We start from the raw sequence: 57,671 nt of genomic DNA on the forward strand, positions 1-57,671 counted from the left end.
CTGGGTTCAGAACGTCGTGAGACAGTTCGGTCCCTATCCGTCGCAGGCGCAGGAAATTTGAGAGGATCTGTCCCTAGTACGAGAGGACCGGGATGGACGAATCCCTGGTGTACCAGTTGTCTCGCCAGAGGCATAGCTGGGTAGCTATATTCGGAGCGGATAAGCGCTGAAAGCATCTAAGCGCGAAACCGACCTCAAGATGAGATTTCCCACAGCGAAAGCTGGTAAGACCCCTGAAAGATGATCAGGTTGATAGGCCAGGTGTGGAAGCACGGTGACGTGTGGAGCTGACTGGTACTAATCGGTCGAGGGCTTGACCTAAATCGAGACGCTAGGTGAGTGGCTCAAATTCTTAGACAATACTAGATAGACTCTGTGCAGTTTTGAGAGAACAGCCTTCGAAAGAAAGCGATATCTCAGACATCTGGTGATTATGCCGGAGGGGTTCCACCCGTTCCCATACCGAACACGGAAGTTAAGACCTCCAGGGCCGATGATACTTGGGGCATAGCCCCTGGGAAAGTAGGTCATCGCCAGGTAAAACAAGCGAAAGACCATCTCTGAATGAGGTGGTCTTTCTTTATGTTCATCCTTCCACCTCATCTGGGGTGTCTTAAATTCGCCCACGTGGGCGAATTTTGGGAGTCGGGGTTACAATAATATCTCTATTAGGTGAATTGGCTAGTTCGAAATTTGCAATTAAATATAGTTTTTAGTCATAAAAAACATGAATAACTCAAAAGATGAGTTAGTGAACAATAAAACATACTTTTCAAAGCTGATTGTGTTAAAATAAGATTAATTGGGGATATACAGTATACAGATGGTCTGGCCATCAGACAATAATAGAAGAACCCAAGTGGTAATTTTCTTAGAGGAGATGAGTTTGTGGTCTTTACGCTAAGCAATCAAATTGCGAATAAGATAGTTGATTTTATTCATGAGCAAAGCGGGTTTGCTGTTATAGTATGTAATAAATCAGGGATAATCATCGCTGATTCTGCCCAAACAAGAATAGGGGTAGAGCATAAGGGAAGCCATAGAATAATGACTACAAATATTGATAACACTGCCGTTACTAATGAAGAAGCAGTGAATTCCGGAGGTACGCTAAAAGAAGGCTACAATCAAGCCATTAAAGTAGATGGAAGTAAAATTGGCACCTTTGGAATAGCAGGGCCTTTAGATATTGTCACCCCGGTGGCCAAAATTGCTGCTGGTATGGTTGTGATGATGATGAGAGATGAAGAATTAAAAGAAATTATTCGAGACCAAGTAAAAGCTTTAAGTTTAGCAATAGAAAAGGCGGTGAGTGCAGTACAACAAACCGCTGCCTCTGCTCAAGAAGTGGCTTCTATTAGTCAAGTTATTGCGACTGAAGCACGTGAGGGTGAAAACTACCTTCAATCTACTGCAGATATTTTAGGCTTTATTCGTAAAGTAGCCAAACAAACTAATCTATTGGGTTTAAACGCCGCTATTGAGGCAGCCCGGGCCGGGGAAAATGGCCGTGGCTTTTCCGTAGTAGCAGGTGAAGTTCGAAAATTAGCAGATGAAAGTAATCAGTCGGCCAACGAAATCAGTGCCTTACTATTAGAATTTCGCTCTATTATTGAAAGAATCTCTGAAAGTTCATTGCGAAACAGTGCTATTACAAGAGAACAAGCACAGGCAAATCAAGAAATTGCTGTATTAGTAGAAGGGTTACAAGAAGTGAGCGGAGAGTTAAATTCGCTTGCTTTAAGTTTATAGACAAATGTTCCTTTGTACATTACTTTGAGCCAATGCTTCCGATGGGATATAATAGAATCTATCGTGCTATAAAATGATTATATCTGACAACCAAAGAAAGCTCTAAATAACAAAAGGGACACGTTTTTCAACGCGTCCCTTTTGCTAGATTAGTTAGGTTTTTCTACCCAGATATTAGTCTATAACATCGGCCCCTTGTTCGGCCATTTCTTTTTCTGCAAAGGTAATCATTTTTTTAACCATATTTCCCCCGATTTGACCTACTTCTCGAGTGGTCATATTGGCAAACCCTTTTTCTTCTATATCGTCATCTAAATTTAGTTCTTCAGCTACTTCCCACTTAAGCTGATCCAACTGGCTTTCGGATTCTGGAACTTCAGGTGTGTTTCGACTCATATTGACCATCCTCCTTCTCAGTTGTATTTGAAATCATTATTATATTAACCATTAAGAACTTTTTTATCCGTACAGTACATACATATTAAATTTATTTGATAGCAAACTAAGTCAAGCTCAGGAAAAAGGTACCATAATTTAAATTACAATAACCAGTACTTTAAAAGGAAAAATAATCCTTCTGTCGAATCTAAGATGTTATAAAGATATTTATTATAATTATATTATCTTCCAGGAATTATTGGCTAGCTAGCCATGGAACATAAAAATACGTTTAACCACCCCTTTAATAGAAAATGGCTTGAAAAGTAGATAAACTTGAATTAATGAAATTTATTGAAAGGATCGGTTAAGTTTTTCAAGTTTTGCTTAACTAAAGAAATAATATGCATGAAATGTCTTTAATGGGGGGAGTATTTGAAGTCATCGAACAAACTATCTCCCAGCATAACGTAAAAAAGGTGATTCAAGTTAAACTAAAGGTCGGGGAACTCACTAATGCAGAACCTGATGCCCTTCAAATGGCCTTCGAGGCTTATTCTAAGGATACTATAGCTGAAGGTGCAGAGTTGATTATAGAGCGTGTACGCGTAATTGCTCGGTGCTCAAATTGTCAGAAGGAATTTTCAGTAAAGAGTATGTTTTTTCTGTGCCCCAATTGTGAAAACTCAAATATCAAAATAATTTGTGGTGAAGAATTATTATTAGAAAGCCTGGAGGTGGAATAATGGAATTAGGCCGTCGTGAAATTGAGGTAATGGCTAATCTACTTAACTCAAATGATACACAGGCAGAGAAAAATCGTGCGCATTTCAGAAAGAATAATTGTTTAGCAATTAATATGATTGGCTCACCGGGAGCAGGAAAGACTTCACTGTTAGAAAAGTCGTTACCCCTCTTAACGAGAAATTTGTGTGTCGGTGTAATAGAGGGGGATATATTTACTAGTAAAGATGCAGATCGCATAGCTATTTACGAGGTACCTGTGATACAGATCAATACCGGCGGAGGCTGTCATCTTGATAGTAAAATGGTCAACAAAGTTTTACCTGACTTTGATTGGACTGCTATGGATCTGATGATCATCGAAAATGTCGGAAACCTAGTTTGTCCGGCAGATTTTGATTTAGGGGAACAATTTAAGGTCATAGTTCTTAGCATTGTTGAAGGGGATGATAAGCCCTCAAAATACCCCGTTATTTTTCGCAATGCTAAGGCTGTTATTCTAAACAAAATGGATCTTGAAAAGCTTACAGATGTTAATATGGAATCAATGAAACGGGATATTCTAGCCATAAATCCAGAGATAAGAATTTTTGAAGTATCTTGTCGTAACGGAGACGGCTTAAATGATTGGATAAACTGGCTAAGTCAACAAGTTAATGATTATCAGGAACATAAGAATTAGACTACATCGTAATGATATTCCGCATATGGGTAATTTCAACAAATAAGAGCCTTTCACTTAGCTTTAACCCAGTTAAAGTAGGTGAAAGGCTCTTATTTTTAAGTTGCAGTGAATTTTCCTTCGTAACGAATAGAGTCTATCTCTTTAAGAACTAATTCTTTCAAGCGAGGAAATAGTGCTTCAATATCGGCACTTATTTCTAACCCCCACTCCAAACTTTTTGGTTGGATACCGAAAATTAAGGTTTGTGGGGCATGCCCTAATACATTAGCCAGAGTCAGTACTTCGACAATCCCAATTTGATGAAAGGATACTTCATATTGCTCTGGGATTACTTGGAGATCACCGGGATGAAAGCGGAACAATGCTCCAGGTTCAGCATTAGCATTAAACGCATCTATGATAATGAGAAAGTCTACATCCAGAATTAGATGAACAAGTTCAAGTCCCGCCGTGCCCCCCTCAAGCAGTTCTACATTGTCGGGGAGCTTATCTTTTGCAAATACGTCTAAAAACCGAACTCCTAATCCCTCGTCAGACAAGAGGATATTTCCTACCCCCATCACCATAATTTTTGGCGATTGCATAGCTATGCGCTTTTCTCCTTTCGTTTCTTACCAAAAAACATAAACAGAAATTGCTCATAGGCGGATGTGAAAACTAGATAAAGATGAACAGCGATTACAGCCATAAATAACCACATGAAGAGGTAATGGATTCCGCGAACGGCTGCTAAACCTCCAAAATATCCTGCTGCATTAGCTAATTCCACAGGCTTGTAAAGGATAAACCCTGTAACCGCTTGAACCACAGCCATGATAGGCAAGGCAATATAGGCCGTTTTTTGGAGAGGGTTATATTTTCCGGTTTCAGGGTGTTTGCCAATAAATAAATAGTACTTTATTTGTGGCCAAAATGTTTTAATGTCCTGTGAGTTGATCAGAAATGTATCATAGTCTTTATTTTTGCCAAAAAAGGAGTAATAGAAACGGACAATTCCGTTAATAATTAATAGATACATAAAAATGAAGTGTAAATTCCGCATGAGGTTCATAGGCATCCCTGGGTAAGGGGAATGAATGAACCAACCTGTAATAGTTAATATAAAGAAATTGATTAAATTGATCCAGTGGCTAACGCGTTGAAACAATGGGTGGTCTAAGTCTAATTGGCTAGACATGTCCTTCCCTCCTTTATTACCAGCCGATCTGGAATTTTTTAATATTGTTTGTTTCCGGATGGATGAGATGGATCGCACAAGCCAGACAAGGGTCATAAGAGCGTACTACTCGGACAATGTTGACTGGATTCTCAAGGTCGGGAACCGGGACGCCTATTAGTGCTTCCTCCACTGGACCACGGACCCCTTTATCATCTCTTGGAGAAAAATTCCAAGTAGTCGGAACGACCATTTGATAGTTCTCAATCTTATGATCCCCTACTTTGATAAAGTGACCCAGAGAACCGCGAGGGACTTCTGTCATACCTGCACCTTGTCCTGTGGCCGGAGCCTCCCAATGATCAGTATCATGAATGCGGAAATTTTTAGATCCCATTTCCTTCTCTAAGGCATCTAACCAATTGAACATATCTTTAGCCATCAGGAGAGTTTCATAGGCTCGGGCAGCATGACGTGCGACAGCACCGGGCTTTATACCATACTTAGCGATAATATCCATAAGACCTTTAGGCTGCATTACAAGCATACGAGCGAGAGGGCCAACCTCAATAGGTTTACCATCATAGCGGGGCGCTTTAACAAAGGTATAAGCTCCTTTTTTATCAAGATCCGGAATTGTATCCTCTGTGTAGGGTGTTTTACCCATAGCGCTTGCCTTATACCAAGAATACTGAACGTCTTCTGTAATTTTAGACTCATCTACAGGAATGATTTTGCTTAAATTACCATCCATAATGACTCCGGCTTTGAAGAACATATCTTTACCGGCATCGTCACGGGCAAATCCGCCATAAGACAGATAGTTTGGACTTCCTCCTCCGACACCTGCCTGAGCTAAGGGCAGAAGTGGGCCGGTACCAAATGTTAATACGTCTTGTAAATAGGTTTTTTCAATAAAATCGAGCTGCTCATAAAGCATGGAGCGGAATTGCTCTACCACTTGAATACTTGGAAGCATTGTTACCCCACCGACGACAATAGAGGATTGATGGGGTTGTTTTCCAGCAAACAGTGCCGACATCTTCTTAGCCTTTGCTTGCATCTCAAGGGCTTTAAGGTAGTGGGCAACAGCCGTGGTCACTAACTCTGGATCATTAACGCTAAAATCATCTGGTTTATAGCGTGGAGTAAGGGGGGCTGTATCTCCGGCAGTCACAAGTTTGACAATTTTATCTTTCACTGCCAGAAGACCTGGATCTTTACCCTGGTATTGAGCGACTGCCATGACATCTAAGTAGTCCAGGGCACTTAGATGGTAGAAATGCAGAGGATGGTCATGGAGGTACATGGCTCCAATAATTAGATTTCGGATAAGCCGACCTCCGGCGGGGACATTTGCCCCGTAAGCTTTGTCTAAGGCCAGTGAAGATGCCCAACCATGGGAACCTGCACAAACGCCACATACACGCTCGGTAACAAAGGTGGCATCACGGGGGTCACGGCCACGGAGCATTGCCTCAATTCCACGGTACATTGTTCCTATGATATGAGCGTCAACAACTTTTCCATTTTCAACCTCAACTTCAACTCTTAAATGTCCTTCAATACGTGTTAAAGGATCGATTACTACTTTCGCCATTACATGTCCTCCTTATGATCCTTGTTGCCCAATCTTCCGCTTGCTGCTGTGGCAATTAAATGTGCTCCCAGTCCTATTGCCGCGGCCCCGCCAACAACGAACCCTACGGTATCAGCGTCAACATGGCCAATTCCCGGCAGCTTAAAGATCTCTTGTTTAGCATATAAAGGACTAAATCCATTATAAAAGTCTTTTTCTGAACATCCGGAACATGGAGATCCTGCATTAATGCAGAAGTTGGCATTGTCGTTCCACCATACTTGTGCACAGTCAGTGTATGTTTTTGGACCTTTGCAGCCCTTTAAGATCAGGCAATACTCCTTTTGAATCGGATCATTCCAGTCTGTAAGGTAGTTTCCGTTTTCAAAGTGACCGCGTCGAGGACAGTTGTCATGCAGTAAAGAGCCATAGTAAGCTATCGGACGATTTTGGGAATCCAGGGCTGGTGCCTTTTGGTAGGTTAGGTAATATAGAATAGTGCCAATTAAAGTTGTAGGTTTAACTGGGCAACAGGGAAGATTTATGACCGGCTTGTTAATTCCCTCGTTTCTGAGAAGCTCTGCTACCCCTACGGCACCTGTGGCACAGGCACCTGGGATACCGGCACCTTCAGAAGCGCAGCTTCCAATGGCGATAATCACTTGGGCTTTTTGAGCAGCTTCAATAAGTATTTTACGGAATGGTCTTCCACCTACCATGCAGAACCGGTCTTCTTTAGAGGGGCAGGAACCCTCTACAACTAACACGAAATTTTCTTTTAAGGTTGCCTGGTATGCTTCCTCAGATGTATGACCTGATGCAGCCATAATAGTTTCATGATAGCGTATGGATAGCATATCTAGAATGAGTTCAGCGGGTGAAGGATTCAGGGTAGAAATTGCCGATTCCGTACAACCGGTACAATCCATCCCTTCCAACCAGATAACCGGTGGCTTCTTTAGTGCTTGTTCTAACGCACTGGCTGCTTTAGGGACGATAAGCTCGGGTAAGCCTAGGGCTGCTGTTGTTGCTGCAACTAATTTTATGAAATCACGCCGAGAAACCCCTTTGACGTTGAGTAAATCAAAATTACCCATATTTTGCAGAACACCTCCTGATTTTAATTCCAAATGGGATGAGTGCATGAGATTTTTACTATATATGTAAGGTATATTCGCGGGAAGATCTAAGTTTCCTTCATATATAGTGAATATTTTGAAGATTATTAATATTAATTTATTATTTTCTAATCAGAAATTTCTATGATTAGAAATTATCAAAGGAGAGCCTGATCGCTGCATTTGTTTCGTTTTGTTGTTGGTATAAGTCAGTACTCGGCCTTAATAGGTCTGAAATGACTAAATATTAAGCTAATTACTTGAAGTATAGAGAGCCTGGCGTGTACAATAAGAGTATCATTATTAAAAATTGTAATTATAACCGTGAAAGTTGGTTTAAGCAAAAATGAAAAATGAAGCGAAAACCATTTTTTTTAATGGTATAGTTCAAGGTGTAGGTTTTCGACCGTTTGTTTATAAACTTGCAGAAGAGCTGGGGATCAAGGGGTGGGTAAATAACTCAAGTCATGGTGTAACAATCCATGCTGAAGGGAATAAGCTTGACTTGTTTTATGATCGTTTGCTTAAAGAAGTTCCCCCATTAGCAAAGATTGTTACTGCACAAGCTATTGATGTTGAGCCAAGCTATTATAAGACATTTAAAATTGTTGAGAGTAAAGCTGAGTCTAAGGCGGACGTATTAATTTCGCCGGACGTAGCAACTTGTCGAGATTGTCTTGCGGATATGGCGGATTCTAAGAGTCGATTTTATCAATTTTCATTTACAAACTGCACAAATTGTGGGCCTCGTTATACAATCATTTATGACGTGCCTTATGATAGGGCATTAACAACTATGTCAGAATTTCAAATGTGCAAGTCTTGTGAAGAAGACTATGTGAATCCAAGAAATCGGAGGTTTCATGCTCAGCCGATTGCCTGTAATAACTGTGGGCCGAAGTTTCAACTAACGGATGGAAGTGGTCGATCCCTCCCGGGTCTTGGTGTTGATCAATTGTCCCAAGGCGGAATTCTTGCGGTAAAAGGGCTGGGAGGATTTCATCTGGTTTGCGATGCCCGAAACGTTGAAGCTGTACGCCGGCTGCGAGAAAGAAAGGAACGCGGCTCCAAGCCTTTTGCGATTATGGCCAGGTCTATAACAGCTGCTCGCGAGCAGGTAAATGTTCTTATTAAAGAAGAGGAGCTTTTAACCAGCTCATCAGCCCCTATCGTAGTCCTAGAACGAAAACTTGCTTCAAGAGAGGGATTATCGGAGGATATTGCACCCGGTATACAGACTCTGGGCATCCTACTCCCTTATGCCCCAATACATCATCAATTATTTAAGGGTTCATATGACTTTTTAATTATGACGAGTGCTAACCTTAGTGGACGGCCATTGATTTATTCTAATGATGAAGCGTTAGCAGAGTTACAAGGAATTGCGGATTATTTCTTAATGCACAATCGGGATATCTATCATCCTTGTGATGATTCAGTGGTTCAATTGATTGGCGATGAAATTGTCTTTCACCGCAGGGCACGGGGCTATGTCCCTTTACCGATTTTGATGAGCAATTATCAAGTCGAGACTCCCCTCCTTGGTGTGGGGGGCGAACTAAAAAATTCATTTTGCCTTGTTGCCGGGCAGCGGGCTTTTGTGAGTCAATACATTGGGGATATGGAAGGATATGAAAATCTCCAGCGTTTTCATCAGGAATTAGAATCCTTGCAACGAGTCGTTAACATTGTGCCTAGTGCGGTTGCCCATGATAAACACCCAAACTATCAACTTACTAATTTTGCTTTGGAGCAGCCTTGGCCAAAGTGTGCTGTACAGCACCATCACGCACATTTAGTCAGTGTCTTGGGAGAATGGGACAGAACTGAACCTACTCTCGGAGTTATCTGCGACGGGACTGGCTACGGGGATGATCATTGTATTTGGGGATTTGAATTTCTCTATGGGAACTCATCCGGTTATGAACGCAAGGCACATCTGGAGTATTTAGGGTTGCCTGGGGGGGATGCCGGCGCGAAACACCCTTTGCGAATTGCCTATGCCTATGTTAAAACTCTTTTGAGGGGTGAAGCCTGGGAAAAGACTAAACCTTTGTGGAGGTCTCTTGCCAACATGGAACGCCGGATTCTCGACCGCCAAGTTGACACGGGGGTTCAACTCTTTCAAACCTCAAGTGCAGGCAGACTGTTTGATGCAGTCAGTGCCTTAATAGGTGTGTGTACAAAGGTTACTTATGAAGGTCAAGCTGCTATTGAACTGGAAAGTGTTGGAGCTGGTTTTTTGCAGGATCATCTTGAAGGTGAAGAAAGCAGTCAAAAGAATTCTCAAGTCCTTTATTCTTATGAAATAAGAGTAGAGGAGGGGGTTCTAATACTGGGAGTAAGAGCACTTTTTGAAGATCTTATTCAAGATGTTTTACTCGGTGTGAGTAAAGAGGAAATTTCCTATCGGTTTCATATGACAATTGCCCAGGCTATTGTAGATATTGCCCTGCAGCTGGAGGTAGGGGATGGCCCCATGGTTTTAAGCGGTGGGGTGTTTCAGAATAAGCTTTTAACAGAAGCAGTTCTGCGAAACTGTCAGAGACATGGCATAAAGGTCTTGCGTTCTCGAAGCCTTCCTCCGGGAGATGGTGGATTAGCCTTCGGACAGGCATTAATTGCGAATGAGGTGTTATAAATGTGTTTAGCCATTCCTGCTAAAGTAATCATGATTGAGGGATCGATTGCCAAGGTAGATATGATGGGTAATGAACGGGTTGTCAGTATCGACTTGGTTCCAGAGGTTGGAATTGGCGAATACGTGTTAGTTCATGCCGGGTTTGCCATCAGCGTTATTGATGATGAAAGCGCCAAAGAAACGGAAGAACTGCTGCTGGAGGTGGCTAATGCTTATGAAGAGGGGGAGTAGGGAGTCTGCGGCAAAGGCAGGTATACTGCTTGCGGAGATTGAGTCTTTAGCGCAAAGTCCATTTACCATCATGGAAGTATGCGGAACACATACTGTTGCCATAGCTAAAAATGCCATACGTGAGTTGTTGCCGAAAAGTATACGATTGGTTTCGGGGCCGGGGTGTCCGGTTTGTGTCACTTCCAATGGAGATATTGATCGCTATTTGTACTTGGCAGCTCAGAAAAATGTAATAACTGCAACCTTCGGAGATATGATTCGAGTACCGGGCACAGAGAAAAATCTACAAGAGTTGAGAGCTGAAGGAGGAGATATTCGAGTTGTTTATTCAACTCAGGATGCTTTAGAGTTAGCTCGTCAAAATCCCGACAAAGAAGTTGTCTTTCTAGGTATTGGCTTTGAAACCACAGTCCCGACAGTAGCGGTGAGTTTAGAAATTGCTAAACGTGAAGCAATAAAAAATTATAGTGTGTTGTCTATGCACAAAGTAGTGCCCCCTGTTTTAAAGTTATTAGCAGAAGACGAACAATTATTGGTGGATGCTTTTCTTGATCCGGGGCACGTCTGCTCGATTATCGGAATAGAGCCTATAAAATTTATGGCCAAAGATTATGGTAAACCAGGTGTTGTTACTGGATTTGAAGCTTTAGATATCTTAGAGGGGATTGCCATGCTCCTTCGGCAACGTGCTGAAGGTCGCTCAGACATTGAAATCCAATATCAGCGCGTGGCTAAGCCGGAGGGTAACCCCCAGGCCAAGATGTTTATCGAGCGGGTTTTTGAGAGGATTGATGCATCCTGGCGGGGGATAGGAATTATTCCACAAAGTGGTTTGGGTATACGGGCAGACTATAGTCCATGGGATGCTGCTCGGAAATTTTCCTTACCTGTTTTTCAATCTCGGGAGACGCCCGGCTGTCGTTGTGGAGATGTCTTAAGAGGGGTAATCTATCCCACCCAGTGTCCTTTATTTGCTAAGCATTGTACGTCAATGAAGCCTATTGGACCATGTATGGTGTCTACAGAAGGGTCGTGTGCGGCTTATCACCGTTACGCCCAAAGGAGTGTGGATTAGTTGGATCGCATTATGTTGGCACATGGAAGCGGTGGTCGGTTAAGTCATGAATTAATTCTTAATCTTTTTCAGAAACACCTAGGAAATGCTTACCTGAATCAAATGAATGATGCAGTGCTCTTACCGGGATTGGAGCAGATTGCAGTGTCAACAGACTCTTTTGTAGTATCGCCCTTATTTTTTCGGGGTGGAAATATAGGTAAGCTTGCGGTCTGTGGAACGGTCAATGATTTAGCAGTAAGTGGTGCAATTCCGAAGTTTATAACCCTGGCCCTTATTTTAGAAGAGGGTTTACCTATAGAAGAATTAGAACAGATCATTAAAAGTGTTTCAGAGACCGCTGTCGAAGCTGGAGTATTGGTGGTTTGTGGGGATACAAAAGTCGTAGAGCGTGGAAGTGCTGATAGGATTTTCATAAATACAACAGGGATAGGATACGTTACCGATCGTTTAGTGGAACCTAAGCGAATTCAGCCCGGTGATGAGATTATTATTACCGGAACCATTGGGGATCATGGGATTGCAATTTTGTCTGAGCGAGAAGGGCTGGAATTTCAAACACCTGTGCTGAGTGACTGTGCTCCATTAAATAAACTAATAGATACTTTTTATTTGCCCGGAGTTAAGTGCATGAGAGACCCTACCCGTGGTGGTGTGGCGACAACACTTAATGAACTAGCACAACAAGCTGGAGTGGGTATGCTCTTAAAAGAGGAGCTCTTGCCCTTGTTGCCAAGTGTTGAAAGTGCGTGTGAGATGTTAGGTCTAGACCCTCTATATTTGGCAAACGAAGGAAAAGCTTTAGTTATTGTAGCTCCCGAAGTTGCGGACGAAGTGCTTTTAAAGATGCAATCTCATCCTTTGGGACAGAATGCAACTCGTATTGGGATAGTACAAGAAGGAAAGTCGGGGCTCGTGCTTTTGGAAACTTTCCTTGGGGGGAAACGCATCGTCGGTATGCTTGAGGGCGAACATCTTCCCCGGATATGTTGAGAAAGTATGAGGCGGTATTATGCGGATAGCAGTCATCGATGGCCAAGGTGGCGGTATTGGTAAACACATTGTAGAACAATTACGCAAAAAGATTCCGGATCTCAATATTCTTGCCCTTGGTACAAATGCCTTGGCAACCGGTGCCATGCTGCGGGCAGGGGCCACAGAGGGGGCATCTGGGGAGTCAGCGATATGTTATAACGTGGAGCGAGTGGATATAATTATTGGTTCAGTAGCGATTATGATGGTTTATGGTCTATTGGGAGAGATTACGGCAACTATGGCTACAGCAATTTCGGCCAGCAAAGCAGAAAAATTGCTGCTGCCTATTCAACGTGGAAATGTTCAGCTTATAGGTGTCCAGCGCATTCCTCTGCCTCACCAGATTGAAGCTCTGGTAGAGGTAGTAGAGGAACGCCTGAAGGGTTAAACAGGGGACGGTTTACTTGTTAGCTTAAGACGAGTAACCGTCCCCCTGTGATCTCTGTTCGGGGGTGAACGTCTGTCATCTTTTTTACTTAAAAGGGCATACTTGACAAAGGTAATATTGATTGCTATTATCAAAACATAGTAAATTGATATGAAATGGGGTAATTAATATGAGGGTTGTTGACAATATTACAGAATTAATAGGAAAGACCCCTTTAGTTCGTCTGCAACGGATAGTTAAGCCTGGTATGGCTAACGTCTATGTTAAGGTGGAGTTCTTTAATCCGGGCGGAAGTGTCAAAGATCGGATTGCCTGGGGAATGATTAAGGATGCCGAGGAGCGAGGGATACTTCGTCCCGGCGGTACTATAATTGAGCCGACAAGCGGGAATACAGGGATCGGACTAGCCATGATCGCGGCTGCTCGAGGTTACCGCTTGATTGTGGTTATGCCCGATTCCCTAAGTGTTGAGCGACGGATGCTGATGGCTGCCTATGGAGCGGAGTTTATCTTGACTCCCGGAGCGGAAGGAATGAATGGGGCTATCGCCGAAGCTAAACGCCTACTCAACGAAAACCCCGATTATTTTATGCCTCAGCAATTTGAAAATCCTGCTAACCCGGAAGCTCATCGTAAGACAACGGCATTAGAACTTCTTGAGCAATTGAAGGATATTGATGCCTTTGTTGCCGGAATCGGTACCGGGGGTACAATAACCGGAGTTGGAGAGGTGCTAAAAGCTCGTCTGCCAAAAATTCAGATCATCGGAGCTGAACCGGCTTCATCTCCGGTCATCTCTGGTGGGAAACCTGGTCCGCATAAAATTCAAGGAATTGGTGCTGGGTTTATACCGGAAGTATTGAACAAGTCAATCCTAGATCAAGTTATGCAGGTCAGTAATGAGGAAGCCATGGAAACAGCACGGCGTATGGCTCGCGAAGAAGGACTTCTGGTAGGCATATCCTGTGGAGCGGCAGTCAGTGCAGCCCTTCAGGTAGCAGCTACGTTAGGTGAGGGGAAAAACCTCGTTGTCTTAGCTCCGGATACTGGGGAACGTTATTTGAGCACGGAACTATTTAGTAATCGATAGGTAAGGTAAAAGTCCCCTCGTCTAATTTTGGACGAGGGGACTTTTGACTGGCTCTACACGCTTACCTGAAACTTGTCTGAATGACATCATAAATCTTCGGATCTTCAGCACCGAGGTACCAGATAACTATCCCCTTAATATCGTATTTATTTACTAGATCTAAAAGGGGAGCAAAAGAAGTGGCATCTATGAACCAAACTTCATGGACGACTTCATTTGCCCTATAGATAAAATGAGGACCTTGTTGAATATCCTCAATGATGGGAGTATTGTAGCGTCGGGCTGTGGAAAGGGCATAGCTATAAGTTATTCCTCTGCCCACTTGTCCTAGCTCAAGGGGCCAGTCATAACCATAAGTGGGTACCCCGAGAACTATTTTGCTTTTGGGGATCGTAGTAACTGCATAGGCCAGTACTCTATCTATCCAATCGGCAGGGGCGATTGGACCGGGTTCACTACCAGACCAATGAAAGTCATACCCCATTATCCGAACAGCATCCCCTGCTTGGCCGATCCCTAGATAATCATGAGCTTCGGAACCGCTCCAGTCCCCGAATGGATCTGGTTTGGCATGTACTGTTACTATAAGTTGCTTACCTATTGCCGCAAGAGCTATTTTCAACTCCTGAAGAAATATAACAAAGATCTCTCTATCACTTACAAATAAATTCTCATAGTTAATGTCGATACCGTCATAATTAAATTGCCTTAGTAGTTTTACAATATTGTTAACATGGTACTGCCTAATAATTGGGTCGTTAAGCACTGCCGAGATTTGTTCACTACTAAAGGCGTTTGTTATAAGAGGGATTATCTTAATACCCTGTGTCCGGGCAAAGGAAAGTATGGAATTGTCCTCCGCGCCGGGATATTTTATAATTTCCCCGGATGCTTTTACTTCGTACCAAAAGGGAGACAGGTTTTGAAACATGTCGGGGTGATTTTGCACGGATCGAAAGGCCTGAGTTTGAAGCCAATATGGAATCCATCCACCGACTGATCGGATAAGTACAGGTTTTGGTTGAGTTTTGGGAATCAGCATCTGCTGTCCAATTCTTATTTGGTTAGGGTTAACTCCGGGGTTAGCGGCAATTAGAGAGGATAAACTCAAGTTGAACTTTAAGGCGATTTTATAGAAGGTATCTCCAGATTGAACCGTGTATATTTGGTACCCTTGGTCTTTGCTTTGAAGAGCTTGCCAAGTAATAGGTCCTACAACCCCATCGAGTGACAAGCCGCTGTCATTTTGAAACTGAATTACAGCTTGCAGGGTTTTCAAGCCAAATATCCCATCTGCTGTTCCGGGATTGTAGCCTAACCTATGTAATAATGACTGGAGTTCTTTTACTTCAGCCCCTCTTGAACCCCGTTTCAAAGTCGCCAAAGCTGTCACCTCTCTCTTTTAATTTCAGCAAAGAGCATAGAATATCTAACTTAGATATTCTATGCTCTTTATTATTTGGAGGTACATATTTAGCCTAAAAACTCTAACTACATACTAGAGGTTAATAGATGATCAATTTCTCCCCCTAACCTTCCGGAATTTCCTACAGGAGAGAGCCTGGTAGTAGGTCAAATTCGCCAGCGCCGGCGAATTTGACCTGTAGCCTTCATTGCCGGCAGCGAATAGTTTATCTCCATATTCCTTTAAATAGCTGCATCAGCTTGTTGGCTGTGCGCTGGGAATAGCTAGCCGATTCCACCGGCTATTTTCCTCATACTCCATAGGGGAGCGGGGCCTTAGCTTCCTTCAGGCGCCTGCTGATCTCGATGGCACTGGTAAGCATGATTTTAGAAGTATCTTGTTTGATTCTATTAATCTCATTTGCGATGATCAGGGGCGTACGTTCCGTGATGGATTCATCTATTTTGATTCCCGCCTACATGTTAATAGCTTTAATTACAGCATACGCAGACGGACTTCAGATGGTGAAGGCTTGGCTGGCAACATCCCTTAGCTAAAACCACCCGTTCGGACATGGTTTTTCTTTCAGAGAGTAACCTCCTTCATTTCTTTGCCTCGGTGTCTAGCAAAGCAGTACTTAAAAGTTGTAAGACGGAATCGGGTATGATATCATCACAACATAACATATTTTGGTAAGTGGTGGGGGAGTGGATTATGGGAAATATTTTGGCGTATGGGTCACTTTACACTTATCAAGACTACTTAGGATGGCCTTCTGATGAGCGATGGGAAATCATTGACGGTATTGCCTACAATATGACATCTGCTCCATCGTCGAATCATCAGAGGGTTATTCGAGAACTAGCCACAGCCTTTAATGTATTCCTAAAAGGAAAAGGCCGCGAGATTTTCCCAGCGCCCTTTGATGTGCGTCTCTGCGATCAAGAAGAGGATGAACAAAACGTAAAGACCGTTGTTCAACCCGATCTATCTCTTATCTGTAATAAACACTTGATTGATCAACATGGCTGTAAAGGCAGCCCTGACTTAGTCATTGAAGTTACATCGCCCTCTACAATGCAAGTAGATTTAAAGGTAAAATTTCGTCGTTATGAAGTAGCAGGTGTTAAGGAATATTTTTTCGGTTCTAACGGATTAGGTGCATTTAGGATCTGCCATACATTTACGCTTCGGCAGGCTTTTGCGGTAATTTAAAGAGTGATATGTATACTGACAAGTTTTAATATACCTTTACAAGAGAAATTACCCTATGCTAAACTATCTGATAGTGACTAGCATAAGGAGGATTAACAGAATGTCAGGACATTCAAAGTGGTCAAACATTAAACATAAAAAAGGTAAGGCTGATGCTCAAAAGGGAAAAATATTCACTAAGTTGGGTCGTGAATTGTTAATCGCTGCCCGGGCTTGTGGAGGAGATGTCAATGACTTCCGTCTCAAGATTGCCATAGAAAATGCTAAAGCACAAAACCTCCCCAATGAAAACATTCAAAGAGCTATTCAAAAAGGGGCCGGCGGAACAGAAGGTGCAACTTATGAAGAGCTGCGTTATGAAGGGTATGGGCCGGGTGGAGTAGCGATTATGATCGATATCCTAACGGATAATCGCAACCGAACTGCAGGTGAAGTGCGGCATATATTCTCCAAGAATGGTGGAAATATGGGTGAGACCGGCTGTGTAGGCTGGATGTTTGAAGACAAAGGGCAGCTTAGAATCCTGCGTGAGGGGCTAAAGATAACTGAAGATGATTTGATGATGATAGCTTTAGATGCAGGAGCTGAGGATTTTGAATCCGATGAGGAGGGGTTTGTTGTTTTAACTTCACCCCCAGACATGGAGGCGGTACGGCAAACTCTTATTGATCAAAAAATTACTATTGAAGAGTCGGTGCTTAGCCCTATTCCACAGAACTCCATTGAAATTACAGATCCGGATCAAGCCCGTAAGATTGTTAATTTGATGAATAAGTTGGAGGACCATGATGATATTCAGGGGGTTTATTCTAACTTTGAATTAGCAGAAGGGCTTAACTGGTGAGCTGGTAGTTGAACGAGTTCACTTTTTGCAGCGTAAAATTATTAAATTAAGCCCTCTTGGTAAGACTATAGTTATTTAAATTATAGTCAGGAGGGTTTTTTTCATTATGTCAAAGTGGAAAGTCATCAGTTTAGTTCTTGTTATTGGCTTGGCAATTGGCGGCATAGTACCTGCAGCAACTTTTTGGTGGTCTAACAAAGATCAGGCCCATTCGGTGTTGAATACTTTTGATTCGGAACAAAAATTGTCAAGTGAACCTTCCGAAAGAGAAAGCTATCATTTTGGTGTGGAGCAGGGAGTCCTTTCTGTGATCGAAGGAAAACCCGGCGAGAATGGGAATGTTGTCCTCTCAGGCTTATGTGTGGAGTCTTGGCCTAAGGAGATTGTAGAAATGGCCCATAAAGTTGAGTTCTATTCCCTAGATGAAGTTCAGTCATTTATTGACTCGGCAACGGAATCATTATGGCTTGAGTAAAACAGAATAGAGAAGAGAGAAAGGGAATCAGCCGTCTTCTGTCGAAATCTATATGGATGGAAAGGAAGACGTAAATGATTATTTTAGGAATTGACCCAGGAACTGCAATTATGGGGTATGGATTAATTGAGCAAAAGGGTAATGACTTAAGGCCAATCGACTATTCTTGCTGGCGAACTCCTGCTCACACGCCTTTGGCGGAACGGTTGCTAATGCTGTACGAGCAGATTGACCCTTATCTGCGTATGCACACACCCGATCATATTGCCGTAGAAGAGTTGTTTTTTAATAGCAATACTACAACCGCCCTATCTGTTGGGCATGCCCGGGGTGTTGTCTTGTTGACAGGAGCTCAACACAGCATACCAATTTATGAATATACTCCTTTACAGGTTAAACAAGCTGTAGTTGGGTATGGAAGAGCTGAAAAAGCCCAAGTTCAACAAATGGTTAGAGGATTATTAGGACTCAAAGATATTCCGAAACCCGACGATACTGCGGATGCCCTGGCGCTGGCAATATGTCATGCACACAGCTTTTCTTTGAACCAGAAGATTGGAGAGTTTAGATGATTGGAATGTTGCGGGGCAAGGTTTGGGAAATCCAAGGTGAGCGTTTAGTGATGGATGTACAGGGCACTGGGTACCTGCTGACGGTTCCCTATGGACTTTTAGCAAAGATACACCCCGGGCAAGAACTTATCGTCTACACTCACGTGGTTATGCGTGAAGACGATTTATCTCTTTACGGTTTTTCTTCATTTGAAGAGAAACAGCTCTTTCTTCAAATGTTAAGTGTTTCAGGAATTGGTCCCAAAGCAGCTATATCCCTACTTTCAACCTTTGGAGCGATACAGATTGAAAGCGCCATTGCAAGTGAAAATCTTAACTTGTTAACAAAGGTTCCTGGTATCGGAAAAAAGACAGCCCAGCGGCTAATTCTAGAACTGAAAGAGAAATTTAAAGGGCATAATTTAGCTGCTAATGAAAGCGGTTCGTTTTCTGAACCCTTGTCTCAGAGTCACTCTGAAGCTCAGGAAACCCTACTGGCTTTAGGATTTGGCTTGGAGGAAGCACGTCAGGCTCTGAGCCGGGCCTTAAAAGACGGCGGGGAATTGACGACGGAGGAGCAAGTAAAGAAGGCACTGCGTTTTCTCGCCTCCGGGCACTAATGTTGCTTCCCTATTGATTCAAAAATGTGTCCTCTATAGAGATTATTAATATGTACAGAGAAAGTAAAGGTCTCCCAATGTTGTGGAGGCCTTTATTAATGCTAGTCTCACAAGGACGTTAAATCATTTAATTATGCCTCAAAAGCAGGAGATTCAGGGAATAAGAAAGAATTAACATAGTTTGGGTAGTTGCGGGTCTGAATCAAAGGAGTTCCGGTAGAACCGGAGGATTTGCAAACAACCTTGCTCTGTATTATATTAAATTTTGATGGTTGCGAGAGGGGGTTAGAATATGGAAGAACGTCTGGTTGCGCCGCAGGAACAGCCTGTAGATCGCGAAGGAGAGGGATTGCGTCCTCAGCGCCTTAATGACTACATTGGGCAGAGAAAAGTTAAAGAAAATTTAAGCGTTTTTATCCAAGCCGCATCCACTCGCGGGGAAGCACTGGATCACGTTTTATTGTATGGGCCGCCCGGTCTGGGAAAAACAACTCTCGCGAATATTATTGCTGCGGAGATGGGGGTAAGTGTTCGTACCACCTCCGGCCCGGCGATTGAACGTCCCGGTGATTTAGCTGCGATTCTAACCGCTTTAGAACCCCGTGATGTGCTTTTTATTGATGAGATACACCGCTTAAGCAGTGCAACAGAAGAAATTTTGTATTCTGCCATGGAAGATGCATGTCTGGATATTGTCATCGGAAAAGGACCCAGCGCTCGCTCGATCCGCTTGTCCCTTCCACCCTTTACCTTAGTAGGAGCAACGACCCGTGCTGGACAATTAACCTCTCCTTTACGTGACCGTTTTGGGGTTATCAGTCGGTTGGAATTCTATGAAGTCGAAGATTTAAAGGAAATTATTCTCAGGGCGGCGAGTATCCTGCACTTAAGAATTACCGCCGACGGGGCTGAGGAAATTGCCCGCCGTTCAAGAGGCACCCCTAGAGTTGGGAATCGCTTGTTAAAGAGAGTTAGAGATTTTGCTCTGGTTTGGGAAGACGGAACTGTTACTCAGTCTATTGCCAAGGAGGCCCTCAATCGCTTAGATGTTGACCCAGAGGGCTTGGATCAAATTGACCAAAAAGCCCTAAAGACGATTATTAAGACATTTGCTGGTGGACCTGTCGGACTGGATACCCTTTCGGCGACAATTGGAGAAGAGTCGGTTACCTTAGAAGATGTGGTTGAACCATTTTTATTGCAAATGGGATTCTTACAACGTACCCCGCGTGGGCGAGTGGCTACAGCAAGGGCTTATCAGCATCTAGGGTATCCGATGCCTCAGAGTCGTGCCGAAACCGAGCTTTTCCCAGAGTAGTTCTATATGTCACTGACTTGCGAGCATATATGATGAGGAAAAAGGGCAATCTGAGCATAAAAGCAAACTTAAGGGTGTGAAAGCATGCTCCAGATGATGTATCGGTTGCTCTGTTTATGGATAGTATCCTTATTAATCGTGCTGGCGCAGCCCGCACCTTGCACCGCAAAGATGATCTCAGTTGAGCTTGTCTGGAATCTTAGCCAAGCGGGGTGGATCCAGGTAGACATTGATAAAGGGGATTATCTGCTTAAATTAGGGAATGAGTCCTATAAGTTTCCCGCTGGCTCGACTCTTCAGGTTGGTTGGGGAGGGTGGACTCCCGTCTTGAGGATAAACCATGAAGAGTTTAGAGTAATTGACGGTTCTTTGTTAGAAATTATCGCACTTAACTCCGGGAGTCTACGGATTAAAACTCCTGAGGGCAAAGCGGCAAGCTATCGTGGGGGATTACAACTTAATTGGCAAGATAGTCATTGGCGTCTGATTAATCAAGTTGACAGTGAAGACTACTTAAAAGGGGTAGTGCCAATTGAGATGAGCAACGAGTGGGCTAATGGAGGTCTTGAGGCCCTTAAGGCTCAGGCTGTAGCAGCCAGAACTTATCTTGTTAGACAGCTAAGTAATAGCAAGCTAATAACAGATTCGCCGGATATCCATCAAGCCTATTCAGGTTTAAGTGTAGAAGGAGAGGCCTCACAGGCAATCGAAGCAACGCGAGGGGAAATCCTTGTAGATGCCCAGACTAAGCAACCCATCGATGCCCTCTACTCATCACATAGTGGCGGGCATACCGAGGATGCTAAAAATGTTTGGGGAAATGCAGATCTCCATAATATATCCCATCCTGATCCTTACTCGAAAGGAGTTGGAGGTGCTGTCAATCATTGGAGATTTATCGTATCTGCGCCTCTCCTGGGTTCAACATTTGGGCTAGGCCCTGTACGAGAAGTAGAACTTAATAAGTTCCCTTCAGGAAGGGTAAAAAATGTAAGGCTGGAAGATGAATTCGGTCAGGCCACGATTGTTAAAGGCAGAGCATTTGTCCAAGCTTTCTATCCTTTTGGTCAACCGATACGAAAAGAAGCTTTTTTAGGAAGTTTATTTGAGGCTAAGACAGTTGTTTCAAACCGTAGTTTATCTAAAAAATCTATATCTGATGGGCCTTTTAACTCTGCTGGATATTCTGGATTTCTGGATTTAACAAAGCAGCCTGATGAGGGGCAGGGGCCATTATTGTCTAAAATCCTCAGTTCATCATTAGGAACTAACGATAAACCTCAGCCCTATGCAGTCTTTATTTTTGAAGGGCAAGGTTGGGGACATGGGGTAGGAATGTCACAATGGGGTGCTTATCATATGGCCCAATTAGGTTTTAAATATCAAGAGATATTGACTTATTATTATAACAATGTTCTTATATCCAAAGTATAGATGACTGTTTCAGTAAGTCATAATGAAGGAGCAAGAAAGATTGAATGTCTCAGATTTTGATTTCGAATTACCTGAGGACTTAATTGCCCAACATCCGGTAGAGCCTCGGGATACTTCCAGGTTAATGGTTGTTAATCGCGAAAGTGGAGAAATAGCACACCACACTTTTAGGGATTTGAAGTCACTATTAATCAAAGGCGATGTCCTTGTATTAAACAATACCCGGGTTATTCCTGCACGGTTGATCGGGGAAAAAGAAGGAACTGAAGTAAAAATTGAAGTTCTCTTGCTTAAGAGACTTGAACTTGATGTATGGGAGGCTTTGGTTAAACCCGGAAAGCGTCTTAAGATCGGGCAAAAAGTAAGCTTTGGAAACGGAATATTAGTCGGAGAACTCCAGGAAATTTTAGCGAATGGGAACAGAAGGATTCATTTCAGTTATTCAGGAATGTTCGAAACTATACTCGATGAGCTGGGGCAAATGCCCCTTCCACCTTACATAACTGCTCAATTAGAAGACCGAGAGCGCTATCAGACGGTATATGCCAAAGAGAGAGGATCTGTTGCAGCCCCCACAGCTGGGTTGCATTTTACCCCTGAGCTCTTAGATGAACTCCGGATGAAGGGAGTGGAAATTGTTGAGATTCTCCTTCATGTTGGCTTAGGAACTTTTCGCCCGGTGAAAGTGGAGGATATCAGCGAACATGCCATGCATTCAGAGTACTATCGTGTTGAAGTTGAAGCAGCGGAGCAAATTAACCGAGCCAAATTAGAGGGGCGTCGTGTCATCGCCGTAGGGACAACCGCAGCACGAACCTTAGAATCTGTGGGACATAAGGGGAAGGTCACACCCGGTGAAGGGTGGACGGATATTTTTATTTATCCAGGTTATTTGTTTCAAATTGTAGATGTCCTTCTGACCAATTTTCATTTTCCAAAGTCTACTTTGGTCATGTTGGTTAGTGCCCTGGCGGGGAGAGAACTAATCTTAAAAGCCTATGAGAATGCTGTTCAGGAGAGATACAGATTCTATAGCTTTGGAGATTCTATGCTTATATTATAAAGCCCGATGCAATTGGCCAGAGGTTCGGGATGCTTTTTAAATTTAAGAAGGAAGTGAATAGGTTTGGCTGCCGTATATTTGGAAATACTTAAGGAAGATTCTCGAACGAAGGCTCGTTTAGGTAAGCTGCATACACCTCACGGAACTATAGAAACTCCCGTATTCATGCCGGTTGGAACCCAAGGGACTGTGAAAACTATGACCCCGGAAGAGATCAAAGAAATCGGGGCTGGAATGATCTTAAGTAACACGTATCATTTGTTCTTGCGCCCGGGGCATGAATTGGTTCGAGAGGCAGGGGGGCTTCATCGCTTTATGAACTGGGATGGGGCAATTCTTACCGACAGTGGCGGTTTTCAAGTGTTTAGCTTAGGAGATATGCGTACTATAAGAGAAGAAGGGGTTGAATTCAGATCACACATTGATGGATCTCGTCAATTCCTAAGTCCCGAAATATCAATGCAGGTTCAAATGTCTCTGGGCTCTGATGTGGTAATGGCTTTTGATGAGTGCGCACCTTATCCGTGTACTCATACATATGCTAAGGATTCTTTGGAAAGAACCACGCGCTGGCTTAAGCGTTGTAAGGAAACTTTAACTACGACGGATAAACAATCCTTGTTTGGGATTGTTCAAGGAGGTATGTTCGAAGATCTGCGACGACAAAGTGCGGCAGAGATCACGGAATTAGATTTGCCGGGCTATGCTATTGGGGGCTTAAGTGTCGGAGAACCCAAGGATATTATGTATGAAGTGTTGGACTATACCGTTCCTTTACTCCCGAGAGAAAAACCCCGCTATCTAATGGGTGTAGGATCACCGGATGCACTGATTGAAGGTGTTATGAGGGGAATCGATATGTTTGACTGTGTGCTGCCAACCAGGATTGCCCGGAATGGGACAGCACTGACTCGTTTTGGCAAAGTAATTGTTCGGAATGCAGGATCTGCTCGGGATTTTGGGCCCATTGACCCATCCTGTGATTGTTATACCTGTCGGAATTATTCTCGTGCTTATATCAGACATCTGCTCAAAGCAGAAGAAATTTTAGGCCTTCGCTTAATGAGCATTCATAATCTGCGCTATCTCCAGATCCTAATGCATGAAGTTAGGGAAGCAATTAAGGAAGACCGTTTGCCGGAATACCGGGAAAAGTGCTTTTCTGATTATGGGTATGAATAACAAGAAGTGCGCAAAAGCGGCTTATATTTTTAGTAATTCGGAAGGATTTTTGCTATGATATGGTGAAGTAGTTTAGGAGATAAATAAAGGAGGAATATAAGTTGAATCAATCTACCTTAACTTTAGTCCTGTATTTTGTGGTCTTTTTTGGGATAATGTACTTTCTCATGATTAGACCGCAACAAAAACAAGCTAAAAAGCGTCAGGAATTAATGAATAATCTTCGCACCAGAGATCAGGTAATTACAACCGGTGGGATCTATGGTAAAATCACAAAAGTCAAAGAAGACTCTGTAATGTTGCTTATTGCTGAAAAAGTAGAGATAGAGTTGGCCAAAAGTGGCATAGTAAGTGTAGAGAACCGTGATATTGAGTTAGAAAAGGACAAGTAGTTTATTCTATTAGTAGATTTAAACTTAGTAAAAGCAAGAATAGGCAAAAGCAAGTGGCAAGACCACTTGCTTTTTAAGCTTATACTGTACATAACTGTAAACGAGGTGAACACTGTGCCCTTCTATAAAGATCCCAAAAATAATGAAGAAATGTATGAAGAGCATGTGCGAGCAGATTTAAATCACTGGGTTAGGAAATTGTTGCAAAGGCCGGGCTTGGTGGAACGAACCTCAAAAGTCATTCAAACCAAGGTAAATGACAAAATAATACCTCAAAAAGTCCATACTGTAATTACCGCGACTGTTAAAGGATTGATTAAATCCGTGGTCTTTGGACTTGAGTATGTACCCAATAGTCCCACAATTTATGGAATAAGCTTACGAGAACGCGACTTGAAGGCCCAGGGCCTCTTAACCAAATATCGAAAAATTGCTGCAGCAGAAGGGGCCGGAACCGGTGCAGGCGGCTTTACATTAGCGGTAGCGGACTTTCCGGCTCTTATCGTAATCAAAATGAAATTTCTTTTTGAGTTAGCGCATATTTATGGGTTTTCTACCGAAGATTATCGAGAGCGTCTATTCTTGTTATATGTTTTTCAACTGGCATTCTCAAGTCAAGAGAAACGCCCCGAACTTTATAATGTCATTCTAAATTGGGATAAGAACATAGGAAATTGGCCGGTGGAGAAAGAAAGTTTGCAGCAAGTTAATTGGGAACAATTTCAGCGAGAGTATCGAGATGCCATTGATTTCCGAAAAACACTTCAGCTCATACCTGGTTTGGGTATAATTGTGGGGGCCTGGGCAAATTATGGGCTATTAGACGATTTGGGAATTGTAGGTATCAATTGTTATAGAATGAGAATTTTGGGAGGGGTTAAACTTTGACAAAGGTCACTCTGCAAGAAATTAAAGCGGATCCTTATGTACAAGCTCTTATTGATGCCGGAAACCGCCATCTTGCGGCTATAGGCTATACAGAGCATGGACTAAGGCACGCCGGCCTGGTCTCTCATATTGCGTCAAATATTTTAGAGAAAATGGAGCATTCCGATAGGGAGTGTGAACTGGCTGCTATTGCCGGCTATCTACATGACATTGGAAATGCCGTGAACCGTGTGGATCATGCTCACTCCGGGGCAATTCTGGCGGCAGGAATATTGGAACGCCATAAGATGAATCCCGAGGAAATCGCAATCATTATTGGGGCAATTGGAAATCATGATGAGCAAGATGGTAACCCGGTTAATGTTATTTCAGCGTCCTTGATTTTAGCTGATAAATCAGATGTTCACAGATCCAGAGTAAGAAATTCAGAACCGGTAAAGTTTGACATTCATGATAGAGTTAATTATGCGGTTAAGAAATCCTTTCTGCGTGTTTATCCAAAAGAACGTATTGCTTTAGAATTAACAATTGACACGGAAATTTGTCCGGTTATGGAATACTTCGAGATATTTCTGGCACGGATGCTTCTTTCCCGCAAAGCTGCGATTTTTTTAGAGACAAAATTTGAATTAAAGATTAACGAGGTAAAGCTACTCTAATAGTGAATTTTCTGTGGCATTCCCTAATTTTCTCAGATTACTGGTTATCGAAGATTGACATTGCAAACTTGAAGGTTCTATAATGGAGTTTGGCATGGGCAAGTCCCATAACAATAAAAGGGAGGAAGGCAGATGAGACGGGGAAACATCATCAAACTGATAGTGCTGGTGCTTCTTGTAGCGGTAGCTACAGGTTTATCGATTAAGCCCCTTGTGGATCCCGTAAATGGAATCCCGTTGGGACTTGATCTACGCGGCGGGGTACATCTAGTACTTCAGGCAGAGCAGGATAAAGAAGGCAATCAAATTACGAATGACGATATTGACAAAGCGAAAGCGATTATTGAGAACAGGGTTAACGATATGGGAGTTTCCGAACCCATCGTTCAGGCAGACTATGGTAAGAAAAGGATTGTTGTTGATTTAGCAGGTGTTACAGATCCGGATAAGGCAGTTAATATCCTTAAAACTACCGCTAAATTAACCTTCAGAGATGCTCAAGGAAAGGTTCTCTTGCAAGGAGACGATTTAAAAGATGCCAAGGGCGGACAAGGTCAAGGCGGACAAGGGTATGTGGTAAATTTAACCTTTTCCTCTGAAGGGGCGAAAAAGTTTGGTGATATAACAACCCAGTTAGTGGGGCAGAGACTAGGTGTATATCTTGATGAGGAACTCTTGACCAATCCAACCGTTAACACACCGATTCTTAACGGTCAAGCAGAAATTACCGGCTATGCTACTTTAGATGAGGCAGCTGCTGATGCAGTTCTCATGCGTTCAGGATCGTTGCCTGTGAGCTTAAGTATTGCTGAGAAACGCCAAGTGGGAGCATCTTTAGGTGTAGACTCGTTAAACAAAAGCATTCATGCAGGTATTTACAGTTTGATTTTTATATTTCTCTTTATGTTGATTTACTATCGCTTGCCTGGTGTTGTAGCTGATTTTTCGCTAATAGTATACGGTCTTATTGTCTTATGGGCCTTTTGGGGGTTCAAGGTGGTATTGACTCTTCCGGGTATTGCTGGTTTCATTCTCTCTATTGGAATGGCTGTAGACTTTAATATCATTATATATGAGCGGGTAAAAGAAGAAATCCGGGCAGGGAAATCGATTCGAGCCGGTGTGGAGTCTGGGTTTAGCCGAGCTTTTATAACTGTTATTGATGCCCACGTCACGACTCTTATCGCAGCGTTTACTCTTTATCTCCTCGGGAGCGGTTCTGTTAAAGGATTCGCATTAACCCTGGGTATCGGGATTCTTGTTAGTTTATTTACTGCGATTACCTTTACTAGGCAGGTATTACGCTGGGTAGTGGGAATTAGCCCTAAAATGAAAACATTCTGGTTTGGTGTTAGGGGGGATGTGTAATGACGAAGACTGGACATTCAGCAACCTATGAAGAGGTTCAGAAGTTACATCCACTTTATTTTAATATTGTAAGAAGACGGTTTTGGTGGTTCGCAATCTCTCTTTTAATTATTATCCCGGGGATTATTTCCTTGTTCCTCCAAGGGCTGAATTTGGGGATAGATTATACTGGTGGAACGATGCTTGATATAACCTTTAATAAGGCGGTGACGCAAAGCGCGATATCAGATACCATGAAATCTGTTGGGTTGGAAGGGCCTGTACAGTTGTCCAATGGTGAAACAACTGCCTTAATCAGAACTGAAGCCCTCGAAGAAGATAAACGAAGTGAATTGCTGAACGCCTTAGAGACTAAGGTTGGGGCTTTTGACAAAGCGTCCATAAAAGAGGATAAAGTAGGCCCTGCTATGGGACAAGAATTGACCAGAAATGCTATATATGCCTTGATTATTGCCATGGGAATGATGATCCTCTATATTACTATTAGATTCCAGTTTGTCTTTGCTATCTCTGCGATATTAGCTTTGTTACACGATGTTTTTGTGGTTGTCGGGGTTTTCTCGCTGTTTCGCTGGGAAATTGATGCAACCTTTGTGGCTGCAATCTTGACTATTGTTGGTTACTCCATTAATGATACAGTGATTATTTTTGACAGGATTCGGGAGAATGAACCCAAGATGAGGCGGGGAGACAGTTATGAGGATATGGTGGACAAATCTGTTTGGCAGACTATGCGTCGGTCAGTTAATACTGTCATAACTGTATTAATTTCTCTGTTTGCGGTATTTATCCTAGGTGGAGAATCGACAAGAATGTTTTCTTTAGCTATGTTGATAGGGGTGTTTTGTGGAGCCTACTCCTCAATTTTCATTGCTAGTCAAATACTTGTCGAGATAAAAAGACACATGAAGAAAAAGCCTCGCTCAGGTGGTAAGGTGGCTCAAGCCACTACAAAATAGTTGTTCGTATTTAAAGAGATCTCAAGCTAAGCTTTGGGATCTCTTTTTCTTAAGAAAATGAACTACATTTTCATCCCACCCTCTGAACAGGCAGGTTCATGGAAGTTTATATAGAAATAAAGTTTTAGTAAAGGATATAAGACTGATGAAATTAAGAATATATGTTAGAATAATTGCGACAAGTAATTTTGTTTAAATATCTCAAGCAAAGGGAGCTAGCGCTGTGAACAAAATTGTGAAAAAGCTATTATTGGTGGTCTTTTTTCTGATTGGACTTGGCATTAGTGGTTGTAGTGATGAGAAAGCTTCAAATGTCACTTCTCAGTCTACACTATCCTTCGATGAATCTAGTTTGGCTAAGATTGAGTCATCTAATATTACCGCCAAAGTACAAGATCTTCGGGAAGTTCAACAAATACCGGTTCTTTATTATCATTCAATTATGTTGGAGGAAGGTAATGAAGTAAGAATGCCTCCCGAACAGTTTGAAGCACAGATGTCCTACATGCGAGATAAAGGCTATGAGAGTGTTAGTCTGAATGAATTATATAATGCCTTTTATAACAATGAAATTCTCCCTCCTAAACCCTTTGTGATTACCTTTGATGATGGTTATGAAGATAATTATACAAATGCGTTTCCTATTGTGGAAAAGTATGGGTTTACAGCTACAGTGTTTATGGTGTCAAGTTATATTGATGGAGATGGTTTTTTATCCTGGACACAGCTTAGAGAATTAGTGGCAAATGAATGGGAAGTTGCTGGACATACTGTAAGTCATCCCTACTTATCTCAATGTGATAGAAAAGCTTTATTTAATGAACTTTTAAGTTCCAAGGAAACTCTCGAAAAGGGTCTTGGTCAGCCGATAAAATTTTTTGCCTACCCATACGGAGATGTCAATGAGGATGTGGCGCAGGCGGTTAAGGATTCAGGTTATGTGATGGCCTTCACTACAAAACGGGGGTGGGTTGACCTCAGTCTCGATAAATGGCACCAGAAACGTGTTTATTGCTTTGCTAATATGGGACTAAACGAGTTTTCTCGACGACTTCAGGATTCAAACTACTAAGTGTGCTTAATGGACCCAGCTTTTGATGAAATCAAGCATAGATTAGAGGTAACGCTCCCATTTATTTGGAGAGGGTTATTTTTTTGATTTTATATGGAAAATATTAACACAATATCTGTTTTTTACATATCTTACTGTGAGCCCAAGAAAATAGAATATATTGGAATAAGGAGGTAGCTAATATGGCATATGGTGTTGGAGCAGTTGAAGGTGTAGAAGGTCTTGGATGTGGCAGTGGACCTAATTTCTTACCGGGAATTGCTGTAGTTGTAGTAATTATCCTCTTGTTAATTGCAATGGGTATAGTTTTCTAAATAAAGATCTTTTAACTTCTAAAAAATGAACTATAAGGAGGAAATACAATGTACGGATTTGGATTCGGCGCAGGAGCAGGTGCAGGTGCAGGATATGGCGGGCCATGCTGCCCAGTTACCCCAGTTGCCCCAGTCGCCCCAGTTGGCGCTGGAATTGGAGTAGGAATTATCGCAATCGCTATTCTAATCTTAATTGCTTTAGGCGTTATCTTTTAATAGTCCAGGCAAAAGACTCTAAACTTCGGTGGCGAAGCCCACAATAGTGAAAGCCTGATAGTGGGCTTCGCCAACCACAAAATACTAAAGGATAATTTAGGCGATGAAGGGCTCTACACTCATCGAAGCAGAACATGGATGCCCACTAATTGAGTGGGAGTTTTGAAACTGGATAAGGGAGGTCATAAGTATGTTTGGAGCAGGTGCAGGCGGATTAGGTGCAGGGATTGCAATAGTAGTCGTTATTATTCTTTTGCTTATTGCAATGGGAATCGTATTCTAAGTCAATTTTAGTAGTTTAATATATTGAGGAGGAGATATTATGTACGGATATGGTGTTGGAGCTGCAGGTTATGGAGCGGGCGTTTGTTGTCCAACCGCTGCCCCAGTTGGTAGTGGAATTGGAGCAGGTATTATCGCTATCGCAATTTTAATCTTAATTGCCTTAGGAGTAATATTCTAGACAAAATTGTAATTAAAGGAGGTCAATAATATGTTTGGAGCAGCCGGAGTTGGCACTGGATTAGGTGCAGGAATTGCAATCGTTGTTGTAATCATTCTTTTGCTTATCGCAATGGGAATTGTATTCTAATATCGTTTAGCATTTAAGTTGACATTTGGAGGTGAAGTTCATGTACGGATATGGTGCTTGCGCTGGCGCAGGTGGATATGCTGGTGCTGGAATTATAGCTATTGCCGTTTTGATTCTGATCGCTTTGGGAGTTATTTTCTAAGTAAATATTGCGTGTCTTTATGACCCCTGTTGATGAGGGGTCTTTTTTTGTTTTGAAATCCATAGCGCAGTCTCTTCACGCCATACTAGGTTACAGCAGGGGAAGTGGAGTAGTGTTATTGTTGGTTCATTATGTGTAGTCAGCACGAAAATAGATAATGGCACCGGCATATTGCTGCAGCGCCATTATCTCAGAATTTCTAAAAAGTCAACATAGTAAGTCTAGATAAAATTTATTAGTGTTAATTTATAAGATTAAAGTTTGAACAATATAAGAGGATTTACCCTAAGTTTTACTGCCTACCACCACCAACGACGAAATCCCCACCAAGGACCGAAGCCAAACCAGGGGCCGAAGCCAAACCAAGGGAAACCCCAACGTCCCCACCACATAGCAAAAACCTCCTTTAAATATCGAAATAATTCTCTCGTTTAGGTTTGAATTAGATCTACCTTGATACAGATTATGTAGATAGGAATATCTCCGTTACCAATATATGGGTAATTTTTTGAATAATATATCTTAGTATTAATTTGGATTAAGATTAGGTTGGTAATTGATGGGATATACTAATACGAACAAACAGTGGGGGGAAAGAGCTCTTGGGATTTATACAACTAGTTCTATTAGAGGGGATACTTCTTATCTGTGCAGGAATGATTTTCTTTGGAGGAATCTGGGGAACCTTTGCTGCAATAGTGGCTTTAAGCGGAATAAACCTTCTTTCTTATGATGTACCACAGTTTTGGTATTGGGAAATTCCACTAATAGTCGGTGGGCTTCTGGGAATTTTACTTCTGTTTACGGTTGGAAAGAGAGCAAATAAAACTCAAATTGTAGGAGGGCTTGTAGGAGGGCTAACAAGCTTAGTTATGTTTGGTGCCTTTGCAACACCTATTATTGCTATACTGCTATGGGCTTTAGTTTTCGGCACCGGGCTTATTCCTAAAAGTAAGAAGAGTCAGGTATTATGGAGCTTTGCTCCGACAATTTTAAGAATAATGTTAGGAATATGTGGGATTATTTACGGAAACATTCTCACTCCTTAGAGGAAATATACATTATTTTGATAGAATAGGGAGACTAAACAAAGCCTTGCTATTATGTATTTTTTTTGTTATCTTATACATAACTTATTATGTCAGGCATATAGCTGGGCTTCAGCTTTGGGGCAGCGGAGTAATCTGCGGGACTACCTTATTATAAGGGGTCCTATTTTTATGTAGTTTGATTCTTTAGCATCTCGTTTACTGAAAGAATTGATGAGGAGAGTTTGTCATGAATGAGAAGACAAAGGTCGCCACATTATCCGTCGTTTCAAATATAACATTGACTTTATCTAAGGTTATAATCGGCTTTCTTAGTGGCTCCGTTAGTATCTTGTCAGAAGGAATTCATTCGGGTATTGATTTAATAGCGGCCATTATTGCTCTTTTTGCCGTAAAGGAATCCGGGAAGCCTGCAGATTCATGCCATGCTTATGGACATGGAAAAATCGAAAATGTTTCGGGTACGATTGAAGCTGCGCTAATATTTGTGGCAGCACTAATGATAATCGTTGAAGCGATTCAGAAAATCAGAGAAATCCTTAGCGGCAGTGGAGGCCATGTTTCGGATTTAGGGCTGGGATTAGGTCTGCTAATCATGGCCGTCTCGGCGGTTATGAATTTCATTGTATCTACATGTCTGATGAGAGTTGCGATAAAGACCGATTCAGTAGCTCTTGAAGCAGATGCCTTACATTTACGGACAGATGTCTATACGTCTCTAGGGGTCTTATTAGGATTACTAATTATAAAATTTACTGGGTGGATTATAATTGACCCCATTATTGCACTTGGAGTTGCCTTTATGATTATACGAGCAGCGATTGACCTTTCCAAAAAGGCCTTTGCACCGCTAGTTGATGTTAGCTTGCCTGACGAAGAGCGAAGGATTATTGCTGAAGTGCTCCAACTATATGAGAAAGAATTTGTTGAATTTCATAAACTACGGACCCGTAAAGCCGGAGCAGAACGGCATGTTGATTTGCATTTAGTTGTTGCCAAATTTACCCCTGTGGTTGACGTTCATGAACTCTGTGATAGGATTGAACAAGAGATTAATGAGAAATTATCGATAACTTATGTCTTGATTCATGCGGAACCATGTAGCACCAGAGAGGAAGAATGCCCTGTTGAGAATGGGGTGACTTCTACCTGTCAGCGCTGCGGTTACAGACCCCGAAGGAGTAATCTGAGGTCAGAAGTTCGAGATAAAGAGAGATAAGTGAGGCATAATTGTGTAGAGTTGGTTCGGCCATCACTTTGAACAATCATCGGTGGGCTGGTCGTCCATTGATAATGGTTGCTGCAATTTTTGCGCTGTTCTATAATGAAAGTCTGGAGGAGATATTGTGAAACGCATATGGTCGGCACCGAAATCTTCCGGACGTAGGTCGGAAATACTGGGAAATTTATTAGGGGTTTCGCCGATTGTCTCAGAGATACTGGTTCAAAGAGGGTATGAAAAGCCGGAAGAGGCTATTGAATTTTTGCATCCGACCCTCTTAAATCTAAATTCCCCTTTCTGTTTTTGTGATATGAGGAAAACCATAGAGAGATTAACTTTAGCCCTAAAGCGTCAGGAAAAGATACTCATTTACGGAGATTATGATGTTGATGGAGTGACAAGTACCACTTTATTATATAAAGTACTTATAGATCTGGGTTTTCAAGCGGTGGCCTATATCCCTCACCGCCAAGATGAAGGTTATGGTCTCCATGCTGAGGCCGTTGAGCGTGCTGCTAAGGCGGGAGTGAGTGTTATAATTACGGTTGACTGTGGAATTACAGCAGTCGCCGAAGTTATCCAAGCAAAAACCAGTAATATTGATATCATCATTACTGACCACCATGAACCCGGTCAAGTGTTGCCGGAGGCCTTTGCTATTATCAATCCTAAGCTTGAAAATTCAGGTTACCCATTTCGTGATTTAGCCGGAGTTGGGGTAGCGTTTAAATTGGCTCAGGCCTTGTTACAATCTCTGGGAAACCTTGAAGTAGGCATTCAAACGGAAATGTATCTTTTAGATTTAGTTGCTTTAGGGACTATTGCAGATCTTGTCCCGGTAGTTGGGGAAAACCGGATCTTTGTTCATTATGGTTTACGCCAAATGGAAGAAACCAATCACCCTGGCCTAGCTGCTCTTCTCGAGGAGTGTGGTTTAAAGGATAAACCACTTAAAGCTGGACAAATCGGCTTTATGGTTGCTCCCAGAATCAACGCTGCTGGGCGGATGGATAGCGCCCGAGCGGGGTTGGAGCTGCTCTTATCCGAGGATCCCGAACGAGCTAGTGAACTTGCCCGGCAGTTAACCAAAGAAAACCAAATGCGGCAGGAAACAGAAAAGGAGATCCTTGCAGAGGCCGTTTCCTTGTTAGAGGGTAAACCGCTGCCCAGAGTTATCGTTCTTTCAGCAGAAAATTGGCATCATGGGGTTGTGGGGATTGTGGCCTCCCGCTTGGTAGAACGGTATTATCGACCGGTTTTTATGATCTCGGAAGATGGGGATGAGGCTAAGGGATCTGCCCGTGGAATTCTGGGATATCCGGTTTTGGAACAATTAAGTCAACAGGCCCATCTTCTAACAAAGTTTGGCGGACATAGACAAGCTGCTGGCTTTTCTCTCCTTACAAAGGATATTGAAAAACTCAGAGAGGGCCTTAATACGCAAGCATTAGCCTTCGATGAAGCTCTGTTTCAAGAAGTCTTACGAGTTGATTCCTTAGTTACTCTGAATATGGTCTCTCCAGAATTACTTCGTCAACTTGAGCAAATGGCACCCTTTGGACTTGGAAATCCCGGCCCAATTCTAGCTTGTAAGGAAATTCCTGTGCATTCCTTGGGCGCTGTTGGGAAAGAACAAAGTCATATTAAATTTCGCTTTGGATCTAAAGGAGAACAAGAAGGGATTGCTTTCAGAATAGGAGAACGTTTACAAGATCTTCAGGAAAAACAAACCTTGGATGCCGCTTTTGCTCTCGATTGGAATACTTTTCGGGGGCGGGAGGATGTTCAATTAATGATTAAGGATGTCCAGCCTGAGGCAGATTGGACAGATCCTTTTATCAAAGATACTAAAGCTGATACATATCAGGAAATAGCTGCTACACTTGAGGAGCCGGAAATAGAATGGTTAGATTGGAGATATATGCCGAGGTCTGAATGGCCATTACAAAAAAATGAAGGTTTATGGGTTTGGGACAATAGGGGGAGTATGCCGACTCTTCGACTTGGGAATGATTTGCCTAATAGCGATAATTCACCTAAAAGTCTCATCCATGACAAGCATCTAGATGGCAATGAACAAGTAATAGTTAAGCAAAACCTTGGCATGATACTCGGCCTGCCGCTAACAGGTGAGGATTTCAAGGAGGGTGTCGAAAAGTTTCGGGAATTAGGTATATTTCGTATTGCACTAGCAGGATTTGAAAGCCCTCTTGAGGAAAGAGTTCGTCAGCGTTGTTGTTTTATATCTCGGGATGAGCTCGTTCAATTATATCGGGAACTCCAGACCAAATCGAAAACGGCTAACCCCTTTATTTGGGGTGGGAATCAAAAAGTATCCCAAGCTCAAAAAGCTGCCTTGAAGATATTTGAAGAGTTGGGATTTATCCAATGCCTAGGCGGATCAGACGAGTTCTTTCTAAAATGGATTCCCGCGAAAAACAAATTAGAGCTGGACTCTTCTTCGCGCTATCGCCTAACCAAAGAACGGTTTGATGAGGCATTAAAGTTTCACAAAGAATTATTAAATACAGTGCTTAAAGTTCTGTAAGAATTACTCCATTATAAGGTTGCTGAACTCAATTTGAAGTATGCTTAAAGAAAGGCGGCTTAAAGACATGGATTTTAGAGATCATATTCGCGTCATATCTGATTTTCCCAAGGAGGGAATTTCCTATAAGGACATTACTACTCTGCTTAAAGAGGGGGAAGTATATCACCAAGCTATCGATGCTTTTGTAGAAAAGATAAAACCTTGGAAACCTGATGTCATTGTGGGGCCTGAAGCCCGAGGATTCTTATTTGGTGCCCCGGTGGCCTATGCCTTGGGAGTAGGGTTTGTTCCTGTTCGCAAACCCGGCAAATTGCCTTCAAAAACAATTTCAGAGACATATGCTTTAGAATATGGATTTGATACATTAGAAGTACATGCAGATGCTATAAAGCCTGGAGAACGAGTAGTTATGGTTGATGATCTGTTAGCAACTGGTGGAACAATGTTGGCAACAGCAAATTTGATCCGAAAGATTGGGGCAGACGTGGTTGGCATGGGTTTTTTAATTGAATTGGCATTCTTAAATGGCCGTGAGAAGCTGATCGATTATCCGGTTTTTTCACTGGTAGAGTATTAGATTTGCAGCTTTCTGAGTGGTAGATCAAGTGTTATTGCAAGGATGAGAGGAGTTCACCTATGTCCTTCCCAGAATTATTAGTAAAAATGAAAAAGAAGTTTCCGCAATCACGGTTAGCAATAGTGGATAAGGCCTATCACTTTGCTGAAGTAGCACATAGGAACCAACTTCGCAACTCAGGGGAAGATTATATCTTACATCCCTTAGAAGTTGCTCAGATCTTGGTTGAACTTGAAATGGATGAGGCCACAATTGCAGCCTCCTTGCTTCATGATGTAGTGGAGGATACGGAATTTACTATTGCTGATATAGAAAAGGAATTTGGATCAGAGATTGCTTTGCTTGTTGACGGTGTCACGAAACTCGGTCGAATCGAGTATAAGAGTAAGGTCGAACAACAAGTGGAAAATTTACGAAAAATGTTTTTAGCAATGGCTAAAGACATTCGAGTCATTCTTATTAAACTAGCCGATCGCCTGCATAACATGCGCACTTTAAAATATCACTCAGAGCAAAAACAAAAAGAAATTGCTCAGGAAACTCTAGAGATATTTGCCCCTTTAGCTAACCGTTTAGGTATTTTTCGAATTAAATGGGAGTTGGAGGATCTTTCCTTCCGATATCTAAAGCCTCAGGAATACTATGACCTTGTTGAAGGAATAGCCCTCAAACGGCGAGAGCGTGAAGCCTATATCAATGAAGTAATTGTGCAAATGCGGGAACGTCTGGATGAAGTGGAGATTTTTGCTGATATTGCCGGGCGTCCAAAACATTTTTACAGCATCTATCGTAAAATGACCACCCAAAACAAAGATCTAAGTGAAATCTACGACTTAATGGCAATTAGAGTTATTGTAGACTCTGTCAACGATTGCTATGGTGCCTTAGGGATTATCCATACTATGTGGAAGCCGATACCCGGTCGATTTAAAGATTATATTGCCATGCCTAAGCCGAATATGTATCAATCCCTGCATACTACCCTAATTGGACTGCACGGAGAACCTTTTGAAATACAAATCCGAACCTGCGAAATGCACCGAACTTCAGAATATGGAATTGCCGCCCATTGGAAGTACAAGGAAGGAAGTAACAAAGAGTGCGCTACCAAGGGATCGAGTGGCAAAGACTGTGGTAACAAAACAACGAGTGTAAATTTCGAGCAAAAACTCTCCTGGTTGCGTCAACTGTTGGAATGGCAGCATGATTCTCGGGACGCCGGGGAATTTATGGAGTCCTTAAAAATTGACTTGTTTGCCGATACGGTTTTTGTGTTTACGCCTAAGGGTGATGTGGTTGAATTGCCTGCAGACTCCTGTCCCGTAGACTTTGCTTATCGAGTTCATACGGACGTAGGTCACCGCTGTGTAGGTGCCAAGATCAATGGCCGAATTGTTCCGCTTGAGACAAAATTAAATAACGGAGATATTTTAGAAATTCTTACCTCAAAACAAGGGAGCGGCCCCAGCCGAGATTGGCTGTCTTTTGTAAAAACCTCACAAGCTAAAAATCGAATTCGTCAATGGTTTAAGAAAGAACAGCGTGAAGATAATATCATACGCGGGCGTGAAAACTTGGAGCGTGAGGTGCGTAAGTTAGGCCTTGATCCCGCAGCTGTCCTCAAGCCGGAAAGTCTTATGGTTATTGGGAGGAATTACAACTTTGTTGGATTGGATGATCTATACGCTTCCATAGGAGATGGCGTACTGACCACCAATAAAGTTTTAATGCGCTTGCGTGAGGATCTTACCAAAGAAGAACGAGAGAAAATGCAGCTAGCCGCCCTTCAACAGGGGGAAGGTAAAGCACCGGCTCAGATTTCTTACGGGAAAGCATCCCATGGGGTTAGGGTTAAAGGTGTCGATAATGTACTGATACGTTTTGCCCAGTGTTGTAATCCTCTGCCTGGTGATTTGATCATGGGTTACATTACCCGTGGGCGAGGAGTTTCTATTCATCGTGAGGATTGCAGCAATGTCCTTAGTCACTCTGATGAAGAAAGTGATCGGATCGTTGAGGTTATGTGGGCAGAACAAGCAGACTCCACTTACCCTGTCGATATCCAAATCTATGGTATGGATAAGCCGCGTTTGGTCACGGAGGTCATGAATACAGTTTTAGATACCCGCACACATATTCTTGGGATCAATGCTCGAGTTGGTAAAGGGGATGTAGCCCATATCCAGCTGCGAATTGAGATTAGGAATCTAGAGCACCTTAAAATGGTTATGCAAAAAATACGTAAGGTGAAAGACATCACTGAGGTCAAGCGAATCCATTCGGGAGGAACCTAAAATGCGCAGTGTCATTCAGCGTGTAAAAAGAGCTTCTGTAACCGTGAACGGTGAAAGGGTGGGCAATATTGCTGAGGGTCTTTTGGTGCTCCTGGCAGTCGGTCAGGATGACGGAACGGACGATTTAAACTGGATGATTGACAAACTGGTAGGGCTACGAATTTTCGAAGACCAAGAGGCCAAAATGAATCGCTCTGTTCAAGACGTGGGGGGAGAAATTCTTATGGTATCCCAATTTACTCTTTATGGTGATTGCCGTAAGGGGAAACGCCCCAGCTTTTCGACGGCTGCGCCGCCGGATCAGGCTAAGGCTTTGTTCAATCAAGGGGTAGAGAGAGCTCGAAGTTACGGCCTAAAGGTTGAGACTGGGGTCTTCCAAGCAGAGATGGACGTTGAACTGGTTAATAATGGACCTGTGACGATACTCTTAGATAGTAAAAAGAATTTCTAAGGAGGTTTATTGAATGCTTGAAGGGCGAGCTATGGGTGCCATGGGGGCAAATTGTTATTTATTCTCTTGTGCAGAAAGTAAGAATGCTGTGGTTATCGACCCGGGTGCTGACGGGAAACGGATTTATCGCTGGATATTGGAGAAGGGTCTCAAAGTTGAATATATCCTGCTGACTCATGGACATATTGATCACATTGGTGCAGTGGATGAACTTCGAGAGTTATTGGGCAATGTAAAAGTCGGAATTCACGAGGGCGACGCGGGAATGCTAACTGATGGGAAAAAGAATCTGTCCAGTTATTTTGGACCTGGGCTGACCCTTAAGAAGGCAGATCTCTTGCTTAGTGACGGGCAAGAACTTATGATTGGCAAAGAACAACTAAAAGTTATAGCCACACCAGGTCATTCTCCGGGTAGTGTTTGTTTTCTGTGTTCTGACGGGTTGATTAGCGGGGACACCCTGTTTGCCGGTTCGATTGGCAGAACTGATTTTCCGGGAGGGTCAATGGATCAGCTTTTAAGTGGGGTCAAGAATAAGCTTTTGCTGCTTCCTGAAAATACTCGAGTTTTCCCCGGCCATGGAGAGGAAACCAGTATCGAGGAAGAAAAGCGGGATAACCCGTTCTTAGTGTAACCCTCATGCTTTATTGACAACCCCAATTGTATTTGATAAAATATATCGATCAATGGTAAACGTCTGTTACCACAATCGCTTAAAATATCAATGTAGAAGGCTCAAAACACAAAACCTATTGGAAAATTCCGCGTTAACCTTTCTCCAGGGAGGGCTTGCATGACTGGAACCAGCCTGAAAGACGCACGGTAGGACAGCCAATAAGGGGGCCTTTTTACAACCGGATAGTCTCGTTAACGACTGTAAAGTGGGCGGAGTAATTCCGTCAATTAGGGTGGCACCACGAGAAGCTCTCGTCCCTTGCGCAAAGCAAGGAACGAGGGCTTTTTATACTATTAGTTTAAGGGGGAATATGATATGGCAATTCAGCGTCCTAAAGGGACTCAAGATTTATTGCCGGGAATAATTGAACAATGGCAATATCTTGAAGAGACCATTCGCTCAGTTTGCCGCGAATATGGGTATGAAGAAATTCGGACACCGATGTTCGAAGCAACAGAACTCTTTCAAAGAGGTGTTGGTCAGACTACTGACATTGTAAAGAAAGAGATGTATACCTTCCAGGACAAAGGGGATCGATCTATGACCCTGCGTCCGGAGTTGACGGCGTCAGTTTGCCGTGCTTATGTAGAGGACAAGCTCTATGGCCAACCTCAACCTGTAAAATTGTACTACATTGGTCCTATGTTTCGCTATGAGCGCCCTCAAAGCGGACGTTTTCGCCAGTTCCATCAATTTGGAGTAGAGGTATTGGGTGCTGACCAACCGATTGTGGATGCAGAAGTAATCAGTTTAGTTTGGAATTTATATAAACGTCTTGGACTAAGCGGCTTAGAAGTTCATGTGAATTCTGTGGGATGTCCGGTTTGTCGGGCCAGCCATCGTGAGCAGCTTCAGGAGTTTCTGATCTCTCGCAAGAAAGATTTGTGTAATGATTGCCAGGAGCGTTTTGATCGTAACCCTTTGCGTATCTTAGATTGTAAGAACCCTTCCTGCCAAGAGGTGACTGTAGGTGCACCGACAACCAGGGATACTCTTTGTGAGGACTGCAGTACTCACTTTGAGAAGGTTCTGGCCATTTTAGGCAGGGCGGGAGTTGTGTATCGAGTTAATCCTCGTTTGGTAAGAGGCTTGGATTATTACACAAAAACTGCCTTTGAAGTTATGGTCGAAGAAATTGGAGCTCAGAGTGCAATTTGTGGGGGAGGCAGGTACGATAAGCTGGTTGAAGAAATTGGCGGACCTGCTACTCCCGGGATTGGCTTTGCCATGGGCATTGAAAGGGTTTTAGCGGCCCTTCAGGTTCAAAATAAACTGCCCGAAGAAAAGCCAAAGCAATTTGCTATGCTGATCGCACTTGGCGAGAAAGCCCAGATTGAGGGGTTTGCGCTGCTGACTGCCCTGCGGAGCAAAGGCATCCCTGTTGGAATGGATTTGCTGGGACGTAGTTTGAAAAACCAACTTAAATCAGCTAATCGCCAGGGAGCCTCCTTGGCCTTTATCCTGGGAGAAGAAGAGCTGGATCGAAATGTCCTCGTTATACGAGACTTAACATCAGGAGAGCAGATGGAAGTTCCGTTAAATGATGCAGTTGAAGAAATATTTATGAAGTATCAGAGAGGTGTTTGACATGACAGTATTTTCAGAACGTATACAAAATGGTGAATTAGGATTAGAAAAAGTGGGAGAAACCGTTCGTTTGTTAGGATGGGTTCAGCGCCGTCGTGACCATGGGGGCTTAATCTTTGTTGATTTGAGAGATCGCTCCGGTATTGTCCAAGTGGTTTTTGACCCGGAGAGAATGGGTGCTGGATTTACAGTAGCAGAAAGCTTACGTTCAGAGTTTGTCGTCTCTATTCAAGGACAAGTAATTGCTCGTCCTGAGGGTATGATTAATCCTAACCTTGTCACCGGAAAAATCGAGATCGTTGCTTATTCGTTAGAAGTTCTCAACGGAGCTAAAACTCCACCCTACTATCTGGTGGATCAAGTGGATGTTGATGAAACCGTGAGATTAAAATATCGCTATTTAGATTTGCGTCGCCCGGAGATGCAGTCAGTGTTTAAAATTAGACATAGAGTTACTCAAATTATGCGTAATTTCTTTGACAGTCAAGATTTTTATGAAATCGAGACTCCCATGCTCAACAGATCTACTCCTGAAGGTGCACGGGATTATCTGGTTCCAAGCCGCGTACACCCGGGTGAGTTTTATGCTTTACCACAGTCCCCACAATTGTACAAGCAACTCCTTATGGTAGGTGGTATGGAGAAGTATTTCCAAATAGCTCGTTGTTTCCGAGACGAGGATTTAAGGGCTGATCGGCAACCTGAGTTTACTCAACTGGATGTGGAAATGTCTTTTGTTGAAGTGGAAGATATCCTTCCTATGATGGAAAAGTTAATGGTTAAAATTTTTGCTGAGGCTGTGGGAAAAGAGGTTTCTATTCCTTTCCCTCGTTTAACGTATAAAGAGGCTATGGATCGTTACGGGTCGGACAAACCGGATACTCGGTTTGGGATGGAATTAATTGACGTAGGGGATCTGGTTGGAAAATCAGGATTTAAAGTATTCGCTAATGTTGTTGCCGGCGGCGGGAGTGTCAAATGCATCTGTGCAAAAGGGTGTGCCGGGATGCCTCGTCGAGAAATTGATGATTTAGCTAAATTTGTGAGTACCTATAGAGCTAAGGGCTTGGCCTGGATCGTCATGGCTGAGGAAGGAATTAAGTCCCCCATTGCCAAGTTCTTTACTGAGGAAGAGATGGCCGCCCTAATTGATCTTACCCGTGCCGAGACTGGGGACATCTTGTTCTTTGTTGCAGATACCTATGCCGTCGTTTCGGATGCTTTAGGACATTTGCGTTTAGAACTAGCAAAACGCTTAGGGTTAATTGAAGAAGGGGTGCTTCAATTCTTGTGGGTCACGGAATTCCCACTCTTAGAATATGATGATGAACAAAAACGCCATATTGCGATTCATCATCCATTTACTGCACCAATGGATGAAGACTTACCGCTGCTTGAGAGCGAGCCTCTAAAGGTTCGAGCAAAGGCCTATGATATGGTTCTTAATGGAACTGAGCTGGGAGGCGGAAGTATTCGGATTCATCGTCGTGAAGTCCAAGAGCAGTTATTTAAGTTACTTGGATTTTCTGAGGAGGAAGCAGTGGCTCAATTCGGATTTCTCATGGAAGCATTTGAATATGGCACCCCTCCTCATGGAGGAATTGCCTTCGGCCTAGATCGAATGATTATGCTCCTAACTGGAAAAGATAATATTCGAGACGTGATTGCCTTCCCGAAAACTCAAAGTGCCTCTGATTTAATGGCCCATGCTCCTTCGCCAGTTGCGGATAAGCAAATTAAAGAATTGCATATACGAACGAATATTGAGGAGTCTGTTGCTGACAAAAAATAGTGTGGAATTGATGGTGGAAAATAGGGTCTTTTATTTCAAAATAACTCTTTGTAGCGATATGAAGAATCTTCTGAAGTTATTGACGTTTATTGGTCAGTGAAGAGTTGACACGGAAGGAAGCATTGGCTATAATATTAATTGTAGCTACCCCCTTAGGGTATCGGAGGATGCATAGCATGACGAATTCAACCCCCTATTCAGAATCCAAAGATGATATTGTACGTAGGCTTAAAAAAATTGAAGGCCAAGTAAAAGGGATTCAACGTATGGTCGAGAGTGACAAGTATTGTGTAGATGTCTTGATTCAGGTTGCTGCAGTTCGCGCTGCCTTGAATAGAGTTGGCACGATTGTCTTCGAACACCATTCACGGGGATGTATGCGCAATGCCGTGGAAAACAATAATCAAGAAGCTGCAATTGAGGAGCTTATTGGGGTGCTCGCGAAATTTATCAAATAAATCATAACTGATTAGGAGGAATTAAAAATGGCAGGTGCGAATGTAAAAACGTTTAATACAGCAAATTTTGAATCAGATGTTTTGAAGTCTGAGCAAGTAGTGTTGGTAGATTTTTGGGCTCCTTGGTGTAGTCCATGTCGTATGGTTGCTCCTGTTATCGATGAACTTGGCGATGAATATCTCGGTAAAATTGTCATCGGTAAAGTTAATGTCGACGAGAATGGTCCTATTTCCAGTCAATATGGAGTTATGAGCATCCCAACCTTGGCAATTTTCAAGGGTGGCAAAATGGTTGATAAAATCACTGGCTTCCGTGGAAAAGCAGATTTAGTAAAAATGCTGGATTCCCATATCTAATTTCGCATGATCCCTCTTTAATTAGAGAAGGATTAGCAGCAAATCAACTACTCAAATGCACAATGACGATAGGAATAAAAGCGACGCCCGATAAAAAGTTGGGCATCGCTTTTATTTTACTATCAAAGTATAAAACGAAGGTTATAGACCAAGCAGGCTAATAGGTGAAGAAGACAGTGTCTTCATCTGAAGCGTAACTCTATGCTGACGAGTTTCTAATTTATTTAGATGCTTTGGGATTCAGAAAACGATCTTTTCCTATTTCTGAGGGAACGTAAAAGGTTTCTCCTTGAGCGGATGAGGGCAGGTAGGTTTGGTCAACCCAGTGATTAGGGTAAGCGTGGGGATAAAGATACCCTTTTCCGTTCCCTAATTTGTCTGCACCTGGGTAGTGAGCATCTTTAAGCTGGGCGGGTACTTCTCCGGTAGGGTGTTTTTTTACATAATTCAGGGCCTTATCGATGCTGGTGACAACACTATTGCTTTTCGGCGCTGTTGTGATCGCCAGAACTGCCTGAGCTATAGGAATTCTTGCTTCAGGTAAACCTAACCACTCAAGTGCATTGGCAGCGGCATGGGCTTGTAGCATGACCATTGGATCAGCTAGACCAACGTCTTCTGAGGCGTGGACTATAATTCGGCGAACGATAAAACGTGGATCTTCACCTGCTTCTAATAAAACTGCTAACCAATAGAGTGCAGCATCAGGATCTGAACCCCGCATACTTTTAATAAATGCGGAAATGATGTCATAATGATTATCTCCTGATTTATCAAAGCGGATAGCCCGTTGTTGAATAGATTCTTCAGCAATTTCCAGGTTAATTCGTCGGATTCCGTTTTCCGGTGGAGTTGTCAAAACCGCCAATTCTAAGGCGTTAAGAGCGCGACGTAAATCTCCATTGGCAAAATTGAGCCAATGTTCCCAGGCGTCAGAGGATATTTCCACCTGATATTGGCCTAACCCTCGCTCTGTATCCTTTAAGGCCTGCTCCAGTCCAAGGCGAATTTCTGAAGGTTCAAGTAATTCAAGTTTAAAAAGCGTGGAGCGGCTGAGGAGTGCGGAGTTTAGTTCAAAGAATGGGTTTTCTGTTGTTGCTCCGATGAAGGTTATGGTTCCGTTTTCGACGGCAGGCAAGAGAGCATCCTGCTGACCTTTATTGAAGCGATGAACTTCATCACAGAATACTAAAGTTCGTTTTCCGTAAAGATGTAGTTCCTCTCCTGCCTGGGTAATAATTTCGCGGATGTCTTTAACACCGGAAGTAACTGCATTGATACGAACAAAACGAGAGGTTGCTTTAGCAGCAATCACTTGTGCTAAGGAAGTTTTTCCGGTTCCCGGTGGTCCATAAAGGATTAAGGATGAAACCCGGTCTGCCTCAATAGCTCGACGCAGGAGTTTTCCGGATCCTAATATTTGAGTTTGACCAATATATTCGTCAAGTGTTCGGGGACGCATTCGCTCCGCAAGGGGAGCGACTTGATGTTGATTAAATGTAGCTGAAAAAAGATCCATGATTACTGTTCCTTTCAATACTCTAAGCATCCCGAGGCTTTTTGATGAATTATATCATGCGGATCAGACAAATGCTTATTGTAAGTGAATTTGCGTTAAAAATTGTTACTCAGATCACAGTAAAGAGCTCCATTTTAGGCTAATATATTAAGTGGATAACTTCAGAAGCATAGTGAACATCAGACTTGACAAATCCCGAGTATTTTAATAAGATATAAACGAATAAAGAATATAAAAAGAATAAAGGTTCAGATCGCGGAAAAGAGGTGAGGGTGTTTGAAACTCTCGACCAAAGGTCGATATGGCGTAAAAGCCATGTTTGATTTAGCTCAACATATGGGTGAAGGTCCGATTTCTTTGAAAAGCATTGCAGAGAGGCAGGGTATATCGGAACATTATTTGGAGCAGCTTGTTTCCGGTTTGCGTAAAGCTGGGCTGGTTAAAAGTGTTCGAGGTGCCCAAGGTGGTTACTTATTGGGAAAAGAACCGGATAAGATCAAAATCGGTGATATCATCCGTGTATTAGAAGGGCCAATTGCCCCGGCTGATTGTGTGTCAGAGGAGGATCCGGAAGTTTGCTCTAAAGCTGAGTTTTGTGTCACTCGGACAATTTGGGAGAAAGTTAGGGATTCCATCGCGGAGGTTCTTGATTCAATCACACTTGAAACAATGCTGGAAGATGCCAAAAAGATTGAATCGGATCGAAGCTTATATATGTACTACATTTAGACTATTTGCATCAAAGTTAATTACAAGGGAGTGAGCCCAATGCGGAGAGTATATTTAGATCATAGTGCAACAACCCCGGTTGACCCTGAAGTGGCTTCAGTTATGATGACATATTACACGGAAAAGTACGGAAATCCCTCAAGTGTCCACGGTTTTGGTAGGGAAGCTAAACAAGCTTTAGAGCAAGCCCGTACTCAGGTGGCCGAATTAATCGGAGCTAATCCTAAGGAGATTACATTTACCAGCGGAGGAACTGAGGCAGATAATTTGGCGATTCTCGGAACTGCTGAAGCGCTTCGCACCAAGGGTAAGCATATTATTACTTCGTGTATTGAGCATCACGCTGTTCTAGAAACTTGTGAGCATTTGGAAAAAAACGGATTTGATTTAACCGTTATACCTGTCGACGAAGAGGGAGTAATATCCGTTGACGCCGTTCAGAAGGCTATCAGACCGGACACAATTTTAATTACTGTCATGCATGCTAATAACGAGGTTGGATCGATTCAACCTATTGCAGAAATCGGCAAGTTGGCCAAGGAACATGGAATTGTTTTTCATGTTGATGCGGTTCAGTCTCTGGGGAAGATTCCGGTTAATGTTGATGAGCTGAATGTAGACTTGCTTACTGTATCGAGTCATAAGATCTATGGCCCTAAAGGAGTAGGGGCACTCTATGTTCGCAAAGGAGTACGAATTGTACCCTTGGTTCATGGAGGCGGGCAAGAACGTAAGCGACGCTCGGGGACTGAGAATACTCCGGGAATCATTGGGTTTGGCAAAGCCTGTGAGTTAGCAGGGCAACGAATGGCTGAAGATGCGCAAAAGCAAATAAAACTCCGTGACAAACTAATGAATGGTATCTTAGACCGTATTGAATTTGTAAAAGTTAATGGACCTTTAGGGGAAAAGCGTTTACCCAATAATGTGAATGTCAGTATTCGTTATGTTGAAGGGGAGTCCTTGTTGCTCTCTCTGGATATGTTAGGTATAGCGGCTTCCAGTGGTTCGGCTTGTACCTCAGGTTCACTTGATCCTTCCCATGTTTTACTTGGTATGGGGTTGATTCACGAGATCGCCCATGGTTCACTGCGTTTTTCCCTTGGGCGTCAAAATACAGAAGAAGAAATTGACTATGTCCTTGAACAATTGCCTAAGATTGTGGAGCGGTTGCGAATGATGTCTCCCCTATATGATCAGGTTGTTCGTTCAAAACATGTATAATAAGGAGTGAGGAAGAAATGTATACAGAAAAAGTAATGGATCATTTTACAAATCCCAGGAATGTAGGGGAGTTAGAAAATGCAGACGGTGTGGGGGAAGTAGGGAACGCCAAGTGCGGGGACATTATGCGTATATATTTAGATATCGAAGGGGACATTATTAAAGACGTAAAATTTAAAACCTTTGGCTGTGGAGCTGCAGTTGCAACCAGCAGCATGGTGACTGAAATGGTTAAGGGAAAAACCATTGATGAAGCAATGGAAATCTCCAATAAAGCTGTAGCTGAAGCGCTGGGGGGACTTCCCGAGTCGAAAATGCATTGCTCTAATTTGGCTGCGGATGCCCTGCATAAAGCTATCGAAAATTATCGCGATAATCATCAAAAAAAGGAATAGATGAAAAATGACTCTGGCTGCAAAACCTAAAGTTGTTGTGGGTATGAGTGGCGGTGTGGATAGTTCCATGGCCGCCGCTTTGCTCAAAGAAGAAGGCTATGACGTGATTGGGGTTACTTTACAGATCTGGGATCCAACAGGTCCAGAAGTCGAAGGGGGTTGTTGCTCTAACTCGGCTATCGATGATGCCAGAAGAGTTGCTTTTATACTTGGAATTCCCCATTACGTCATGAACTTTCGTTCTTATTTTAAGGAGACTGTGGTAGATTATTTCACCCAGTCTTATTTCTATGGAGAAACCCCAAATCCTTGCTTGGCCTGTAATAGGCATGTTAAATTTGGAGAGATGCTGCGAAAAGCTCGTGGATTAGGAGCTGAGTTTATCGCAACCGGTCATTATGCCCAGGTGCTTAGGGATCCGAACAGTGAACGCTTTCTTTTAAGCAGAAGCGCAGATCAACGCAAGGATCAGACCTATGCTCTGTACATGTTGACCCAAGAACAGCTTAAACATACCTTATTCCCTCTAGCGGATTACAAAAAGGAGCATATTAGGGAAATGGCCAGAGAACGTGGCCTTGGTGTGGGAGATAAACCTGAAAGCCAAGAGATCTGTTTTATCCCTGACGATGATTATGCTTCTTTTCTAAAGGAACGCTCGGAAATTCCTATTAAGCCCGGTGATTTTGTTGATCTGGCAGGAAAAAAGCTGGGTCGGCACGAAGGTATAATCCATTTCACCGTTGGACAGAGAAAAGGTCTAGGAGTTACCTTTGGTAAGCCAATGTTTGTCGTCGGACTAAATCCTGAGCGTAATGAGGTGGTCTTAGGTGAAGATAAGGATGTCTTCACAGATACCCTTTGGGCCGAGGATCTTAATTGGATATCTATACCTGAGTTAACCGAACCTATAAAAGTCCATGCTAAAATTCGTTATAACTCATCTGGTGCGCCGGCTACAATTATTCCGGGAGAAATCGGATCAGGGTATGGAGTAATGGTTCAATTCGATGAACCTCAGCGTGCAGTGACTCCGGGGCAGGCAGTGGTCTTTTATCAAGGAAACTTAGTGGTTGGCGGGGGGAAGATTATCTCTGATCCTCGGGGCCGAGATCGAGGTTCGAAGTCCGTGGTTCGTGATTAGACTTAGGTATGAATAAAGTTTGATGTAGCAGGGCAGAGTATAGATAGAAATTATTTTCAGCGAGGTGGAAGAACGATGAGACGCTCTCGTGAGATTGTCGGATTACCAGTCTTGGATTTAAAGAGTGGAAATTCTATAGGTTGGGTACATGATCTGGTTCTTGACAATGATAGAGATGAGGTAGTCGGAGTTCTCCTGGAAGGTGGGCACTTTTTCCACTCTGCGAAAGGTATTCCTCGGAAGGCTATTGTGACTGTTGGCAAGGACGCCCTTACTGTTAATGAAAAGACTATAGAAGAACTTAAGGGGACACGGTGGTCTGACAAAGTAGGTAATGAAGTCTATACTCAAGGTGGAGACGCAAGAGGTACAATTGAAGATGTTTTTCTTGATGATTCCATAGAAAAAATGGTTGGATTCGAGATTTCCGACGGTCTTTTCTCTGACCTGCTTCATGGGCGGGGAACGATTCTGAAGCCGCATGTTATGATCGATGGAAAAGATATCTTAATTGTTGATAACCAAGTATCCCCCTTGGATCAAGCAAATGAAGGGGGAATGCGATCATGAATTGTCCGGTTTGCGGTGGAAGAGCTATAGGGAAAGTTGGCGTTGAGCAGTTTTATTGTTGGGACTGCTGTGTTGAGTTTGCTACCCAAACAGATAAAGTGGTTATATATGATTTGGCTGAGGACGGTTCTCTAGTTGCCTGGGATGATCCAAGCCTTAATCCAAATGTTTCTTGTGCTGCTATTGAGTGACTTGTTTATATTTATTTCACTTATCCTATGGATAATAAAAGCGCGCATCGCGCGCTTTTTGATTTTTGTAAGAGCTCTCTTGTTTTTAGGAAGGCCTTTAGGCCTTTTGTCTTCAATGTCAAATAGAGGTTTGAGTTTTTGTTAGAACCTTGAAAGGAAGTGTGCTTTCTTGGCTTATGAAATCTAAGAATTATAAGTGGATTTTCGTAGGAATATGTTCCCTGCTGGGGATGTTGATTCTTTTCAGGGTAAGAGCAATTCTCGGTCCGTTTTTCTTGGCTTTTGTGCTTGCTTATTTGTTAAATCCATTAGTGAATGCTCTTGAGGGTTATAAAATAAGCCGAAATAAAGCCATTGCCCTTGTTTTTATCTTAATCATTACTTGCTGTGCTACGGCTATTTTTTTGGTGATTCCTATAATATATAATGAACTGAGTAAATTAGTAGTAATCTTGCCTCAGACGATTCAGTCAGTTACGGATACTATAGAGGAATTTAGAAACCAATTCAAGGCCACAGGTTTACCTAGTCGGGTTGCCCTCGTCTTAGATGAACATTTGGTTGAAGGGGAGAGTATTCTTGCTGACCGACTTAATCTTTTTTTAGATAATTTGCCCAAAGCACTATCCTCAGTGACTCTTTACATGCTATCACCGGTGATTGCCATCTATTTTTTGGCTGACTGGAAGGACTTAAGAGAAGGGTTTTTCCGGATTATCCCCCAACGCTGGAGGATGGAATGGAGACGGTTATGGCAAGATATTAACCATGTTGTCAGGCAGTATTTAAGAGGAGATCTATTTGTCGCCATAATCGTGGGGACTCTTATAGGCATAGGTGTAAGGTTGGTTGGAATGGATTATGCCCTCTTAATCGGACTTATCTGTGGAGTTTTTGACCTCATTCCTTATTTTGGGCCGGCTATTGGAGCGGTTCCTGCGGTACTATTGGCCTTAACCCATTCCCCGGTTATGGCTTTAAAGGTAGGTTTGATTATTTTCTTTGTCCAGCAACTGGAGGGAAATGTAATATCACCAAAGCTTATGGGTGACAGTGTCGGTCTTCATCCTCTCTGGATTGTATTTGCCCTCTTAGCTTTTGGAGAGATTGCCGGTTTTTGGGGCTTGTTTTTAGCGGTTCCTTTGGCTGCGGTTATTCGAGTTGTTTTTAAACATATTTATTTTCGGCTGGTGTCAACAAAAGTTTAATCTAGTTGACAAATAAGACATCCACTGTATATACTTGATAAACAATGGAAATTTTATAGTTTAAGTGAGAAAGTTAAAAGTATCGATAGCCCGAAAGATAGCAGGGTGATCCCGAAAAAATCTCGTCCCTGATTTAAAGGGAGAGATTATTTTTTTACTATTAGAAAGTATAAACTTACGTTATAAACTGCAAGAAGGTTTAACCCGTGCGAAGACAGTGTCTTCGTCTAAGCATAAGTGCAACTAAGGCTGCCGCCTTCGCCTGCGGCTGCAAGAATGCTAATTCGTGCGAAGACAGTGTCTCCGGGCGCCAGCCAAGTTTTCTTTATTATTGAATTTAAAGGGGTGTTCATAATTGTATTCTGGTAATGAATTAAGGGACATGTTTCTTAAGTACTTCGAGGCAAAAGGACACACAATCTTACCTAGTGCATCACTTATTCCCAAAGATGATCCGACCTTGTTGTTAACAGTTGCAGGCATGGTTCCTTTTAAACCATATTTTCAACGCCAAGTTGAACCACCCATTCCAAGAGCAACGACTGCTCAGAAGTGCGTTCGTACTCCGGATCTCGAAGAAGTAGGTAAAACCGCTCGTCATCATACATACTTTGAAATGTTGGGCAATTTCTCCTTCGGCGATTACTTTAAAAAGGAAGCAATTCCTTGGGCCTGGGAGTATATAACCACGGTCTTAAAGCTTCCTGTCGAAAAACTATGGATCACAATATACCCTGAAGACATTGAGGCAAGAGAGATCTGGGAAAAAGCAGGTGTTAAATCTGATCGCATCGTAGGTGATCCGGAGAACTTTTGGGCAGCCGGGCCGACTGGTCCTTGTGGCCCTTGTTCGGAGATTTATGTCGATCTCGGTGTAGCCAGAGGGTGTGGCAAACCAGGTTGTGCTATAGGGTGTGATTGTGATCGTTTTCTGGAAATCTGGAATCTGGTCTTTATGCAGTATAACCGCGATGAGGCAGGGGTATTGACTCCTCTCCCTAAGCAAAATATTGATACCGGGATGGGCTTAGAGCGAATTGCTTCTGTGATGCAGGGTGTGGAAACAAATTTCGATACGGATTTATTCCGGCCGATTATCGATCATGTAGCTGCCTTGGCAGGGGTTAAATATAAAGAGAATGCTAAGAATGACTTAGCTCTTAAAGTTGTATCTGACCATGTCCGAGCGGTTTCCTTTATGCTTTCAGACGGCATACGTCCAAATAATGAAGGTAGAGGGTATGTTCTGCGTCGTATCTTACGTCGTGCTGTCCGCTTTGCTAAGCTCTTAGGAATTGATAAACCATTCCTGGAATCGGCCTTTAGAATTATTCAAAGAGACTATGCTCATGCTTATCCGGAACTTAAAGAGAATGAGAATTTCATTTTAAGCCACTTGAATTTAGAAGAAAAGAATTTCCAGGCAACCTTAGAGCAAGGCACTCAGTTATTACAGGAGAAGGTCAGAGGGCTTGTTGAAAAAGGGGAAAACGTATTATCCGGAACTGATGCTTTTTATTTATATGAAACATATGGCTTCCCTGTGGAATTAACCGAGGAAATGCTGGTAGAACAAGGTTTGTCTGTCGACATGGTAACTTTCGAAACTGCTGCTGAGGAACATCGCCTGCGGGCTAAAGAACAGTCGCAACAGATGCGTGCAGTAGTTGAGAGCACAGAGGTTGTAGAAAAGGCAAAATCTCTGGGGGCGACACCTTTTGTTGGCTATGATAAAGTAGCTTTATCTACACGAATAGAGGGCCTTTTTGTCAGCGGCAAGGAGGTACAGGATGCTGGTGAGGGCGAAGAAGTGCTGGTTTTCCTTACAGAGACTCCATTCTATGCCGAAAGCGGCGGTCAGGTCTCTGATGTAGGCCTAATTCGAACCCCCCGGGCGGAAGCACGTGTCCTCGACGTTAAAAAGGGCGTGACAGGAACTTTATATCATCGAGTCGAGGTTAAGACCGGGGTATTTCATGTTGGTGAACCTGTAGAAGTGGAAATTGATAACACGGACCGCTTAGCTACCACCAGACATCACAGTGCGACACACCTTCTGCAGTCGGCTCTGCGTTCAGTATTAGGAGAACACGTTCAGCAGGCGGGGTCATTAGTAAGCCCGGAACGCTTGCGGTTTGACTTCACCCACTTTTCTCCTCTGACGCCGGATAGCCTAAGGGCAGTTGAAGGGCTGATTAACGAAGCAGTTCTAAAGAATATGCCTGTTAAGGCGACGGAAATGTCCTTGAAAGAGGCTAAAGAAAGCGGTGCTACAGCACTTTTTGGAGAGAAATACGGAGAGAGTGTGCGAGTAGTGGGCATGGGATCCTTCAGCAAAGAACTGTGTGGGGGAACCCATGTAAGCAATACCGGGGAAATAGGACTTGTGAAAATCCTCAGCGAAGGTGGAATTGGAGCCGGCCTGCGCCGGATTGAGGCTGTTGCCGGCTTAGAAGCTTTGGCATATCTACGTTCTCTTGATGAGCAGGTAAGCGAAGTCTCTCAGTCTCTAAAAGCACAGCCCTTAGAGATTGGAAAAAGGGTTAACACTTTAATGACTCAAATGAAGGAGCTTGAACGAGAAATTAGTCAACTGCAAGCAAAGTTGGCTAAGAATGAAGTTGATGGGTTGTTAAATAAAGCGACTGAGATTGATGGAATTACCGTTATTGCAGCTCAAGTGCATGCTCCTGACATGGAAGGCCTTCGTCAAATGGCGGATTTATTACGCGATAAGATGAAATCGGGAGTTATCGTCTTAGGGGCTGCCAGTGAAGGAAAGGTAAACTTTGTAACGACTGTGAGCCCAACAGGTTTAAGTGGGCTCCATGCCGGACAGATTATAAAGGAAGTAGCAAAAATAACCGGCGGGGGCGGCGGCGGAAAGCCGGATATGGCTCAAGCCGGTGGTAAAGATCCTAGTAAATTAGGAGAAGCCATCGATAAAGTTCCAAGTCTTCTCCGAGGTTTTCTTAATAAATAGAGGAGAATCTTCTCGATAAACAGAATATCTACAGTTAATAGGAAAAGTCAGGACGAAAGGCGAAAGGGGGACAGGAAATGGATCGAATGGAAGAAACCATGATGTTTAAGGCTGTGGTGGAAGAAGAGATTTCTGCCCGGGATATACTACAGAAGGTGTACGCTGCCTTACAGGAGAAAGGGTATGATCCAATTAATCAAATGGTTGGTTATCTCATGTCTGGCGACCCTGTGTATATTACCAGCCATAATCAGGCGAGATCAATGATTCGTAAACTTGAACGCTTTGAGCTGATCGAAGAACTGGTAAGAACCTATTTACAAGAAAAATAGCGCTGGAGTTAGAACCCTCACTCAATGTGGTGAGGGTTTAAACTTTACGAAGCATTGAAGTGCGATGTGTGCCTCGCACCAGAGGAGGCTATAATGCGTCAAGTTAAGTTAGGGTTATGGGGAGCAGATGTCTCAGAGGTCTGTTTTGGAAGTTTAGCTGTATCTCCCTTACAAGGCCGTCTAACCGCAGAGGAGGGAGTTTCGGTTCTGCGGTATGCCTTTGAACAAGGGATTAATTGGATTGACACTGCGGAAATATATGATAACTATGAACAAATAGCTGCAGCTATTAAGCATCACCCTGAAGTCCGGATTGTTAGCAAATCTTATTCTGTTACGGCTGAGGAAATGAACATAAGTTTAGAGAAGGCACGAACTGCTCTTAATCGGGATACTCTTGATTTTTTCTTGCTTCATGAACAGGAAAGTGCCTTGACATTAAAAGGACACTCGGGGGCTTGGGAAGAACTCCGGCGAGCGAAGGAAAAAGGAATTGTACGTTGGATCGGCATTTCCACTCACGCAATTGAAGGGGTCCGGGCTGGTGCCTTATTGCCCGGTCTGGATGTAATTCACCCAATCTTAAATTATCAGGGTCTGGGAATTATTGATGGGACGTTGAGTGAAATGTTGGACGCCATTGCCTTTGCCTCAGATTTGGGCATTGGGATATATGCAATGAAGATTTTTGGCGGCGGGCATTTAACGAGGGATCCTAAAAAAGCCATCGACTTTATAAAAAGTATTGCAGGTGTTCAGGGAATTGCTTTAGGAATGTCCAGTCAGGCAGAAGTGGACTATAATTTGCTTTTAATAGAAGGGCAAGAAGTCCCTGAAAGTTTGCAAAAAAAGGTCAGACATAGAGAGCGAAAACTTTTTATTGCTGATTGGTGTCAAAGCTGCGGATTATGCGTTGAGGCCTGTCCTCAAGGCGCTTTGAGCATTGAAGAGACTGCAGTGGTTAACCTTGAAGCATGTGTGCTGTGTGGGTATTGCGGGAGGGCATGTCCGCATTTTTGCCTAAAAATTGTTTAGATTAATTTAGGAGGGAATCCTGTGCGGATTATGGGATTGGATTTTGGGTCTAAGACAATCGGTGTGGCCATTAGTGACGCATTATTTTGGACGGCCCAAGGGATTAAAACGATTAGGCGATCCAATAAGGAACTTGATGAGTTAGAAGAACTGATTCGGGAATATGAGGTTATGGAGATTGCCCTTGGTTATCCAAAGAACATGAATGGAACTATAGGGCCTAGATGTACTTTGACCGAGGAGTTTGCGGAGGTTCTACGGTCGAAGTTTGGACTTGAAGTCAAGCTATGGGATGAACGTTTAAGTACGGTTGCTGCCCAGAGGACTCTGTTAGAAGCCGATATGTCTCGCTCCAAACGTAAGAACGTGATCGACAAAATGGCAGCGGTGTTTATTCTTCAAGGGTACCTGGACAGTCGGCAAATGAAGAAAACTTAGGCCGATATTTGACAATCATTACCTACAATAGTACAATGACCATAGTCTTTAATTAAGAGGTGAATCATATGACTGACCATCCACATGACCATGAGCATGATGCTGAAGAGTTTGACACTGTCATTCTCACAGATGATGAAGGAAAAGACCATGAGTTTCTTCATCTAGACACATTGGAACTAGACGGCTCTACATACTTTGTTTTAATGCCTATTTCAGAGGATGAATCCGAGGAAGATGAGGCAATTATCCTTAAACTTGGTAAAGATGCTGAAGGTGGAGAAATGCTGCTTGACATCGAAGACGACGAAGAGTGGGAAAAAGTAGCTGACGCCTGGGAAAACCTAGTAGAATCAGAAGAAGATTAATTCGGGCTTATTTATTAATCTTAAATGAACGGTAACAAAGAACTCGTTGAGTATAACTCAGCGAGTTCTTTGTTTTTTTCTTGATAAGAAAATTCAGCAGTATTTAATTGTCTCTTCCTTAAACAATCAGCAAAGGATTAATAAAACTCTGTTTCCAATACTTTCACGAGTCAAAAGCTGTTAGTTCTACGAGATTCTTAGATAAACAAAAAACTCAAAGGAAAGACTAATTAAAAAAGAGGGGGTGAAGAAAATAAAGTGTTTTAGAAATAGGAAATTAAGTTATCTGTTCTTTTTAAGCATTCTTTGTATTTCATTGTTTAGTGGTTGTAATTCACTAGATCATACACCTGATTATTCTTCGTCTCAGGTACCTGATAAACAAATTTCTCAAGATAATCAAGTGGCTAAAGCTAAAACACTAAATTCGGTTATGCCAGAGGGGAGTAAAATTGACGATTTAGATTTAAGTGGGACTCCCTTAGTTGAGGCATCTACTAAGATTGAGAATTGGGCAAAGGACAAGCTGGAAGAAACCCGTGTACTGTTGTACAATAATACAGAGATTCCTTTGACTTTAACTGACATAGGGTTTGAAGTTGATACTGAAAAGACTATTGATCAAACCCAGACTAACCCAGGAACTATTCAGCCCAGCGTCTTTAAAGTTAACTCAGAGGTTGCCAGTCAAAAACTTCAAGAAAAGCTTACGAAATTTAATACACCGGCCAAAGATGCTGCATATAAGATTGAGAAGGATAAGGTAGTTATACAGCCATCAGAACCTGGTCGAAGGGCTGATGTTGAACAATTAATAAGTAAGATTGAAAACCTATCACTCAGTGAAGTTCCAACACGGATTGAAATTCCCATGGCTGAAGTATCACCTGCGGTCACAACAGAGTCTATTAAAGATTTAGCTTTTGATTCTATCATTGGCGAATTTTCAACAAATTTTCTAGTCAAGGAGCAGAATCGTTCCGCAAACTTGACTGCAGCTGCTAAAGCCTTGGATGGCAAATTACTTAAGCCCGGTGAGACTCTTTCCTTTAACCAGGTTGTAGGGCCTCGGGAACCGGGAACCGGGTATAAGGAAGCTTATGTATTAATAAATGGCGAATATGTCAAAGGAACCGGCGGGGGTATTTGCCAAGTATCTTCTACACTATACAATGCAGTATTACTAAGTAATTTAGAAATTGTTGAACGTATGCCTCATGCTGTTGTTGTAGGTTATGTGCCTCCCGGACAAGATGCAACCGTTAACTATCCCAATATTGATTTCAAATTTAAAAATAACTCCCAGAGTTTAGCATATCTACGAACTGAAGTAAAATCTGGAGTCTTAACAGTTAGGATTTGGGGTAAGAAGACTGGTAATACTGTTCGAATTGAACGACAAGTAGAGAGAGAAATCCCTTATACAACAAAAAGGCGGCTCGATCCTAAGCTTCCCAAAGGTCGAGTCGTTCGAGACCAAGGTGGTGTTAAAGGGATTGTAGTAAATACTTGGCAGGTTATCCGAGATGAGAGTGGCAGTGAAACCAAGAAATTTCTTGGCCGGGATTCATATGCTCCGACAAATCGCATTTTCCGCGTAGGAACATAGTGTTCGAGATAGAGAAAGAGAGAGTGAGAAATGGCCAGAAAAAAGAAGACCATGGGAATATTGACGTGGATTATTCTTCTTTCCGTGGTCGGGGGCTTTGGAGTATTATCTTGGTGGAGTTGGGCAACAAAGCCTTACTCCACCTCGGGAAACAGTGTGAAAATTACCATTTCTCCGGGAACAACTGCGGCGCAATTAGCTAGGGAATTGCAAGAGCGTCAGCTCATCCGCAGCGCGGAGATGTTCCAACTCTTGGCCCGTGAACGTCGAGATGATTTTAAACTATATGTAGGGGATTATCAGATAGCCCCCACAATGTCTCCTAAGGAAA

At 42.8% G+C, this 57,671-nt stretch carries 60 protein-coding genes, 2 rRNA genes and 1 pseudogene (2 of these 63 only partly in view); 55 read left to right on the plus strand and 8 right to left on the minus strand.

Annotation, left to right across the window (positions count from 1 at the left end; translation table 11 throughout):
• The 3 genes from DESMER_RS04350 to DESMER_RS24620 form a co-directional block, all read left to right on the plus strand.
• Positions 1-321, plus strand: a 23S ribosomal RNA gene (locus DESMER_RS04350); it begins 2,591 nt to the left of the window's first position.
• Between the two features lie 102 nt (positions 322-423).
• Positions 424-539, plus strand: a 5S ribosomal RNA gene (gene rrf, locus DESMER_RS04355).
• A gap of 349 nt (positions 540-888) precedes the next feature.
• The gene (locus DESMER_RS24620; protein WP_014901850.1) at positions 889-1,752 is read left to right on the plus strand and encodes a methyl-accepting chemotaxis protein; all 864 of its coding nucleotides are present in this window, start codon (positions 889-891) and stop codon (positions 1,750-1,752) included.
• A gap of 174 nt (positions 1,753-1,926) precedes the next feature.
• Here the strand turns inward: DESMER_RS24620 and DESMER_RS04365 are convergent, their stop codons facing one another.
• A complete protein-coding gene (locus DESMER_RS04365; protein WP_014901851.1) occupies positions 1,927-2,148 on the minus strand; it encodes an alpha/beta-type small acid-soluble spore protein in 222 nt (73 codons plus the stop codon).
• Between the two features lie 386 nt (positions 2,149-2,534).
• On the opposite strand from DESMER_RS04365, the gene hypA reads away from it, so the two are divergent.
• Both hypA and hypB read left to right on the plus strand, forming a co-directional pair.
• Complete coding sequence (gene hypA / locus DESMER_RS04370; protein WP_014901852.1) at positions 2,535-2,876, plus strand: hydrogenase maturation nickel metallochaperone HypA; 342 nt, start codon at positions 2,535-2,537, stop codon at positions 2,874-2,876.
• A complete protein-coding gene (gene hypB, locus DESMER_RS04375) occupies positions 2,876-3,556 on the plus strand; it encodes a hydrogenase nickel incorporation protein HypB (protein WP_014901853.1) in 681 nt (226 codons plus the stop codon). Before hypA ends, hypB begins: the two co-directional genes overlap by 1 nt.
• Before the next feature lie 98 nt (positions 3,557-3,654).
• On the opposite strand, the gene DESMER_RS04380 is transcribed toward hypB, so the two are convergent.
• From DESMER_RS04380 to DESMER_RS04395, 4 genes are read right to left on the minus strand one after another with little or no spacing between them, the layout of a single operon-like run.
• The gene (locus tag DESMER_RS04380) at positions 3,655-4,143 is read right to left on the minus strand and encodes a HyaD/HybD family hydrogenase maturation endopeptidase (protein WP_014901854.1); all 489 of its coding nucleotides are present in this window, start codon (positions 4,141-4,143) and stop codon (positions 3,655-3,657) included.
• A 2-nt stretch (positions 4,144-4,145) separates the two neighbouring features.
• On the minus strand, positions 4,146-4,736 hold the full coding sequence (cybH, locus tag DESMER_RS04385) for a Ni/Fe-hydrogenase, b-type cytochrome subunit (protein ID WP_014901855.1): 591 nt from the start codon (positions 4,734-4,736) through the stop codon (positions 4,146-4,148).
• 16 nt (positions 4,737-4,752) lie between these two features.
• Positions 4,753-6,315 (minus strand): nickel-dependent hydrogenase large subunit, encoded by a 1,563-nt coding sequence (locus DESMER_RS04390; protein WP_014901856.1) that lies wholly within the window; start codon positions 6,313-6,315, stop codon positions 4,753-4,755.
• The gene (locus tag DESMER_RS04395; RefSeq protein ID WP_014901857.1) at positions 6,315-7,391 is read right to left on the minus strand and encodes a hydrogenase small subunit; all 1,077 of its coding nucleotides are present in this window, start codon (positions 7,389-7,391) and stop codon (positions 6,315-6,317) included. Before DESMER_RS04395 ends, DESMER_RS04390 begins: the two co-directional genes overlap by 1 nt.
• Before the next feature lie 367 nt (positions 7,392-7,758).
• On the opposite strand from DESMER_RS04395, the gene hypF reads away from it, so the two are divergent.
• The 6 genes from hypF (at position 7,759) to cysK (ending at position 13,872) form a co-directional block, all read left to right on the plus strand.
• Positions 7,759-10,053, plus strand: a complete 2,295-nt coding sequence (hypF, locus tag DESMER_RS04400; protein ID WP_014901858.1) for a carbamoyltransferase HypF — start codon at positions 7,759-7,761, stop codon at positions 10,051-10,053.
• Positions 10,054-10,284: a HypC/HybG/HupF family hydrogenase formation chaperone gene (locus DESMER_RS04405; protein WP_014901859.1), complete on the plus strand. Its 231-nt coding sequence runs from the start codon at positions 10,054-10,056 to the stop codon at positions 10,282-10,284.
• Positions 10,262-11,359, plus strand: a complete 1,098-nt coding sequence (hypD, locus tag DESMER_RS04410) for a hydrogenase formation protein HypD (RefSeq protein WP_014901860.1) — start codon at positions 10,262-10,264, stop codon at positions 11,357-11,359. The genes DESMER_RS04405 and hypD overlap by 23 nt, the downstream gene beginning before the upstream one ends.
• Positions 11,360-12,352 (plus strand): hydrogenase expression/formation protein HypE, encoded by a 993-nt coding sequence (hypE, locus tag DESMER_RS04415; protein WP_014901861.1) that lies wholly within the window; start codon positions 11,360-11,362, stop codon positions 12,350-12,352.
• 19 nt (positions 12,353-12,371) lie between these two features.
• A complete protein-coding gene (locus DESMER_RS04420; protein WP_014901862.1) occupies positions 12,372-12,782 on the plus strand; it encodes a DUF3842 family protein in 411 nt (136 codons plus the stop codon).
• Between the two features lie 169 nt (positions 12,783-12,951).
• Positions 12,952-13,872, plus strand: coding sequence for a cysteine synthase A (gene cysK, locus DESMER_RS04425; protein WP_014901863.1), 921 nt, complete (start codon positions 12,952-12,954; stop codon positions 13,870-13,872).
• A gap of 61 nt (positions 13,873-13,933) precedes the next feature.
• Here the strand turns inward: cysK and DESMER_RS04430 are convergent, their stop codons facing one another.
• A complete protein-coding gene (locus tag DESMER_RS04430) occupies positions 13,934-15,256 on the minus strand; it encodes a glycosyl hydrolase family 18 protein (protein ID WP_014901864.1) in 1,323 nt (440 codons plus the stop codon).
• A 171-nt stretch (positions 15,257-15,427) separates the two neighbouring features.
• A pseudogene (locus DESMER_RS24255) lies at positions 15,428-15,740 on the minus strand (DUF3102 domain-containing protein); the annotation flags it as partial.
• On the opposite strand from DESMER_RS24255, the gene DESMER_RS23720 reads away from it, so the two are divergent.
• From DESMER_RS23720 to trxA, 30 genes are all read left to right on the plus strand, one after another.
• A complete protein-coding gene (locus tag DESMER_RS23720) occupies positions 15,679-15,834 on the plus strand; it encodes a hypothetical protein (protein WP_158405956.1) in 156 nt (51 codons plus the stop codon). The pseudogene DESMER_RS24255 and the gene DESMER_RS23720 overlap by 62 nt on opposite strands.
• Before the next feature lie 157 nt (positions 15,835-15,991).
• Complete coding sequence (locus tag DESMER_RS04435) at positions 15,992-16,492, plus strand: Uma2 family endonuclease (protein ID WP_014901865.1); 501 nt, start codon at positions 15,992-15,994, stop codon at positions 16,490-16,492.
• Positions 16,493-16,592: 100 nt separating this feature from the next.
• Positions 16,593-17,336: a YebC/PmpR family DNA-binding transcriptional regulator gene (locus DESMER_RS04440; RefSeq protein WP_014901866.1), complete on the plus strand. Its 744-nt coding sequence runs from the start codon at positions 16,593-16,595 to the stop codon at positions 17,334-17,336.
• 106 nt (positions 17,337-17,442) lie between these two features.
• Positions 17,443-17,811: a hypothetical protein gene (locus DESMER_RS04445; protein ID WP_014901867.1), complete on the plus strand. Its 369-nt coding sequence runs from the start codon at positions 17,443-17,445 to the stop codon at positions 17,809-17,811.
• Between the two features lie 74 nt (positions 17,812-17,885).
• Entirely contained in the window at positions 17,886-18,383 is a 498-nt protein-coding gene (ruvC, locus tag DESMER_RS04450) for a crossover junction endodeoxyribonuclease RuvC (RefSeq protein ID WP_014901868.1), read from the plus strand.
• Positions 18,380-18,982 (plus strand): Holliday junction branch migration protein RuvA, encoded by a 603-nt coding sequence (gene ruvA, locus DESMER_RS04455; protein WP_014901869.1) that lies wholly within the window; start codon positions 18,380-18,382, stop codon positions 18,980-18,982. Before ruvC ends, ruvA begins: the two co-directional genes overlap by 4 nt.
• A 292-nt stretch (positions 18,983-19,274) precedes the next feature.
• Positions 19,275-20,300 (plus strand): Holliday junction branch migration DNA helicase RuvB, encoded by a 1,026-nt coding sequence (gene ruvB / locus DESMER_RS04460; protein ID WP_014901870.1) that lies wholly within the window; start codon positions 19,275-19,277, stop codon positions 20,298-20,300.
• Positions 20,301-20,384: 84 nt separating this feature from the next.
• Complete coding sequence (locus DESMER_RS04465) at positions 20,385-21,734, plus strand: SpoIID/LytB domain-containing protein (protein ID WP_014901871.1); 1,350 nt, start codon at positions 20,385-20,387, stop codon at positions 21,732-21,734.
• A gap of 40 nt (positions 21,735-21,774) precedes the next feature.
• Positions 21,775-22,797, plus strand: a complete 1,023-nt coding sequence (queA, locus tag DESMER_RS04470) for a tRNA preQ1(34) S-adenosylmethionine ribosyltransferase-isomerase QueA (protein WP_014901872.1) — start codon at positions 21,775-21,777, stop codon at positions 22,795-22,797.
• Positions 22,798-22,860: 63 nt separating this feature from the next.
• Positions 22,861-23,979 carry a tRNA guanosine(34) transglycosylase Tgt gene (gene tgt, locus DESMER_RS04475; RefSeq protein WP_014901873.1) on the plus strand — a complete coding sequence of 373 codons (1,119 nt, stop codon included), beginning with the start codon at positions 22,861-22,863 and terminating at the stop codon, positions 23,977-23,979.
• 101 nt (positions 23,980-24,080) lie between these two features.
• A complete protein-coding gene (gene yajC, locus DESMER_RS04480; protein ID WP_014901874.1) occupies positions 24,081-24,371 on the plus strand; it encodes a preprotein translocase subunit YajC in 291 nt (96 codons plus the stop codon).
• Positions 24,372-24,485: 114 nt separating this feature from the next.
• Positions 24,486-25,259 (plus strand): EcsC family protein, encoded by a 774-nt coding sequence (locus tag DESMER_RS04485; RefSeq protein ID WP_014901875.1) that lies wholly within the window; start codon positions 24,486-24,488, stop codon positions 25,257-25,259.
• The gene (locus DESMER_RS04490) at positions 25,256-25,918 is read left to right on the plus strand and encodes an HD domain-containing protein (RefSeq protein ID WP_014901876.1); all 663 of its coding nucleotides are present in this window, start codon (positions 25,256-25,258) and stop codon (positions 25,916-25,918) included. The genes DESMER_RS04485 and DESMER_RS04490 overlap by 4 nt, the downstream gene beginning before the upstream one ends.
• Before the next feature lie 132 nt (positions 25,919-26,050).
• Positions 26,051-27,286 carry a protein translocase subunit SecD gene (gene secD, locus DESMER_RS04495; protein ID WP_014901877.1) on the plus strand — a complete coding sequence of 412 codons (1,236 nt, stop codon included), beginning with the start codon at positions 26,051-26,053 and terminating at the stop codon, positions 27,284-27,286.
• Positions 27,286-28,245 (plus strand): protein translocase subunit SecF, encoded by a 960-nt coding sequence (secF, locus tag DESMER_RS04500; protein ID WP_014901878.1) that lies wholly within the window; start codon positions 27,286-27,288, stop codon positions 28,243-28,245. Before secD ends, secF begins: the two co-directional genes overlap by 1 nt.
• Positions 28,246-28,468: 223 nt before the next feature.
• On the plus strand, positions 28,469-29,317 hold the full coding sequence (locus DESMER_RS04505; RefSeq protein ID WP_014901879.1) for a polysaccharide deacetylase family protein: 849 nt from the start codon (positions 28,469-28,471) through the stop codon (positions 29,315-29,317).
• A gap of 182 nt (positions 29,318-29,499) precedes the next feature.
• Entirely contained in the window at positions 29,500-29,631 is a 132-nt protein-coding gene (locus DESMER_RS24625) for a hypothetical protein (RefSeq protein WP_014901880.1), read from the plus strand.
• Positions 29,632-29,679: 48 nt separating this feature from the next.
• Positions 29,680-29,847 (plus strand): hypothetical protein, encoded by a 168-nt coding sequence (locus DESMER_RS23905; RefSeq protein WP_014901881.1) that lies wholly within the window; start codon positions 29,680-29,682, stop codon positions 29,845-29,847.
• Positions 29,848-30,169: 322 nt separating this feature from the next.
• Entirely contained in the window at positions 30,170-30,310 is a 141-nt protein-coding gene (locus DESMER_RS23910) for a hypothetical protein (RefSeq protein ID WP_014901883.1), read from the plus strand.
• 873 nt (positions 30,311-31,183) lie between these two features.
• Complete coding sequence (locus DESMER_RS04520) at positions 31,184-31,630, plus strand: hypothetical protein (RefSeq protein WP_014901886.1); 447 nt, start codon at positions 31,184-31,186, stop codon at positions 31,628-31,630.
• Positions 31,631-31,859: 229 nt separating this feature from the next.
• Positions 31,860-32,849 (plus strand): cation diffusion facilitator family transporter, encoded by a 990-nt coding sequence (locus DESMER_RS04525; protein WP_014901887.1) that lies wholly within the window; start codon positions 31,860-31,862, stop codon positions 32,847-32,849.
• Positions 32,850-32,973: 124 nt separating this feature from the next.
• Positions 32,974-35,400 (plus strand): single-stranded-DNA-specific exonuclease RecJ, encoded by a 2,427-nt coding sequence (recJ, locus tag DESMER_RS04530; protein ID WP_042333377.1) that lies wholly within the window; start codon positions 32,974-32,976, stop codon positions 35,398-35,400.
• Positions 35,401-35,467: 67 nt separating this feature from the next.
• Positions 35,468-35,980, plus strand: a complete 513-nt coding sequence (locus DESMER_RS04535; protein WP_014901889.1) for an adenine phosphoribosyltransferase — start codon at positions 35,468-35,470, stop codon at positions 35,978-35,980.
• A gap of 59 nt (positions 35,981-36,039) precedes the next feature.
• Positions 36,040-38,274 carry a RelA/SpoT family protein gene (locus DESMER_RS04540; protein ID WP_014901890.1) on the plus strand — a complete coding sequence of 745 codons (2,235 nt, stop codon included), beginning with the start codon at positions 36,040-36,042 and terminating at the stop codon, positions 38,272-38,274.
• 1 nt (position 38,275) lies between these two features.
• Positions 38,276-38,725, plus strand: a complete 450-nt coding sequence (gene dtd / locus DESMER_RS04545; RefSeq protein WP_014901891.1) for a D-aminoacyl-tRNA deacylase — start codon at positions 38,276-38,278, stop codon at positions 38,723-38,725.
• A gap of 13 nt (positions 38,726-38,738) precedes the next feature.
• Positions 38,739-39,359 (plus strand): MBL fold metallo-hydrolase, encoded by a 621-nt coding sequence (locus DESMER_RS04550; protein ID WP_014901892.1) that lies wholly within the window; start codon positions 38,739-38,741, stop codon positions 39,357-39,359.
• A 357-nt stretch (positions 39,360-39,716) separates the two neighbouring features.
• Entirely contained in the window at positions 39,717-40,988 is a 1,272-nt protein-coding gene (hisS, locus tag DESMER_RS04555) for a histidine--tRNA ligase (protein WP_014901893.1), read from the plus strand.
• 1 nt (position 40,989) lies between these two features.
• Positions 40,990-42,780 carry an aspartate--tRNA ligase gene (gene aspS / locus DESMER_RS04560; protein WP_014901894.1) on the plus strand — a complete coding sequence of 597 codons (1,791 nt, stop codon included), beginning with the start codon at positions 40,990-40,992 and terminating at the stop codon, positions 42,778-42,780.
• Positions 42,781-42,956: 176 nt separating this feature from the next.
• Entirely contained in the window at positions 42,957-43,238 is a 282-nt protein-coding gene (locus DESMER_RS04565) for a metal-sensitive transcriptional regulator (RefSeq protein WP_014901895.1), read from the plus strand.
• Positions 43,239-43,265: 27 nt separating this feature from the next.
• The gene (trxA, locus tag DESMER_RS04570; RefSeq protein ID WP_014901896.1) at positions 43,266-43,595 is read left to right on the plus strand and encodes a thioredoxin; all 330 of its coding nucleotides are present in this window, start codon (positions 43,266-43,268) and stop codon (positions 43,593-43,595) included.
• A 220-nt stretch (positions 43,596-43,815) separates the two neighbouring features.
• Here the strand turns inward: trxA and DESMER_RS04575 are convergent, their stop codons facing one another.
• Entirely contained in the window at positions 43,816-45,114 is a 1,299-nt protein-coding gene (locus DESMER_RS04575; protein WP_014901897.1) for a replication-associated recombination protein A, read from the minus strand.
• Between the two features lie 276 nt (positions 45,115-45,390).
• Between DESMER_RS04575 and DESMER_RS04580 the strand changes: the two genes are divergently transcribed.
• The 14 genes from DESMER_RS04580 to mltG form a co-directional block, all read left to right on the plus strand.
• Positions 45,391-45,843 (plus strand): RrF2 family transcriptional regulator, encoded by a 453-nt coding sequence (locus DESMER_RS04580; protein ID WP_014901898.1) that lies wholly within the window; start codon positions 45,391-45,393, stop codon positions 45,841-45,843.
• 39 nt (positions 45,844-45,882) lie between these two features.
• Complete coding sequence (nifS, locus tag DESMER_RS04585) at positions 45,883-47,067, plus strand: cysteine desulfurase NifS (protein ID WP_014901899.1); 1,185 nt, start codon at positions 45,883-45,885, stop codon at positions 47,065-47,067.
• 17 nt (positions 47,068-47,084) lie between these two features.
• Complete coding sequence (nifU, locus tag DESMER_RS04590) at positions 47,085-47,462, plus strand: Fe-S cluster assembly scaffold protein NifU (protein ID WP_014901900.1); 378 nt, start codon at positions 47,085-47,087, stop codon at positions 47,460-47,462.
• Positions 47,463-47,469: 7 nt separating this feature from the next.
• On the plus strand, positions 47,470-48,606 hold the full coding sequence (gene mnmA, locus DESMER_RS04595) for a tRNA 2-thiouridine(34) synthase MnmA (RefSeq protein WP_014901901.1): 1,137 nt from the start codon (positions 47,470-47,472) through the stop codon (positions 48,604-48,606).
• Between the two features lie 75 nt (positions 48,607-48,681).
• Entirely contained in the window at positions 48,682-49,176 is a 495-nt protein-coding gene (locus tag DESMER_RS04600; RefSeq protein ID WP_014901902.1) for a PRC-barrel domain-containing protein, read from the plus strand.
• Positions 49,173-49,367 (plus strand): hypothetical protein, encoded by a 195-nt coding sequence (locus DESMER_RS04605; RefSeq protein ID WP_014901903.1) that lies wholly within the window; start codon positions 49,173-49,175, stop codon positions 49,365-49,367. Before DESMER_RS04600 ends, DESMER_RS04605 begins: the two co-directional genes overlap by 4 nt.
• Before the next feature lie 176 nt (positions 49,368-49,543).
• Positions 49,544-50,575, plus strand: a complete 1,032-nt coding sequence (locus DESMER_RS04610; protein WP_014901904.1) for an AI-2E family transporter — start codon at positions 49,544-49,546, stop codon at positions 50,573-50,575.
• A 355-nt stretch (positions 50,576-50,930) separates the two neighbouring features.
• Positions 50,931-53,558, plus strand: a complete 2,628-nt coding sequence (gene alaS / locus DESMER_RS04615) for an alanine--tRNA ligase (RefSeq protein ID WP_014901905.1) — start codon at positions 50,931-50,933, stop codon at positions 53,556-53,558.
• A 77-nt stretch (positions 53,559-53,635) separates the two neighbouring features.
• Positions 53,636-53,890 (plus strand): IreB family regulatory phosphoprotein, encoded by a 255-nt coding sequence (locus DESMER_RS04620; protein ID WP_014901906.1) that lies wholly within the window; start codon positions 53,636-53,638, stop codon positions 53,888-53,890.
• A 93-nt stretch (positions 53,891-53,983) separates the two neighbouring features.
• A complete protein-coding gene (locus DESMER_RS04625) occupies positions 53,984-54,925 on the plus strand; it encodes an aldo/keto reductase (RefSeq protein ID WP_014901907.1) in 942 nt (313 codons plus the stop codon).
• Between the two features lie 21 nt (positions 54,926-54,946).
• Complete coding sequence (ruvX, locus tag DESMER_RS04630) at positions 54,947-55,363, plus strand: Holliday junction resolvase RuvX (protein ID WP_014901908.1); 417 nt, start codon at positions 54,947-54,949, stop codon at positions 55,361-55,363.
• 68 nt (positions 55,364-55,431) lie between these two features.
• Positions 55,432-55,731, plus strand: a complete 300-nt coding sequence (locus DESMER_RS04635) for a DUF1292 domain-containing protein (RefSeq protein ID WP_014901909.1) — start codon at positions 55,432-55,434, stop codon at positions 55,729-55,731.
• A gap of 244 nt (positions 55,732-55,975) precedes the next feature.
• Positions 55,976-57,340, plus strand: a complete 1,365-nt coding sequence (locus tag DESMER_RS04640; protein WP_014901910.1) for a VanW family protein — start codon at positions 55,976-55,978, stop codon at positions 57,338-57,340.
• A 30-nt stretch (positions 57,341-57,370) separates the two neighbouring features.
• Positions 57,371-57,671: the start of an endolytic transglycosylase MltG gene (gene mltG / locus DESMER_RS04645; protein WP_014901911.1), read on the plus strand. Its footprint extends 719 nt past the window's final position; 301 of the gene's 1,020 nt are visible here — the first part of the coding sequence; its start codon is at positions 57,371-57,373; its stop codon lies beyond the right edge, outside the window.

The sequence above is a fragment of the Desulfosporosinus meridiei DSM 13257 genome (assembly GCF_000231385.2).
Classification (GTDB): domain Bacteria; phylum Bacillota; class Desulfitobacteriia; order Desulfitobacteriales; family Desulfitobacteriaceae; genus Desulfosporosinus; species Desulfosporosinus meridiei.

Coding starts and splice junctions, on each gene's coding strand:
- DESMER_RS04365 (WP_014901851.1), bottom strand. CDS start 2,148: ATGAGTCGAAACACACCTGAAGTTCCAGAATCCGAAAGCCAGTTGGAT.
- hypA (WP_014901852.1), top strand. CDS start 2,535: ATGCATGAAATGTCTTTAATGGGGGGAGTATTTGAAGTCATCGAACAA.
- hypB (WP_014901853.1), top strand. CDS start 2,876: ATGGAATTAGGCCGTCGTGAAATTGAGGTAATGGCTAATCTACTTAAC.
- DESMER_RS04380 (WP_014901854.1), bottom strand. CDS start 4,143: ATGCAATCGCCAAAAATTATGGTGATGGGGGTAGGAAATATCCTCTTG.
- cybH (WP_014901855.1), bottom strand. CDS start 4,736: ATGTCTAGCCAATTAGACTTAGACCACCCATTGTTTCAACGCGTTAGC.
- DESMER_RS04390 (WP_014901856.1), bottom strand. CDS start 6,315: ATGGCGAAAGTAGTAATCGATCCTTTAACACGTATTGAAGGACATTTA.
- DESMER_RS04395 (WP_014901857.1), bottom strand. CDS start 7,391: ATGGGTAATTTTGATTTACTCAACGTCAAAGGGGTTTCTCGGCGTGAT.
- hypF (WP_014901858.1), top strand. CDS start 7,759: ATGAAAAATGAAGCGAAAACCATTTTTTTTAATGGTATAGTTCAAGGT.
- DESMER_RS04405 (WP_014901859.1), top strand. CDS start 10,054: ATGTGTTTAGCCATTCCTGCTAAAGTAATCATGATTGAGGGATCGATT.
- hypD (WP_014901860.1), top strand. CDS start 10,262: ATGCTTATGAAGAGGGGGAGTAGGGAGTCTGCGGCAAAGGCAGGTATA.
- DESMER_RS04420 (WP_014901862.1), top strand. CDS start 12,372: ATGCGGATAGCAGTCATCGATGGCCAAGGTGGCGGTATTGGTAAACAC.
- cysK (WP_014901863.1), top strand. CDS start 12,952: ATGAGGGTTGTTGACAATATTACAGAATTAATAGGAAAGACCCCTTTA.
- DESMER_RS04435 (WP_014901865.1), top strand. CDS start 15,992: ATGGGAAATATTTTGGCGTATGGGTCACTTTACACTTATCAAGACTAC.
- DESMER_RS04440 (WP_014901866.1), top strand. CDS start 16,593: ATGTCAGGACATTCAAAGTGGTCAAACATTAAACATAAAAAAGGTAAG.
- DESMER_RS04445 (WP_014901867.1), top strand. CDS start 17,443: ATGTCAAAGTGGAAAGTCATCAGTTTAGTTCTTGTTATTGGCTTGGCA.
- ruvC (WP_014901868.1), top strand. CDS start 17,886: ATGATTATTTTAGGAATTGACCCAGGAACTGCAATTATGGGGTATGGA.
- ruvA (WP_014901869.1), top strand. CDS start 18,380: ATGATTGGAATGTTGCGGGGCAAGGTTTGGGAAATCCAAGGTGAGCGT.
- ruvB (WP_014901870.1), top strand. CDS start 19,275: ATGGAAGAACGTCTGGTTGCGCCGCAGGAACAGCCTGTAGATCGCGAA.
- DESMER_RS04465 (WP_014901871.1), top strand. CDS start 20,385: ATGCTCCAGATGATGTATCGGTTGCTCTGTTTATGGATAGTATCCTTA.
- secD (WP_014901877.1), top strand. CDS start 26,051: ATGAGACGGGGAAACATCATCAAACTGATAGTGCTGGTGCTTCTTGTA.
- secF (WP_014901878.1), top strand. CDS start 27,286: ATGACGAAGACTGGACATTCAGCAACCTATGAAGAGGTTCAGAAGTTA.
- DESMER_RS24625 (WP_014901880.1), top strand. CDS start 29,500: ATGGCATATGGTGTTGGAGCAGTTGAAGGTGTAGAAGGTCTTGGATGT.
- DESMER_RS23905 (WP_014901881.1), top strand. CDS start 29,680: ATGTACGGATTTGGATTCGGCGCAGGAGCAGGTGCAGGTGCAGGATAT.
- DESMER_RS23910 (WP_014901883.1), top strand. CDS start 30,170: ATGTACGGATATGGTGTTGGAGCTGCAGGTTATGGAGCGGGCGTTTGT.
- DESMER_RS04525 (WP_014901887.1), top strand. CDS start 31,860: ATGAATGAGAAGACAAAGGTCGCCACATTATCCGTCGTTTCAAATATA.
- DESMER_RS04535 (WP_014901889.1), top strand. CDS start 35,468: ATGGATTTTAGAGATCATATTCGCGTCATATCTGATTTTCCCAAGGAG.
- DESMER_RS04540 (WP_014901890.1), top strand. CDS start 36,040: ATGTCCTTCCCAGAATTATTAGTAAAAATGAAAAAGAAGTTTCCGCAA.
- dtd (WP_014901891.1), top strand. CDS start 38,276: ATGCGCAGTGTCATTCAGCGTGTAAAAAGAGCTTCTGTAACCGTGAAC.
- DESMER_RS04550 (WP_014901892.1), top strand. CDS start 38,739: ATGCTTGAAGGGCGAGCTATGGGTGCCATGGGGGCAAATTGTTATTTA.
- hisS (WP_014901893.1), top strand. CDS start 39,717: ATGGCAATTCAGCGTCCTAAAGGGACTCAAGATTTATTGCCGGGAATA.
- aspS (WP_014901894.1), top strand. CDS start 40,990: ATGACAGTATTTTCAGAACGTATACAAAATGGTGAATTAGGATTAGAA.
- DESMER_RS04565 (WP_014901895.1), top strand. CDS start 42,957: ATGACGAATTCAACCCCCTATTCAGAATCCAAAGATGATATTGTACGT.
- trxA (WP_014901896.1), top strand. CDS start 43,266: ATGGCAGGTGCGAATGTAAAAACGTTTAATACAGCAAATTTTGAATCA.
- DESMER_RS04575 (WP_014901897.1), bottom strand. CDS start 45,114: ATGGATCTTTTTTCAGCTACATTTAATCAACATCAAGTCGCTCCCCTT.
- nifS (WP_014901899.1), top strand. CDS start 45,883: ATGCGGAGAGTATATTTAGATCATAGTGCAACAACCCCGGTTGACCCT.
- nifU (WP_014901900.1), top strand. CDS start 47,085: ATGTATACAGAAAAAGTAATGGATCATTTTACAAATCCCAGGAATGTA.
- mnmA (WP_014901901.1), top strand. CDS start 47,470: ATGACTCTGGCTGCAAAACCTAAAGTTGTTGTGGGTATGAGTGGCGGT.
- DESMER_RS04600 (WP_014901902.1), top strand. CDS start 48,682: ATGAGACGCTCTCGTGAGATTGTCGGATTACCAGTCTTGGATTTAAAG.
- DESMER_RS04605 (WP_014901903.1), top strand. CDS start 49,173: ATGAATTGTCCGGTTTGCGGTGGAAGAGCTATAGGGAAAGTTGGCGTT.
- DESMER_RS04610 (WP_014901904.1), top strand. CDS start 49,544: ATGAAATCTAAGAATTATAAGTGGATTTTCGTAGGAATATGTTCCCTG.
- DESMER_RS04620 (WP_014901906.1), top strand. CDS start 53,636: ATGGATCGAATGGAAGAAACCATGATGTTTAAGGCTGTGGTGGAAGAA.
- DESMER_RS04625 (WP_014901907.1), top strand. CDS start 53,984: ATGCGTCAAGTTAAGTTAGGGTTATGGGGAGCAGATGTCTCAGAGGTC.
- DESMER_RS04635 (WP_014901909.1), top strand. CDS start 55,432: ATGACTGACCATCCACATGACCATGAGCATGATGCTGAAGAGTTTGAC.